Consider the following 57,671-nt stretch of genomic DNA (forward strand, 5'->3'; position numbering starts at 1 on the left):
ATTGCGTACTTTTGTGCAAATCAATGTCGTCCAGGTCGAGCAGTTGCCGTATGACGAATTCATCCGCTCGATACCGAAAATGACCATTTTGAATATTTTTGAGGCCGAGCCGCTCAAAGGCCGGATGGTTCTCGAGGTCAACCCGAACGTTGCATATGCCATGCTTGACCGCATGCTGGGCGGGGCCGGAGCTGCCCCTTCGAAGATCAACGTGCTGACCGAGATCGAGACGACGGTGATGGAGCGCATTTTCAGCCGGGCGTTCGAGAGCCTGCAGGAGGCGTGGAAGAGCGTGCTCGATATCCGGCCGCGGCTGGAAGCACTCGAGACGAATCCTCAATTTATGCAAATTGTCTCCCCGAACGAGACGATTGCGCTCATTTCATTGAGCACCAAGATCGGGGATACGACGGGGATGATCAACTTATGTATCCCTCATGTCGTCATTGAGCCGATTATGCCGAAGCTGTCAGTGCATCATTGGTTCGTATCTGAGAAAAAAACGCGGGAACCGATTGAGATCGAAAAATTGCGCCAACGGGTTAGCAAAGCGAAGCTTCCGATCGCCGTTGAACTTGGCACATCACAGATTTCGGTACAGGAGTTAATGCAGTTATCAATCGGCGATGTCATCGCCTTGAACAAGCCGGTTGACAGCGGTTTGACGATTCGGGTTGGTGACCGCATGAAATATATTGGCACGCCGGGTGTAGTCAAAGAGCGCGTAGCGGTACAAATCGAGCAAGTCGTGGAAGAAGGAGTGGAAGAGCATGACGAGTAAAGATTACTTGTCGCAGGAGGAAATTGACGCCCTGTTGAAAAAATCGAGCGGCGATTCATCTGAAGGCGAAGCGGAATCCCCTTCAATCGATTCCTACTTGGATCCGATCGAAGTCGATGCCCTTGGTGAGATAGGCAATATTACGTTTGGCAGTGCAGCCACCGCGCTATCCACCCTGCTGGGCAAAAAGGTGGACATTACGACGCCCCGCATCACGCTGCTGAAGCGCGAAAATCTGGAGGAGGAGTTCCCGAAGCCGCATGTCGCGGTGCACGTGCAGTATGTCGAAGGCTTCGAAGGGGTCAATTCCCTCGTCATCAAGACATCGGATGCGCAGGTCATCGCGGATTTGATGCTTGGCGGAGACGGCACGGGCCTGACCGGCGAGCTGAATGAAATTCACGTCAGCGCCGTGCAGGAGGCCATGAACCAGATGATGGGCTCGTCCGCGACGTCCATGTCCACGATTTTTAATCGGTTGGTGAACATTTCACCGCCGGGCATCGGGATCTTGAACATGTCGGATGGACAGGGGATTGACACGCTGCCTGACGCGAATGTGCTCGTCAAAGTTTCATTCCGCCTTACGATCGGCGATTTGATTGATTCGACGATAATGCAAATTTTGACGGTGCCGTTTGCGAAGGACATGGTCCGGATTTTGATGGGAACGGCGGAATCGATGTCGACAGGAGCAGAGGCCGCGCCGGAGGCTCCTGCGGCGGAAGAGGCGCCATATGCGCCACCCGCTCAGCCTGCTGCCCAGCAGCAGCCGATGGCAGGGTATGAGCAGCCTCCGATGACGGGATATGAGCAGCAGCCGATGGCGGGGGGACAAGCGCCTCAGCAGCCGTACGGACAGCCGTACGCGCAGCCTCCGTACGGAGCTCAGCCGATGCCGGCAGCTCACCTGGATCCGCAGAGCGGAGCGGCTTCCGCATTCGGCAATGTGCCGAACCGGAACGTCAATGTCCAGCCGGTGCAATTTGCGAATTTTCAACCCGGATCCTACGTGCAACATGATGAATCCAATCTAAATTTATTGTTGGACATCCCGCTCAAAGTCACAGTAGAATTAGGGAGGACACACAAACAGATCAAGGACATTCTAGAGCTCTCTCAAGGTTCCATTATTGAGCTGGACAAGCTGGCTGGCGAACCGGTCGACATTCTGGTCAACAACAAACTCATTGCCAAGGGGGAAGTTGTCGTCATAGACGAGAATTTTGGCGTTCGTGTCACCGATATTATCAACCAGTGGGATCGAATTCAAAAACTACAATAAGATTTAGGGAGGATTCAGAACGATGGCTAACCGTATTTTGATCGTAGACGATGCAGCGTTCATGCGAATGATGATTCGCGACATTTTGACTAAGAATGGATACGATGTCGTGGGAGAAGCATCAGATGGCGCTCAGGCGATCGAAAAGTTCAAAGAACATAAACCAGACCTGATTACGATGGACATCACGATGCCGGAGATGGACGGCATTGCGGCGTTGAAGGAGATTCGCAAGCTGGATCCGAACGCCAAAGTCATCATGTGCTCAGCGATGGGACAGCAGGCAATGGTTATCGATGCGATTCAGGCAGGGGCGAAGGACTTCATCGTCAAGCCGTTCCAGGCAGACCGCGTTATCGAAGCGATTAAGAAAACAATGGGATAAGCCATGCCTGACAACGGTCAAATTCAAACGCCCGGTGCCGGAGATTACATAGGCAGCTTATTGACCGTGCTGCTGTCGCTCGCAGTCATTATCGTACTTATCGTACTGCTTATTAAATGGTTGAACCGGAAAAACCGCATGTGGCAAATGAATCAAAGCATTCGCACGATCGGCGGCACCGGGCTCGGACCGAACAAGTCCTTGCAGATTATTGAAGTTGGCGATGTCGTCTACATCCTGGGCATCGGAGAGGATATTACCTTGATCGATAAAATATCCGATCCGGAGCAAGCGGCGCGCTTGATGGCGTCATTGGAGCGTGCGCCATCCAAGCCCGGGACGGCATGGCCAGCCTCTTGGTCTGACCTAAAAAGCCGTATGCGAAGAGGTTACAAGACTGCGGAGACAGACTCGGGAACGAGAGATGCGGACCCGTCTTCCGTGTCATTTCATGAAGTGTTTCATGCAAAACTTGAACAAATGCCCAGACGCGCACAACAAGTGGAGCAGTTGTTCAAAGAAGATTCCAATGAAGATCGGTAGATGGATTGATGAATAAAAAATTGCTGCTAGCTGTGACAGCCGTCCTGTTGTTGTCCGGTCTTACCGCTCATTGGGCGTCGGCGTCGCCTGTCATTCCTGACATCGACATCAAGATTGGAGACGGCGGCGGGCAGCCGGGAACATCCTCGTTGTCCTTGCTGCTGCTGATTACCGTGCTCAGCATCGCTCCGGCCATTCTCGTCCTGATGACCTCCTTCACGCGCATCGTCGTCGTGCTGGGCTTCGTCCGGACATCGCTTGGAACGCAGCAGATGCCGCCCAACCAGGTGTTAATCGGACTTGCGCTCTTTCTTACTTTGTTTGTGATGTCCCCAACGATTGGCGAAATCAATCAGGTCGCGCTGCAGCCGTATTTGAAGGGCGATCTGAACCAGACCCAGGCGTTGGAGCAAGCCTCAATACCTATGAAGAAATTCATGTTCTCGCATACCCGCGAGAAAGATTTGCTCTTATTTATGAAGTACACGAAGACCGAGAAGCCAAATACGTATCAAGACGTGCCGCTCACCGTGCTTGTGCCTGCATATGCTATCAGTGAGCTGAAGACCGCCTTTCAGATGGGTTTTATGATATTCATTCCTTTTCTGGTCATTGACATGGTCGTAGCCAGCACGCTGATGGCGATGGGGATGATGATGCTGCCTCCGGTGATGATCTCGCTTCCTTTTAAAATACTTCTGTTCGTGCTCGTAGACGGCTGGTATCTTGTCGTGAAGTCGTTGCTGATGAGTTTCAATACCTAAGTGGGAACGAATCTGACGAACGGGAGGAAGACAGGAAATGAGTGCTGAATTTATTATCGGCTTGGCGGGGCAGGCGGTGTTCACCGTATTGAAGGTGGCCGCCCCGATGCTGGCCATCGCACTGATCGTCGGGCTTGCCATTAGTATTTTTCAGGCGACGACGCAGATCCAGGAGCAGACCTTGGCCTTCGTGCCCAAAATTATCGCCGTCATGGTGGCTGTGCTCGTATTCGGCCCATGGATTTTAACGACCTTGGTCGATTTTGCTTTTAGTATTTTAAATAATTTGCACCTTTACATCGGTTAGGCAGTGAAGAGATGGAAATCCTCGTTCAGGCTTTCCCTGTTTTTTTGCTCACGCTATGTCGAATTACGGCATTCTTTGTCACAGTCCCTGTCATATCTTCGCGGGGCGTGCCGAATCATTTTCGTGTCGGACTCGCATTTTTTGTGAGCGTGATCGCCTATTTGCTGTTCGGCCTCGGCAAAACCGTGCCGGCAGACGGCATGTTTATCATTTTCATTATACGAGAAGTATTAATTGGCCTATTAATCGGATTTTTGGCCCAGCTGTTCTTCACCGCCGTGCAAACGGCCGGGTCGTTCATCGACATCCAGATCGGCTTCGGGATTGCGAATGTCATCGATCCGTTGACAGGCGCCACTTCACCGGTAATGGGGAACTTCAAGTATATCTTTGTCGTGCTGCTGTTTCTCGGGATGAACGGCCACCATTACTTTATCGACGGAATCATGCGAAGTTTTGAGTGGCTGCCGCTGGATGAAAACACCTTCTTTGAACAGATAGCGAACGGACTTGTCTCCGAATTTTTGGTGCAGTCCTTCGTTCAGGCGTTCATCATCGCGTTCCAGATTTCGGCGCCCCTCATCGTGGCGCTGTTCCTGACCGATGTGGCGCTTGGCTTTCTGGCGCGGTCGGCGCCGCAGTTCAATATCTTTGTCGTGGGCATACCGCTCAAACTGATTATCGGATTAGTTATGCTGCTACTGACCGTACCTAGTCTTATTTACGTGCTTCAGCAGTTGTTCTCCTCGCTATTCGAGGCGCTTGACCAACTGTTACGCATGATGCAGGGGGCGGGATAATGATGACACGTACGCGCCGCGGGCAGACGACACCGTCTGCCGCCCGCGAATATCAACTGAGACACCGCCTGAATCTCCAGCTGTTCTCGCAAGAGAAGACGGAGAAGGCAACCCCGAAAAAGAGGCAGGAGTCCCGCAAGAAGGGGCAGGTTGCCAAGAGCTCGGACTTGTCCGGGGCGTCTATCCTGCTTGCATGCTTCTTCTGCCTGCTAATGTTCGGGAGCTTTTATAAGGAGAGAGTGCTCGATTTATTCGCGGATTCCTTGCAGCACCGCTTGACGATGGAAGTCACGGTAGGCAATGTGACGGACTATTTCAGCCAGGTGTTCCTGAAAGGGCTCATCGTGTTAGCCCCCGTGTTTCTTGCGGCATTTCTGATGGGACTCATCGCGAATTACGCGCAGATCGGATTTTTGTTCACCGGTGAGCCCATGAAAATGAAACTGAGCAAAATCAACCCGATACAAGGGTTCAAACGGATTTTCTCGCTTCGTTCCGTTGTGGAGTTTTTGAAGTCGATATTGAAGCTGGCAGCGATTGCTGTCATCGTCTACTTGTCTTTGTGGGGGGAGCGGGATCGCATTGTCCAGATGTCGCATGTGCCCCTCAATGACATCATGAGCTATACCGCACAAATTACGCTGTCTCTCGGATTGAAGATCGGCGCCGCCTTGTTCGCGATCGCCATCATGGACTACATGTACCAACGTTATGATCATGAGAAAAGCATGCGCATGTCCAAGCAAGACATTAAGGACGAGTACAAAAAAACAGAGGGTGACCCTCTTATCAAAGGAAAAATCAAAGAACGACAACGCCGCATGGCGATGATGCGGATGATGCAGGAAGTGCCGAAGGCGGACGTTATCATTACGAACCCGACTCACTTCGCCGTCGCGCTGAAGTATGACGGTTCCGAGATGGAAGCCCCGCAAGTGATTGCGAAGGGGCAGGATTACGTTGCCCTGCGCATCAAGCAGATCGCCAAGGAGAACGGCGTACTGACCATGGAAAACAAGCCGCTCGCCCGAGCTTTATTCGAGAGGACGGAGATTGGCGAAGCCATACCAGCCGACTTGTTCCAGGCCGTGGCGGAAGTTCTGGCTTATGTATACAAATTGAAAGGCAAAGTCAATTGAGCTAACAAGTTTGGGGGAAGCAATCCGTGAAAACGCGAGATCTATTCGTCTTGGTCGGCATCATCGGCATCGTGCTCATGATGGTCCTGCCGATACCGTTATGGCTGTTGGACATCCTGCTGGTGATCAATATCTCATTGGCGCTGATGATCCTTTTGATTGCCATGAATTCGAAGGAAGCTCTGGAGTTTTCGATTTTCCCGGCAATGCTGCTCATCACGACGTTATTCCGGCTTGCGCTCAACATCTCGACGACCAAGCAGATTTTGGCAAATGGAGAAGCGGGAGATGTCGTCGCCACATTCGGCGAGTGGATAACGCAGGGCAATATCGCCGTCGGCATGGTTGTATTCCTCATTCTCGTCATCGTGCAATTCATTGTCATCACGAAGGGTTCCGAGCGGGTCGCCGAAGTCGCGGCGCGATTCACGCTCGACGCGATGCCCGGGAAGCAGATGGCGATCGATGCGGATCTGAATGCCGGGCTTATCAATGAACAACAGGCGCGCGAGCGCCGGGAGAAAATTGAGAAAGAGGCCGATTTCTACGGCGCGATGGACGGTGCCAGCAAGTTCGTCAAAGGGGACGCCATCGCCAGCATCATCATCCTGCTCATCAACCTGATCGGCGGCTTCGTCATCGGAATCGCAATGCACGGCATGGCCTTCGACGAAGCAGCATCGACTTATTCGATCCTGTCGATCGGGGACGGCCTCGTCAGCCAGATTCCGGCCTTGCTGATTTCGACCGCGGCCGGTCTCATCGTCACCCGTGCGGCTTCCAAAGGAAATCTGGCTGAGGATATGAGCACGCAGATGCTCGCTTATCCGAAGCTGCTCTACATCGTCGCCACGACGATTGCGATGCTCGGCTTGCTGACACCGATCGGCCTGAAGCCAACCGTGCCGTTCGCGGCCGTGCTGGCCATCGCCGGCTACCGGATGCAGAAAACGATGGACGAGCGTCAGGTTCAGGAGGAGCAGCTCGAAGAGGAGCAGCAGATCGAGGAGGTCCGCAGTCCGGAGAGCGTCATCAACCTGCTGCAGGTGGATCCGATCGAGTTCGAATTCGGCTACGGGCTTATTCCGCTCGCCGACGCCCAGCAAGGCGGCGACCTGCTGGACCGGATTATCATGATCCGCAGGCAATGCGCGCTTGAGCTCGGTCTCGTCGTTCCCGTCATCCGGATCCGGGACAATATCCAGCTGAAGCCGAACGAATATGTCATCAAAATTAAAGGCAATGCCGTTGCCCAGGGCGAGCTGCTGCTCAATCATTATTTGGCGATGAACCCGGGCTATGAGGATGATTCCGTCTCCGGCATCGAGACGACGGAGCCGGCCTTCGGCCTTCCGGCCCTGTGGGTCGACGAGACGATGAAGGAACGGGCGGAGCTGGCTGGATATACCGTCGTTGATCCGCCGTCCGTCGTCGCAACGCATCTGACTGAGATCATTAAGCGGCATGCGCACGAGTTGGTCGGCCGCCAGGAGACGAAAGCGCTCGTGGAGACCGTCAAGGAGCAGTATCCGGCGCTGGCCGACGATCTGATCCCGAATGTGCTCTCTATCGGGGAAGTGCAGAAGGTGCTGGCGAAGCTGCTGCGTGAGAAGATATCGATTCGCGATTTGGTTACCATCTTCGAGACGCTGGCTGATTACGGGACCTATACGAAGGATCCGGATGTGCTTACGGAGTATGTCCGTCAGGCGCTGGCCCGCCAGATCACCCAGCAGTACGTCACTCCAGGGGAGACGCTGCGCGTCATTACGGTCGGTCCTACACTGGAGAAGAAGATTGCGGAGAGTGTGACGCAGAACGAGCACGGATCTTATCTCGTTATGGATCCGGGCACGACGCAGCAGGTGTATCAGCGGATAAGCGATCAGGTGCAGCGTCTCCTGCAATCGGGGCATTCGCCGGTCCTGCTCGCGTCCCCATCCATCCGCATGTACATGCGGCAGCTGCTGGAGCGCGCCATGCAGGATATTCCGGTACTCTCTTACAATGAGCTTGAGCCTAGCGTAGAAATTCAAAGTGTCGGAGTGGTGAATGTATGAGAGTAAAAAAGTACATTGTGGAGACGATGCCCGAAGCGATGAGCCAAATTCGTCAAGAATTGGGGCAGGATGCGGTCATCATCAGCACGAAGGAAGTTCGTACTGGCGGCTTTCTCGGCATGTTCAGCCGCAAGGCGATCGAGGTGGTCGCGGCTGTGGACGAACAAGCACAGCCGTCCCGGCCGGCCGGCTCCGCAGCTAGGGCAGCGGCTCCCGCCGAGCCCCCGGCGCGGGTCTACGTCTCGCCGACGGCGGCGCGCAGCGCTTATGGCGGCGCTCCGGCCGAGCCGCGTCCGCCCGCTCCGCAGGTGAAGGAAGCGGCTCCCGACTACACTGCGCCGCGGCCGATACAACCGGAGGAGCAAGCATCTCCGGCCGCGGGAGCCGAAGAGCGGGCGCGACCAGCTCAGCGGGAGGAGACGGGATTGGCGGCCGCCGCGCCGCTGGCGTTCGCCTCCGAGCTTGAGGCGGCCGTAACGCAAGCATCCCGGCGTCCGCTGCTGGACGCGGAATGGCAGACCGAGATGGCCGAGATGAAGCAGATGATGCACAAGGTGATGCAGCGCGTCTACCAGGAGAGCTGGCCGGAACCGTTCAAGGAGATGGAACGGCTTCTGCTGCGGCAGGGCGTTGGCAGCGAGCTGGTCAACCGCTTCATCGAGGCGGCTGCAGAGCAATGCCCGCACCCGAAGGACGCATCGGCTGCTGAAGCGAAGCGGCTCGTTACCGAACAGGTAAGCGAGCAGCTTCTGAATTGGCAGGGGGACGGCATTACGAAGGCTACCCGCATCGTATACTTCGTCGGTCCGACGGGCGTCGGGAAGACGACGACGATTGCCAAGCTGGCCGCGGATCAGATTTTTCACCATGGCCGCAAGGTCGGATTTATTACGGCAGATACATACCGGATTTCGGCCGTCGAGCAGCTGCGGACGTACGCTTCAATCCTGAACGTCCCGCTGGAGGTCGTCACTTCGCCTGGCGATACGGAGCGGGCGCTGAACGCGCTTGAAGCATGCGACCTCATTTTGATGGACACGGCCGGACGCAATTTCCGCAATGACATGTTCGTCAACGAGCTGAACACGATGCTCAAGCCGCTTCCGTTCAGCATGACCTTCCTCGTGCTGAGTCTGACGTCGAAGACCGAGGACATGCTGGCCATCTGGGAACGGTTCGAAAATCAGCGCATCGACAGTCTCATTCTGACCAAAGCGGATGAGACCGCAACATACGGAACGATATTGAACTTGGCGTCCCGGGTGAAGATTCCCTGCAGCTATTTGACGACAGGGCAGAACGTACCCGATGACATACAGCCTTTTCAAGTGAATGACGCGGTGCGATGGATAATGGGAGATTGACCTCATGATGAATGACCAAGCTCAAGCGCTACGCAGACTTGTCAGCAAGAAGCTTCAGAGCGGGCCGCCTGCGCCGGCGGAGCCGGGCCAGCCGCGATCGGCCCGCATCATTACCGTCACGAGCGGGAAGGGAGGCGTCGGCAAATCGAATGTCACTTTGAACTTCGCCTTGTCGCTCCAGCAGCTTGGCTGCCGCACGCTGGTATTCGACGCCGACATCGGAATGGCGAATATCGATGTGCTGATCGGATCGCCTTCACCCTATAGTCTGGCCCATGTGCTGCACGGAACGAAGACGCTGCGGGACATTATCCAGATTGGCCCCGGCGGCCTTCACTATGTGCCGGGAGGCTCCGGGCTGCAGGATCTGCTCGATATGCCCGTGGAACAGATCGACAGCTTCCTAACCGAGATGGATGCGATGTCGGAGTTATATGATGTCATTCTGTTCGATACGGGAGCCGGATTGAGCAAAGAGACGCTGCGCTTCATCATGGCGGCAGACGAGACATGGATTGTGACGACACCGGAGCCGACGGCGATCGCGGATGCGTACGCCGTGCTGAAGCTGGTGTCGGGCTTAGGGCATCACTGCCCGCTCCGGCTTATCGTGAACCGCGCATCCGACTGGAAGGAAGGAACGCAGACGGCAGACCGGCTGACCTCGGTCAGCGAGCGATTCCTGAATCGGAGCTTGCCGGTTCTCGGATACATTTATGACGATCCGCATGTGATGCAGGCCGTGAAGAAGCAGGAGCCCTTCACTATCCTCTATCCGCAATGCAGGGCATCGGCGCAGATCAGGGAACTGGCGCGGGTATATACCCAGGGCATCAAGCAGACGGAAGCCGGGGAATCACCAGGGGGAGTCAAGCAGTTCGTGCAAAAATGGCTGCGCCGCTGGTCGAACTGATGCATGCCGAACAGGCGCACGGAAGCTTCATACTCGCCAACAACCGGTATGGAAGCTCGCATGACTGCAATCCTCAATAGACATACTTTTTTGAACAACCTCGATAAGGGAGCGTGATGGATTGTGACAACCAAGAAAATACTTGTCGTAGACGATTCGGCCTTCATGCGCGCCATTATATCGGATTTGATTTCACGCGAATCGACCTTTGAGGTGGTAGGCACAGCCCGGGATGGAGAAGAAGCTGTACGCAAGGTGAAGGAGCTCCTGCCGGATGCGGTTACGCTGGACGTCGAGATGCCTGTTCAGAATGGCTTGCAGGCCCTTCAGCAAATTATGGCTCAATGCCCGACACCGGTCATTATGCTCTCAAGCTCGACCGAAGACGGGCGTTCCGAGACGCTGACGGCTTTGGAATTGGGTGCGATCGACTTCGTGTGCAAGCCATCTCCTACGGGTGGAGCAGGCACGATCGAAGAAGTTGGACAGATGCTGGTCGACAAGCTTCATGCAGCTATCGCCTCTGCGGAACGCAGACGGCAGATGGAACGGCTGAAGCTTCTAATCGGTTCTGGCGACGAGAGCCCGGACCCTCGCCGGACGGCGAAGCCGGCCGCTTCGCCGCCAGCACAGGATCAGCGCTCAGCGGAGCTGGCGCGGCGCGGGCGCACGAGCGGTACGCCGCCTGCGGCGGACGGCAAGCAGGCGCGGCGAAGAGGGGAATCGCCGCCGCCTCTGCCGCCCGCGGCCGCGAGAGGCAGCCGGCCGAGGCCGGTTCTGCCCGCCGAAGAGTCGGGCAGAGCTGTTGGCGGCCCTTCCGTTCGCGGTGCGGGCGGCGGTTCCGCCAAGACGGCAGAGCCGGAACGGGCTGGGCGGTTCCGCCATATTGTCGCTATCGGGACCTCCACAGGCGGTCCGCGGGCGCTGAAGACGCTGCTGTCCGCGCTGCCGCATCATCTGCCGGCGCCCGTGCTCATCGTCCAGCATATGCCGCCGAACTTCACCCGTTCGCTGGCAGAACGGCTGGACAGCTACAGCGAGCTGAAGGTGAAGGAAGCCGAGGATGGAGAGGTGCTCATGAGCGGAACGGCTTATATCGCGCCCGGCGGTCTCCACATGACGGCGGTTGCCCGTCCGGACGGCACGTATGCCATTGCCTTGAACCGGACGGACCCCGTATCTGGGCACCGGCCTTCCGTGGATCGGCTGTTCGAGTCACTGCTCCCTTTGCGGCAGCTTAAGCGCCATGCCGTGATCTTGACCGGAATGGGCAGCGACGGGGCCAAAATGATGCAGCGCCTGGCCGAGGACGGCGCCGCCTCGGCCTTCGCGGAAAGTGAAGAGAGCTGTGTCGTATTCGGAATGCCGCGCGCAGCGATCGAACTCGGGTGTGTATCCCAAGTCATTCCATTGCAAGACATGGCTGGCGCTATCATAACGGCTACGTCGGGGTAGCGCGAAGCTGTACATGAGTGTGTGTTCAATAAGGCGGGCCTTTTTGAACGACCTCTATATCGGAAAGGGGGGGCGAACATGGATCTGAATCAGTATTTATCCATGTTTATTGACGAAGCGAACGACCATTTGCAAGCACTGAACGAGCATATGCTGGAACTGGAGAACAGTCCGGACGATGTCGGCATCGTCCAGATTATTTTCCGTTCGGCACACACCTTGAAAGGCATGTCGGCGACGATGGGGTTTGAAGATCTTGCGTCGTTGACCCACCAGATGGAAAATGTGCTGGATATGATTCGCAACCATCAACTAAAAATGGACGAGTTCATATTCGATACGCTGTTCCGCAGTCTTGATTCGCTGGAGGCGATGGTGTCGGATATTACGCAAGGCGGCGAGGGAAAAGCAGACGTAACGCAAATATTGGCCGCCTTGAAGTCAATCGAGACGGGAGAATACCGCACCGCATCCTCGCAGGAGAAGGAGGATGCGGGCGGCGGCGAGGAGGCATCCGGCGAAACGCTGGATGAATTCCAGCGCAGCATCCTGGAGCAATCGCTGGAATCCGGGATGAACGTCTATCATCTGCGCGTCCGTTTGCGGGACGACTGCGTATTGAAGGCAGTCCGCGCCTATATGGTATTCCAGGTGCTCGGCCAGCATGGGGAAGTGGTCAAGTCCACTCCGCCGGCACAGGATATCGAGCAGGATAAATTCGACTCCGAGTTCACCGTATTTTTCGTCAGTACGACCGAGCAAGCCGAACTGGAACGTGAAATCAATCAGGTATCCGAGCTCGAATCCGTCACTTTCGTCTCGATGAGCACCAATGACGTTCGCGAATGGAACCGCAATGTAGAAGGCGTCATGAAGGCGGTCCAGGAGACGGCAGCTGCGGCAGCGGCTCCGGAAGCGGCACAAGCGAGCCCGGCCCCGGCGCAGGCGGCACCGAAGCCGGCCGCGGCCAAATCGCCGGACGCGCCTCGCGCAGGCGCGGGGAACGGCTCCAAGCCCGTGCAGAGCCGGACGATTCGTGTTGATATCGATCGTCTTGATGTATTGATGAATCTATTGAGCGAGATGCTTATTGACCGGGTGCGGCTGGAACAAATTGCGGGCGAATTGAAGACAACGGAATTGACGGAGACGGTCGAGCATCTGGTCCGGGTCAGCTCCGACCTGCAGAACATTGTCCTGAAGATGCGCATGGTTCCGGTCGATACCGTATTCAGCCGCTTCCCGCGCATGGTGCGCGACTTGGCCAAATCGCTGGATAAGAAGATCGATTTCATCATAACCGGTGCGGAAACCGAGCTGGATCGTACCGTCATTGATGAAATCGGAGACCCGCTCGTCCACCTGCTCCGGAACGCGGTCGACCATGGTGTCGAATCGGTGGCGGAGCGCTTGGAGAAGGGCAAGCCGGAGACGGGAACGGTACATCTTCGCGCCTATCACAGCGGCAACCATGTCTTCATCGAGATCGAGGAGGACGGGCATGGCATTGACCGGGACAAGGTGTTGAGCAAAGCGATTAAGAACGGGGTTATCACCCAAGAGAAGGCCGCTTCGATGAGCGACGAGCAAGTGTATCAGCTGCTGTTCTCCTCGGGCTTCAGCACGGCGGAGAAAATATCGGACGTCTCGGGACGCGGGGTCGGCCTCGATGTCGTCAAGTCCAAGATTACGGCGCTCGGCGGCCATGTCGTCGTCGAATCGCAGTTCGGGCAAGGCACGAAGTTCATCGTCCAGCTTCCGCTTACGCTGTCCATCATGTCGGCGATGCTGTTCCGGTTAGGCGACGAGAAATACGCGATTCCGCTGACATCCATTGTAGAGACCGGTCTCGTTACGAAGGACAAAATCCGGCGCGTCCATGGCGGCATCCGCATGGTCGATTACCGGGACAGCGTCATCCCGCTGCTATCGCTCAGCGCCCTGTTCGATTGCGAAGGGTACTCTGATTTCGACGAAGACGAAGTGGAGATTATCATCATCAGCAAGGGCGATCGGCTCGCTGCGCTCGCCGTCCAGGAATTCATCGGGCAGAGCGAGATTGTGCTCAAGCCGCTCGGCAACTATTTGAAGAACATCCCGGGCATCTCGGGCGCAACCATCCTCGGCGATGGCCAGGTGGCGCTCATTGTCGATACGAATGCGTTATTGAAATAACCGCTACAGATCAAGATACGAGGAGGAACGGTCATGGCAGAGGATATGAAAGTCGTGGTCTTTATGTTGGGGACGGAAGAATATGGCGTCGAAGTGGAGAAAGTGAAGACGATTGAACGCATGATGCCGATTACGCGCGTGCCGAAAACATATGATTTCATCAAAGGAGTCATTAATCTGCGTGGGGTCGTCATTCCGGTCATCGAGCTGCGGGGCCGCTTCGGCATGCCGGAGGCGGAAGCGACGGATCAGACGCGGATTATCATTGTGACGCATGGCGATCTGGAAGTCGGCTTCATCGTCGACAATGCGAGCGACGTCATGGACATCAATGAGGAGAACATTGAGGCGGCACCGGAAGTCGTGGGCGGCATTCAAGCGAAATATTTGCGCGGCGTAGCGAAAATCGGAGAAGACCGCCTTCTTATCATGCTGAATCTGGCGGAAGTGCTCAACAAAAGCGAAATTATTAAGCTTGAGCAACTAGAGGCATAGCCCAGTGCATCTGTATGAACATCTGGGCGCCTTCAAGATGGATGTCCTGAAGGAAGTGGGAAACATCGGCGCCGGCAATGCCGCCACGGCGCTGTCCCGCTTGCTGAACCGCACCATCGATATGAAAGTGCCCCAAGTGCGCCTGATGCCGTTTGATTGCATCGCCGATGAGGTCGGCGGGCCGGAGCAGGTGGTTATCGCGATTTATTTCCGGGTTGAGGGCGATGCGCCCGGTCATCTTTTCTTCATGTTCGATCCGGAGGCGGCCAAGATGCTGCTCTCCTATCTGGCTGCGGTGCCATTAGAGGGTGGGGAATGGTTCTCGGAGATGGAGCTGTCGGCCTTGGCGGAAATCGGAAATATTTTGGCAGGTTCGTACTTGTCCTCGTTAGCAGACTTCACCCGGATGATGATGTCTCCGACGGTACCGCAGCTGGCGATTGACATGGCGGGAGCGGTGTTGAATTACGGCATACTTCAATACGGGGAAATGGGAGACAGCGCGCTGCTCATCGACACGAAGTTTTTGGAAGGCTGCGATGAAGTGCAGGGCACCTTTTTCCTGATTCCCGATCCGGACTCTTTTTCTAAAATTTTCGCTGCCTTGGGAGTGCCTTTACATGATTGAAGAGTCCAAGATTGTTAAAGTAGGTATGGCCGATTTGAATGTATGCCGCTTCGGATCCATACGCACGACCGGGCTAGGTTCCTGTGTCGGATTTACGTTGTACGACCCCGTCGCCAAGATTGCGGGCATGGCTCATATTATGCTCCCCTCCTCGGCCATAGCGCGGGAAGGTTCGGTCAATATCGCCAAATATGCCGATACGGCCGTGCCCGAGCTGCTGCGGCGCATGGAAGCCGAAGGGGCCAGGCAGGGGAGACTGCAGGCCAAAATGGCGGGCGGAGCCCAGATGTTCGCGTTTGCTTCCAATAATGAAATGATGCGAATCGGTCCGCGTAATGTGGAAAGTTGCAAGCAACTGCTGGACCAGCACGGCATTCCGTTGTTGTCGGAGGATACGGGCGGCTCATACGGGCGAACGATTGAATTGCGCTGTGATGACGGTATGCTTCATATTCGAAGCGTACAACAGGGAGTAAAGGAAATATGACGATGAGGGGAACGATTCGTTGGAATTTTATAGTCGGAATCGTCGGATTTGTTATCACTTTATTACTTTCTTGGAGCAGCAATCTGTGGACAACCAGTCTGATTCGCGGAGCGATCGCATTTGCTGCCTGGTTCGCGCTTGGCTTCGCGATCCGCTTCGCGGCGGGCGTGCTGGGCGCGCCTGACGCCCAGGCTGCCTCATCGGCCCCGAACGGAGAGGACAAAGGAAATCTGGTCGATATGACGACGCCGGATGAGAGCGATATGCTTCACGAGATGCTGCGCCCGATGTCCGATGAGGAGAAGCCAACCGAGCGGGAAGACGATGACGGACAAGCATTTCAACCGTTAAACCCGCCCAAGCTCGTGACCAAAGAACCGCTGCCGGATGCGGGGCAATTGGCACAAGCTGTTCGTCACCTGACACAAAAGTAAGGAGGCTGACTGTCGGTGAGCGTTCAGAAAATCAAACCGTGCTCTCATTATGAGCTTTGGGAACAGTGGAAGGATAATGGGGATGTCGAGGCGAAGAAACAACTTATCGAGATTTACTTGCCCATCGTCGAATTCGTAGCGAACAAGCTCGCCGCCGGGCTGCCCCGCAACGTCAGCAAGGACGATCTATCCAGCCACGGCGTCATGGGCCTGATCGACGCAATCGAGAAGTTCGACTACCAGCGCGGCCTCCAGTTCGAGACATACGCCTCCTGGCGCGTACGGGGAGCTATTCTGGACGGTCTGCGGCAGGGCGATTGGGTGCCGCGTTCGGTGCGGGAGAAGGCGAAGAAAATCGAAGAAGCCTACCAGCAGCTTGAGCAGCGGTATTTGCGGTCCGTATCGGACAGTGAAATGATCGAATTTTTGAATGTGAGTGAGCAAGAATTCCAGGGGATGCTGCATGACGTGAACATTATGTCCGTCTGCTCATTGGAGGACCCGATCCGCGAGGACGAATCCGAGACGCGCCTGTCCTTATTGGTGGATGAAAAGGCGAAAAATCCGGAAAGCAAAGTGAATGAGCACTATTTAAAGGAATCGCTTATCTATGGAATCGAGAAGCTGACCGAGAAAGAGCGGATGGTCATCTCGCTTTTCTATTACGAGGATCTGTCTCTCAGCGAGATCGCCGAAGTGATGTCGCTGTCTCCTTCTCGTATCTCCCAGCTTCATTCCAAAGCGATTTTGCGTCTCCGAACGGCATTGGAAAAGCATAAGAGCATGCTGCTGGAAGCGTAAATGACAACTAGAGGGGCACGAAGGCAAACCGAATAAAACCGAAAGGGGGATTTTTCGTGAGTACGGCAGTGGCTTTGGAAGATTATGTAGAAGTTACGATTTCTGAGGACAAGCTATATGGCTATATTGAATTTGCCAAATTCGAGCCTACGTTTCAGTGCACTGCGGAACAGCTGGAGACATTGCTGCATAGCAACAATATACGCTTCGGCATTCAAACGCGGGTACTGCAGGAGATAGCTTCGAATCCGCAAGCCTTTGCGCGCGGCGCAACGATGATTGCTCATGGGAAGGCACCCGTAGACGGTGAAGACGGCTCAGTTCGTCTCCTGGTACGCACGGGCAAGCAGGAACACAAGCCGGTTGAGCAGGAGGACGGGACCGTTGATCTGAAGGAAGTCAAGCAGCTTGATAATGTAAGAAAAGGACAAATGATCGCTCAGCGCATTCCTCCAACGGATGGAATCCCCGGCATCTCTGTAACAGGGGACCCGATCAAGTCGAAGCGAGGGCGCGACGCGAGATTCAAAATCGGGAAGAACGTCGTCGTCGATCCGGAGGAAAGAGCGATCTATTCCGCGATTGACGGCCTCGTCTCGCTCACCGACCGGGACAAGCTGAACGTCTTCCCGGTCTATGAAGTGAACGGAGATGTCGACTACCGGATAGGGAACATCGACTTTATCGGGACCATTGTCATTCGGGGCAATGTCCTGACCGGCTTCCGCATCAAAGCGTCAGGAGATATCCGCGTGTACGGCGGCGTGGAAGGGGCACAGATCGAGGCCGACGGCTGCGTCGAAATCAGCGGAGGCATCATTGCAGGGAACAAAGGCTATGTCAAGGCGGGTACTCATGTCAAATGCACCTTCGTCCAAGAAGCGAATGTGTATGCGGCGACCGACGTGATGGTAACACAGAGCATTATGCATGCCACGATACGGGCAGGGAAGCAGGTCATCTGCCAGGGAACCAAAGGACTTATTGTAGGTGGTTTGATTCAAGCGGGAGAAAAGGTGATCGCCCGCACGATCGGCAACTCCATGTCCACTGCGACGACGATCGAGGTGGGCGTGCAGCCGGAGCTGCGGAACGAGCTGATGGAGCTCCGCCACAACTTCAAAACAAGTATGGATAATTTAGAGAAGACGGAGAAAGCGCTCCGTATTTTGGATCAAATGGCGTCTGCAGGCCAGCTCTCGGGCGACAAATTGGCGATGCGGATCAAGCTGACTTCCACCAAGAAGCAGGCCGTGGAGCAGCAATCGGACATGCGGGAGCGCATGTTCGAGATTGAGAAGATGTTGGAAGAAACCGCTTCGGCTTCGGTCGTTGTGTTCAATGTGATATATGGCGGGGCCAAAATTGTAATTGGCCGCAATACTCGGTATGTGAAGGATGCGGCGAAGAGGGTCTCCTTCCGGATGCATGACGGCGACATTACGATGTCTTCTTATTTATAAGGGTTAGCTTGGGAGCGTGTAACGCGGCCGCTTTGCTCATGCGTTTCGTCTCGGCTTGCTCGTGGCCGCTCATGGCTGGCGTGATGGTTGGCGGATGACTAGGGTGATGACTAGCGTGGAAACTAGCGTGATGACTGGCGTGGTGACTGACTAGGTGACTGGCGTGGTGACCCATAGCTAACTAGGGCCAAAATCCTGTCGAGCGAGAAGCCAATCCTGCATTTGTACAGCAATTTACGCCGATGAAACGGAGTTTCGAAGAAATTGCTGCTATTTTACATCTTTTTTACTCAAATTCTCTAGTTTATAAGCGATACGGTGAGAATTCCTGCGTTTTTGCAGGAATCCCGGCGTACTGTCAGTGCGTTCCCCAATAAACTGCAGTTTTGCAGGATTTTTTGAGCGGCACGAGAGCGGCGTACGGCAACGTATAGCACCGCGTGGAAAAGTATGGTAGAAGTGCGGCGGCTATAGCGCCACATGGAGGCGAATGGCAGCCGTACGGCAACATATAGCGGCATATGGGGACGCATAGCAAACGCTAGGCAATCATACGGCATAGCATTGCCGAGTACGGCAGGGTACTGCTGCGTACGGCAGGGCATTGCTGCGTATGGCAGCGTATAGCTGCGTACACCAGAAGGCGCCCCAAGTCGGGGCTACGAATCTCACTGTAGGTGCAAGTTCGTGTCAAGATGTGTTCCACGTCTATAGGGGAAGGCTGGGGTGATGAGATGAATGTGAAGCCGGTAGAGTTGCAAATCGCAATAACCCGAACGCAAGAGGCATCGGCAATTCATCAACAGCAGCAGCAGCGGCCTGTTACCGAACAGCTGCTTTTGAACGAGCAAGCGGAGAAGATGACGAAAAAGCGGCGCGAGCGCAACGAGCAAGTAGAAACTGCGCAGGAGGCCCGGATCCGGGATGAAGGAAAGCGCGAACAGCCGAGCGCGGACGGCTCCGGCGACGAGATGGAGCCGGCAGAGGAGGAGACGGCAGCTCCTCCAGCGGCTGCTCCTGCAGAGCACCCATACAAAGGAAAGCATATTGATTTCACGTGCTGAATCGGTAACGCTGACCGCCTTGTCGCACAAGGTGCCCGCGTTGCCTTTTTTGCCGTGTTGGCGGCTATGACGGATGCGGGCGGAGCAAGTAAAGGAAAGCCTGCATCCGCATGGGCGCGAACAATCTGAACGCAGCTGAAAAGGAGGTGCCCGCGATGGGGCCTTGGTTCTATGTAGCGCTGCTGGGGGCGGTCCTTGTCGTGCTTGGTCTGCTCAGGCCGAGAACAGGGAACGACAGCACCGAGCTCCAGCGCAATATGGAGGAGACGCTCGAGCATTATATGCGAGAGCTGGAAACGGATAATGAAAAATTAATCAGCATGATTGAGCGGATGAAAAAAGAGGGGCAGATGACGGACGAGGCGTTGAGGAAGCGAATTGACCAGCTTGAGCAAAGATGGAGCCGAAGCGAGGAACGGCATGCGGCTCTGGAAGCGCGGGTGGCGGAGCAGCAGGCGGTCCGCTTGTGGAACGGACAAGATCCCGCACCGCAGATGGAGAAGGCTGCCCAGCCCGTCCCGAAGCATTCGATGCCGGCGGAAGCCTCTCCGCTTCCTCCGGAGGCGGACCCCGTCCCGGATGCGGAAGCGGAGGCTCAAGCGGACTCAGAGGCGCCGGAGCTCCCTTCGATCCGCAGCCGGTACCCGGAGCTGTTCGCTTTGGCCGATGAACAGGTGCCGGCGGGCCAGATTGCCGAGCGGCTGTCCATGCCGATAGGCGAGGTTCAGCTTATTATCCAGCTTGGAGTACAGGAGGGCGGCCGTGTTTAAAGATCGTCGGTTTCTTATCGGACTTGGCGCAGGAATGATGATTGGCAGCCTGCTGCTCCAGCTGACGCTCGTCGGCGAGCGCGCAGCCGAGCCGCTGACAGAGGCGGAACTGCGCAGAGAGGCGGAACGGGCCGGTTATGAGCTGATTCCGCTCGGTGCGATGGCGGACGGAACGGCTGAAGGCGGAGACGCCGCTCAGCCGCCAACGCCTGCAAGCAGCGGAACGCCCTCTCAGGAGGAGGGGGCAGAGAAGAAAGCGGCCGACGGCAGCGGCCAGGCGGCGAAGCCGGGCTCATCCGCCGCCGAGAAGGAGGAGCCTCCCCCTGCGCAGGTGAAGCAGGAGGCGAAGATTAAGGTGGCCTACGGCAGTGGCTCCCGGGATATCGCCAAGCAGTTGGCTGACGCGGGAATCGTCGAGAGCGCGGAGGAGTTCGAACGCTATGTCGCCACGCAGAAGAAGCAAGGGAAGCTGCGCACAGGCACGTTCCTGTTCCCGGTTCCCTCCACGATGGAGGAAGCGCTGCGCATACTGACGAGCAAGCCGAACGGCTAGCTTGCCAAAAGTGGTTGCAACCCATGGGTCATTATGGTATATTAATTGACGGTGTTAAGAACACACGTCGATCAATTTCTGCAAGGGTGCTCTGTCTCATTGTAGCAGAGTCTTGAAGGAAGATGACATCGGCGGAGGATAAATAACCATATTGGGAGGTGCAGTGAAGATGGCAGTTATCTCCATGAAGCAGCTGTTGGAAGCTGGGGTACACTTCGGTCACCAGACTCGTCGTTGGAACCCGAAAATGGACAAATATATCTTCACCGAACGTAACGGCATTTACATTATTGACTTGCAAAAGACAGTGAAAAAAGTCGAGGAAGCTTACAATTTCGTAAAATCCCTCGCGGCTGAGAATGGGACAATCCTGTTCGTCGGCACGAAGAAGCAAGCTCAAGATTCCGTCAAGGAAGAAGCAGAGCGCTGCGGAATGTACTACATCAACCAACGCTGGTTGGGCGGTACGCTCACGAACTTCCAGACGATTCAGAAGCGTATCGATCGCCTGAAGCTGCTGGAATCGATGGAGCAGGACGGCACATTCGAAGTGCTGCCTAAGAAAGAAGTTATCTTGCTCCGCAAAGAGCAAGAGCGTCTGGAGAAATTCCTGGGCGGTATCAAAAACATGAAGGGCTTGCCAAGCGCATTGTTCGTCATCGATCCTCGCAAAGAGCGCATCGCAGTGGCGGAAGCTCGCAAATTGGGCATCCCAATCGTAGGTATCGTTGACACGAACTGCGATCCGGACGAAATCGATTACGTTATCCCTGGTAACGACGATGCGATCCGCGCAGTCAAGCTGCTCACTTCGAAGATGGCTGACGCTGTTGTCGAAGCGCATCAAGGCGAAGAAACATCCGCGTAATACAGCGTCTTACATTTGGATGAACAAATAAGGGTGGTTGGCAGGTGGTTCACCTCTCACCGCCCTTTTTTTAAGCTGTACGATAGCTTGAATCCGCCCGGCACCATGCAGGGGCATATCTCATTGATGGAGGGAATTAGACATGGCAGTTAGTGCAGGTGCAGTTAAAGAATTGCGTGAAAAAACAGGCGCAGGTATGCTTGATTGCAAAAAAGCATTGGAGGAAGCAAACGGCGATCTGGAAAAAGCGGCTGAATTGCTTCGTGAGAAGGGCTTGGCGGCAGCAGCTAAAAAAGCGGGCCGCGTAGCTACGGAAGGCGTGGTTGAATCCTATATCCACGCTGGCGGACGTATCGGCGTGTTGGTCGAGATCAACTGCGAGACGGACTTCGTCGCGAAGACGGACCAATTCAAGGAATTCGCACGCGACATCGCGATGCAAATTGCGGCGGCTTCGCCGAAATTCGTACGCCGCGAAGAAGTGCCTCAAGAAGAGATCGAGAAAGAAAAAGAGATTTTGAAGGCGCAAGCGCTGAACGAAGGCAAGCCTGAAAAAATCGTTGAAAAAATGGTCGAAGGCCGCATCAGCAAATATTTCGAAGAGTTCTGCTTGTTGGAGCAATCCTTCATCAAGGATCCGGACAAGACAATCGAGACGCTGCTGAACGAAAAGATCGCAGCGATCGGCGAGAACATTTCGATCCGTCGCTTCGTTCGTTACGAGCTGGGCGAAGGCTTGGAGAAAAAAGAAGATAACTTTGTTGAAGAAGTAATGGCGCAAGCGAACTTGAAGTAATCCTCGGAACAGGATGCTTCCGTTCATAAGCTGCTAGCAATCAACAGACGCGCTGGAAAAGATGGAACACATAGTGTTCCTTCTTTTTTAGCACGTTGTCAAAAGTGGAGGGTAAACATTGAAAGAACCGGTTTTTAAACGCATCGTGCTAAAAGTAAGCGGGGAATCGCTGGCAGGTCAGGCAGGCTACGGGATCGAATCCGGCGTCATCAATTCCATTGCAGAACAGGTGAAGGAAGTTGTGGATCTTGGCGTTGAGGTTGCCATCGTATGCGGCGGGGGCAATATTTGGCGCGGCATCGCAGGCAGCGAAAAAGGGATTGACCGCGGCACGGCTGACTATATGGGGATGCTTGCCACGGTAATGAACGCACTTGCCTTGCAGGATGCGCTCGAGCAAATCGGCGTGCCGACACGCGTGCAGAGTTCGATTGCCATGCAGCAGATCGCTGAACCTTATATCCGGCGCCGGGCTATCCGCCACTTGGAGAAAGGGCGCGTCGTCATTTTTGCGGCAGGAACCGGGAATCCGTTCTTCTCGACGGATACGACAGCAGCTTTGCGTGCGGCAGAGATTGAAGCCGATGTCATCCTGATGGCTAAGAACAAGGTTGACGGCGTGTACTCTGCCGATCCGTTCAAAGACGAGACTGCGGAGAAATTCGAGCAATTGACTTACATGGAAGTGCTGAATCGCAATCTGGGCGTCATGGACTCGACCGCTTCTTCACTTTGCATGGATAACAACATTCCACTCATTGTGTTTGCGATGACTGAGAACGGCAATATCAAGCGAGTCGTGCTCGGTGAGAAGATTGGAACCATTGTAAAAGGGAGTGTAGACTAGTGCCACAATCGGTAAAGAAACACGCAGAAGAACGTATGGAAAAGGCAATAGCAGCTTTGAAGCGCGATTTGGCTACATTGCGTGCCGGACGTGCTTCCGCAGCGCTGCTTGACCGCATTCAAGTTGAATATTACGGGGCGATGACGCCGGTCAATCAATTGGCGAACATCAGCACGCCGGATCCGCGCACGCTGGTGATCCAGCCTTGGGACAAGAGCTCGCTGGGAGAGATCGAGCGCGCGATCATGAAGTCGGATCTCGGCTTGACGCCGGTCAGTGACGGCTCTATCATCCGCCTTGCCATTCCGGCCTTGACTCAGGAGCGCCGCGCGGAGCTTGTGAAGCAGACGAAGAAATTCGGCGAAGAGGCGAAGGTCGCGATTCGCAACATCCGCCGCGACGCGAACGATGATATCAAGAAGCTGGAAAAAACCGATATTTCGGAAGATGAATCCCGCCGTCATCAGGAAGATATCCAGAAGACGACGGACAAATATATCGCGGAAGTCGATAAAGTATTGGCAGCAAAAGAAAAAGACATTATGGAAGTCTAATGAAGGCGCACCGCAATGTGCGACATCTTTATGCCCCTCCGCACGGTGGGGTTTATTGTCTTTTTCCGGTGCCGGTTCTTATCAACAGGTTGGAGGAGACCGAATGATTAAGCGATTCCAAGCGTGGGTGCAGCGCAGGAAGGATAGACTGGGGCCTGAGCTGCTGCCGGACAATATCCCACATCATGTGGCGATCATTATGGACGGCAACGGACGTTGGGCGAAGAACCGCGGATTGCCGCGTGTCGCAGGACACCATACGGGGATGAAAGCGGTGAAGCGCGCCACCATCGCTGCCAATGACATCGGAATCAAAATACTGACCCTGTACGCTTTTTCCACAGAGAACTGGGTGCGCCCGAAAGAAGAAGTGGACTTTCTTATGAAGCTTCCCCAAGAGTTCCTCGCCATTGAGCTTGATGAACTGGTAGAGAAGAACGTGCAAGTGCGCATGATGGGCTATCGGGACCGCCTTCCCAATCATACGCTTGCGGCGATGGAAGAAGCCGTGGAGAAAACGAAGAATAATACGGGACTCATACTCAATTTTGCGTTGAATTACGGCGGGAAGCGGGAATTGATCGAAGGCTTCCGGGAGATTGCCCGGGACGTCGCTGCAGGCACGGTAATGCCGGATGATATCGACGAGGAGTTGATTCATCATCATCTGTTGTCCAGCCGCTTGCCGGATCCGGATCTGCTGATTCGCACCAGCGGGGAACAGCGGCTCAGCAATTTCATGCTGTGGCAGTTGGCCTACAGCGAGCTGTGGTTTACCGATTTGTACTGGCCCGAGTTCACGGAACGGGATTTGAAGGAAGCTGTGCTGGAGTATCAGCGCCGAACCCGGAGATATGGCGGATTACAATAAGTTGGAGGAACAGTCGTTATGAAACAGCGTATCGTTACGGGGCTTGCAGCCGGTATCGTATTCGGGGGACTGTGCGTCATGGGCGGCATGCCGTATGAGCTGCTGCTTCTCGCATTAGCCCTGATTGGCTACTACGAGTTCGCCCGCATGCATCATTCCCGGCCCTTCGATCTCACATCCATCATCGGCTATGCTACGCTGCTTGCGGTGGCTGTGCCTTGGCAGCGCTGGTCCATCTCATGGCCGGTCTCGTTCGAGACGCTTCTATGGTTCAGCATGTTCATCCTGCTATGCATGACAGTATTGACCAAAAACCGGGTGCCGATCGAGAACGCGGCCCAAATGTGGCTTGGGGCTTTCTATATCGGCATCGGATTCAAATATATGATGCTGACCCGCACTTCGATGGAGGAGGGGCTGTTCTGGACACTGCTGCTCTTCGCAGCCATCTGGTCCTCCGATATCGGAGCTTATTTCACGGGACGAGCCCTAGGGAAGCATAAGCTGTGGCCTGCCATCAGTCCGAATAAGACGGTGGAAGGGGCGCTCGGCGGGATCGCGGCATCGGTTATCGTGTCGCTCTTGTTCATACTCGCCCGGCCGGATCTTCTCGATTGGCGCACGGCGCTTGCGATCGGGGCTTCCGCCGCCGTCATCGGGCAGCTCGGCGATCTGATCCAGTCCGCCTACAAGCGAGTGCGCGGGGTGAAGGATTCAGGTACGATTCTGCCTGGACACGGCGGCATCCTGGATCGCTGCGACAGCTGGATCGTCGTCTTCCCGTTCGTTCATCTGATCGGCTTGTTGACGCTATAGCAGAAGGATCGGGCAGATGGACAGGCAGTCCGGGCAACGTGCGGGCGAGCACATTAAATTAGATTGTAGATGAGGTGCAGGAATGAAACGGATTGCAGTGCTTGGATCGACGGGATCCATCGGTACACAGACGCTGGACGTTGTCCGCCATCATGCGGACGAGTTCACGGTTGAGGCCTTGGCGGCAGGGCGGAATGCGGATGCCATCGTTCAGCAGGCGAAAGAATTCCGGCCTCGCAAAGTATCCGTTCAAGACCGGGAGACGGCGGAGCGAATCCGTCACGATCTTCCCGCAGGGACGGAGCTCTATTTCGGAGATGAGGGCCTGATCGAAGTCGCGGCTGCCTCGGAAGCCGATACCGTCATTACGGCGGTCGTCGGCAGCGTCGGACTGGAATCGACCCTGGCCGCGATCGCCGAAGGCAAGAGCATCGGCTTGGCGAACAAGGAGACGCTGGTATCCGCCGGACATCTGGTGACCGAGCTGGCTGCGGACAAGGGTGTGAGCATTCTGCCTGTAGACAGCGAGCACTCCGCCATCTTCCAATGCTTGAACGGAGAAACGGCCGCGGATGTGCATTCGATTACGGTAACGGCCTCCGGCGGAAGCTTCCGCGATTATTCGCGGAAGGAGCTGGAGAACGTGACGCTGGCACAGGCGCTGAATCATCCGAATTGGTCGATGGGCGCGAAGCTGACCGTAGACTCGGCGACGATGGCGAACAAGGGCCTGGAGGTAATCGAAGCGCACTGGCTGTTCGGGATGCCGTATGATCGCATTCATGTCCTGATTCATCCGGAGAGCATCATCCATTCCTTCGTGGAATATGTGGACGGCAGCATCATCGCCCAGTTGGGCGTGCCCGACATGCGGGTTCCGATACAATACGCGCTGACGTATCCGAAGCGTCTGGACAGCCCTGCGGCCCGCCTTAATTTGGCCGAGGTCGGCAAGCTTCATTTCCGGGATATGGATTTCGAACGCTTTCCGATGATGCGGTGGGCCTATGATTGCGGCCGGGCCGGCGGAACGGCGACCACCGTGTTCAACGCGGCGAACGAAGTGGCCGTGGCGCGCTTCCGGGAGGGCGAGATCAAGTTCCTCGACATCGAGCGCATCGTATACGAGATCATTTCCGGACATGAGCGCATCCCGCATCCTTCGCTTGAAGAGATTAAGGAAGCGGATCAGCGGGCACGCGCGGAAGCACGGCAAATTTTACGGCCTTGATGGCATCCGGTGGATTCTCTTGTGCGGGATCGGAGAATAATGATAATCTATAAGAGGTTGTTCAAAACGTCCGTTCTTCGAGTTCGTGCTAAGAGCCGGTCTTTTTGAACATACGTTATAGGACAAGACCGCGACCCGAAACGTAAAGGAGGATGCATCGCGTGCAGATGGTACAAATTGTAATATTGACGATACTTGTCTTCTTCATCATCGTGACGATTCACGAGTGGGGACATTTTATCTTTGCAAAACGTGCGGGCATTCTCGTGAGAGAGTTCGCCATCGGGTTTGGTCCGAAAGTGTTCTCCCATACACGCGGAGAGACCCGTTATACGCTCCGGCTGCTGCCGGTCGGCGGCTTCGTCCGGATGGCGGGCGAGGACCCGGAGCTGGTGCAGATACAGCCCGGGCAGACGATCGCCGTCCGGCTGAAGGACAATCAGGTCGTGAAGCTGTACCTTGATCAGTTGGACATGCGCAAGCAAGTCGTGCGTGGCGAATTGAAGGAGATCGATCTGGAGCATTCGCTGAAGCTTACGATGGACGTGGAAGGGGAAGAAGTGACCTATGACGTTCATCCGCAAGCGAAAATGATCGTCAAAGGCGAGGACACGCAAATTGCGCCTTATAACCGCCAGTTCGGCAGCAAGACGGTCGGACAGCGCGCGCTCGCAATTTTCGCCGGGCCTTTCATGAACTTCGTGCTGGCGTTCATTCTGTTCGGGGCCTACATACAGATGGTCGGCATGCCGGTCGAGAACCCGTCGTATGTCAAGATTGGCGATGTGAGTCCGAATATGCCTGCTTCGGAAGCGAATTTGCAGAAGGGCGATATTATCGAAAAGGTGAACGATTTCGCCGTCGGCGGCAACCGGGACAAGATGATCGAGATCATCGAGAAATCGGAAGGCAAGCCGGTAGACATGACGATTGTCCGGGGAGATGAACGGTTCACCATCCAGCTGACGCCGGTGAAGGTGGATGGCCAGGAAGGCGGCAAGGTCGGAATCGTGCCGGTATTCCCGACTCGCAGCGCTTCAATCGGGGAGACGTTCAAATATGCGGGCACGTCCATGGTGGATACGACACAGCGTATTTTCGAGGGCTTCCGCATGCTCATTTTTGGCCAGTTCAGTCTGGATGATCTGGGCGGACCGGTGCGCACGTTCGAAGTAACGGGACAGTTCGCGAAGCAGGGGATTGGCCAGCTCACCTTATGGACCGCCATTCTTAGCCTGTATCTGGGCATATTCAACCTGCTGCCCGTTCCGGCATTGGACGGCAGCCGTCTTATCTTTCTCGGTATTGAAGGACTTCGCGGCAAGCCCGTCGATCCGAACCGGGAGAGCATGGTGCACTTCGTCGGTTTCGCCATGCTGATGCTGCTGATGCTGGCGGTGACCTACAACGATATATTGCGATTAGTAAAAGGTTGACTATCGGCACGATCATTGTTCGCAACAACATGGGCGATGGGGTTGTGTCTTCGGGAGGATTTTAACGGTTATGTCGAAACAGAAACAGTTCGTTACGGAAATTACGCCCCAGCAGGAGGATTTTTCCCGTTGGTATATTGACGTTATCAAAAAAGCGGAGCTGATGGACTACTCCCCGGTCCGGGGCTGCATCGTCTTCCGTCCGGACGGTTATGAGATATGGGAGCATATCAAGGATGAGCTGGATCGCCGCTTCAAGGAGACGGGACACCGCAACGCGTACTTCCCGCTCTTCATTCCCGAGAGCTTCTTCCAGAAGGAAAAGGAGCATGTCGAAGGGTTCAACCCGGAGCTTCCATGGGTAACGGAAGCAGGAGGGGAGCAGCTGGAAGAGAAGCTCGCGATCCGTCCGACGTCCGAGACGATGATCGGGCATATGTATGCGAAATGGATTCAATCCTATCGGGATCTGCCGGTGCTCATTAACCAATGGGCCAACGTCGTCCGTTGGGAGAAAAGAACGCTCCCGTTTTTGCGTACGAGCGAATTTCTGTGGCAGGAGGGCCATACTGCGCATGAGACCGAGGCGGAAGCACGGGAAGAGACGATGCGCATGCTTACGATCTACCGCGAATTCGTCGAGGATTACTTGGCGATCCCGGTAATCGAAGGCCAGAAGACGCCATCCGAGAAATTTGCCGGCGCGGTGGACACGTTCTCCATCGAAGCGATGATGAAGGACGGGCGCGCCGTTCAGGCCGGAACATCCCACTATTTGGGAACGAACTTCTCCGTCGCGTTCGATATTCAATTCCTGGGGCGGGAGAACGAGCTTGAATATGCACATACGACATCATGGGGCGTAAGCACCCGGCTTATCGGGTCGCTCATTATGGTGCATGGGGATGATCGGGGACTCGTCCTTCCGCCGAAGGTTGCTCCGACCCAAGTTATCATGATCCCAATCGGTCCTGCGAAGCTGCGCGATCAAGTCGTCGGCCGCGCCGATGAGCTGTTCGCAGAGTTGAAGCGGGCCGGCATCCGCGTCCGGATGGACGACCGGAGCGACATCAGCCCGGGCTGGAAGTTCAATGAGTATGAGATGCGTGGAGTTCCGGTCCGGCTTGAGATCGGACCGCGGGATATGGAGAACGGCGTGTGCGTGCTCGTGTCGCGCGTATCCGGCGAGAAGCGGATCGTGGAGCAGAGCAAGCTGGCTGAAGAAGTGAAGCGGATGCTGAACGACGTCCATCAGGAGATGTACGAGCGTGCGCGCCAGTTCCGCGACGACCATTTCTATTCGGTCGACACGATCGACGAGATGAAGGCGCTGATGGAAGAGAAGCGCGGCTTCACGCTCGCCGGCTGGTGCGGCTCGGAAGCATGCGAGAAGCATGTCAAGGACGAGACGGGCGCCACAAGCCGCAATATCCCGTTCGCGGCGCAGGAAAGCAAGAAGACCTGCCTCGTATGTGGAGAAGAGGCGAAGCATATCGTCGTCTTCGCCCGCGCGTATTAAGCAGCGATAGACCCGTTCGCCGCGATCCTCGTCATCCGACGAGGGCCTGGCGGACGGGCCGTGCCCGGCCGAACGGGCTGCGGGATGCATGACAAGGAAGCTTCCTCCGCGGGAACATCCAACGGAACACCGGACGATGGCTCGAGTGCAGGAAGCTTTTCTTTTTCGAGAGGTAGTTCAAAAAGTCCGCTTTTGATCACGAAGTAATACAGGCAGTTCTAAATTCAGCAAGATACGAACCGATACAACCGGTTGTCATGGGGGTGGAGTAATCGGCATGTCGGATAACAGAATGCGATTCGAGTTGTTAATGAAGCAGGCTGGCGTTCCTGCGGAGCTGGCGGAAGGAAGCTATCATGACGCCAGAATCGAGCGGGTCGAATGCAGCCGTTCCAATCGGGAGTGGACGATCCATATCGGCAAGGCGTCGGTAGCGCCAGCGGAGGCCTATCGTTCCTTTTGTCTCCGCGTGCAGGAGAAGCTGTCCCATATCGCCAAGATCCGAATTATTTTTCATTATGATGAAAATGTGAGCAATGCGGAGGTCGTTGAGGCCTATTGGGGGCTGTTCGTCGAGTGGGTCAAACGGGAAGTCGCGTCAGTCAACGGTTGGCTGCATCGCGCCAAGGTCGATGTGGAAGGCGATCAGGTCAAGCTGACGCTGGCCGAAGCGACGACCCTGGAGCTCGCCAAGAAGAAGCAACTCGACAGTTATGCGGTTCAATTTTTCCAGACATATTTCTCCCGCTCTCTGCGCTTCACGATGCAGAAAGGCAGCTTCGATACGGATGCGTATGAGGCCTTCCAGGCTAAGCTTATTGAGGAAGAACGGCAGGTCGTCCAGCAGATGATGGTGGAAGCCGAGCGCGAGGCGGCCGAAGCGGCCGCTCCCGGGGAAGCACCGGCACGTCTCCATGTCGGCTATGATATCAAGGACGATGCGACGCCGATTATGGATATTCAGGATGAGGAGAAGCGGATCACGATTCAGGGAGCTGTCTTCGGTCTGGAAATGAAGGAGCTGCGGAATGGCAGCACGCTGTTCACCTTCAATGTGACGGACTTCAGCGATTCGCTCATGATGAAGATGTTCGCGAAGACGAAAGAGGATCTTGCCATGCTTAGCCTCATCGCCAACGGCAAGTGGGTGAAGGCGCGCGGACGCGTGGAGTACGATCGCTTCATGATGGTGCCCGAGCTTGTCATGATTCCTTCAGACTTGAACGAAGTGACGCCTCCTGCGGAGCGGCAGGATCCGGCAGAGGAGAAACGGGTCGAGTTCCATCTCCATTCCACGATGAGCACGATGGATGCGGTGGCGCCGATTGACGCCTATATTAAACAGGCCGCCAAATGGGGTCATAAAGCGATTGCGGTCACGGATCACGCCAATGTGCAATGCTACCCGGAAGCGGCTAAGGCGGCCAAGAAGCATGGATTGAAAATGATCTACGGCCTGGAAGCGAACGTCATCAACGACGATCTGGAAGTGGTCATGAACGCCGAGCCCCGCAACTTGAAGGAAGCGACCTATGTCGTGTTCGATATTGAGACGACGGGTCTGTCGGTTACGAATACGAAGATGACGGAGATCGCCGGCGTCAAAATGCAGGACGGCCAGGAGATCGAACGCTATGCCACCTTCGTCAACCCGCATGAGCCGATTCCGTACCATATTCAGCAGCTGACGAATATTACGGATGAGATGGTGAAGGATGCTCCCGAAATCGATCAGGTGCTGCGCGAGTTCACGGAATTTGTCGGCGATGCGATATTGGTCGCGCATAATGCGAGATTCGATATCGGCTATGTGCAGTACAATCTGAAGAAGCTGGGGATGCCCGAGATGACCAATCCGGTCATCGATACGCTGGAACTGGCCCGGCTGATCCATCCGACGCTGAAAAACCACCGCCTGAATACGCTGGCGGACAAATATAAGGTGTCGCTGGAGAACCATCACCGCGCCATTGACGACACGATTGCGCTCTTCGGGATTTTGAACGGGTTGTTGAAGGACGCGCAGGCCATCTACGGCATTGAGATGCTCGACCGCTTGAATGATTATGTCGGCCAGAATCTGAAGAACGCACGGCCGTTCCACTGCAATATTTACGCGTTGAACAGCGTCGGCAAGAAAAATTTGTATAAGCTCGTCTCGATGTCCCATACCGAATACTTCAATCGCGTCGCTTGTATTCCGAAGAGCAAGCTTGTGGAGATGCGGGAAGGGCTGCTGCTGATGTCGGGCTGCGAGAAGGGCGAGTTTTTCGAGACGGTGCTCAACAAGTCGATTGAAGAGGCGGAACAGGTGGCCGAGTTCTATGACGTGCTGGAGATTCAACCGCTGACCATGTATATGCATCTGGTCGACAAAGGACTTGTCGGCTCGAAGCAGCAGATCGAGGAGGCGCTCCGCAAAATTGTCCAGATTGGGGAAAAGCTGAACAAGCCGGTGGTCGCCACGGGCAACGCGCACTATCTCAATCCAAGGGATAAGCTGTTCCGCGACATTACGATTCATGGCATAACAGGCTTCAGCCCGCTCAAAGATATGCGCAAGCCGGATGCCCATTTCCGCACGACGACGGAAATGCTGCAGGAATTCGAGTTCCTTGGCAAAGAGACGGCTTACGATGTCGTCGTGCGCAATACGAATCAGCTCGCGGATCGGTTCGAGGATCTGGTCCTGTTCCCGGACAAGCTGTTCACCCCGATTATCGAAGGGGCAGACGAAGAGATTCGGATGACCTGCTATCGGACGGCGGAGGAAGTCTACGGCACGCCGCTGCCGGAAATCGTTGTTAAGCGGCTTGAAAAGGAACTGGAGCCGATTATCAAGTACGGCTTCTCCGCCAACTACTTGATCTCCGAGCGGCTCGTCAAAAAATCAAATGAAGACGGCTATCTCGTCGGTTCACGGGGCTCCGTCGGCTCTTCGGTCGTCGCGACCTTCCTCGGCATCTCCGAGGTTAACCCGCTGCCGCCGCATTATATATGCCTAAATTCCGAATGCAAGCACAGTGAATGGATTACGGACGGAAGCGTGCCGAGCGGCTTCGACCTTCCGGACAAGCAATGTCCGCATTGTGGGCAGATGCTGAAGGGCGAGGGCCAGGACATTCCGTTCGAGACGTTCCTCGGCTTCAAGGGGGACAAAGTACCCGATATCGACTTGAACTTCTCCGGGGAATACCAGCCGAATGCCCATAACTTCACGAAGATCATGTTCGGCGAGAAGAGCGTATTCCGCGCGGGGACGATTGGAACGGTAGCGGAGAAGACGGCGTTCGGCTTCGCCAAAAAATATGAGGAATCGCACGGGAAGTCATGGCGGGGCGCCGAGCTGAACCGGCTGGCGGCCGGCTGCACCGGGGTGAAGCGGAGCACCGGACAGCATCCGGGCGGCATTGTCGTCGTCCCGGATTACATGGAAGTGGAGGATATTACTCCGGTCCAATTTCCGGCGGACGATACGTCGGCCGAATGGAAGACGACGCATTTCGACTATCACGCCTTCGACGCGAATCTGCTCAAGCTTGATATTCTCGGCCACGATGATCCGACGATGATGCGGATGCTCCAGGACCTGACCGGCGTCGATCCGACGACGATTCCGATGAACGACCCTAAGGTGATGAGCTTGTTCAATTCGACGGACGCGTTGGGCGTCCCGCCGGAGCAGATACGCACGCCAGTCGCCACCTACGGGATTCCGGAGATGGGAACGCGCTTCGTCCGGCAGATGCTGGTAGAAGCACAGCCTTCCTCGTTCGCGGATTTGCTGCAAATCTCGGGCTTGTCCCACGGAACAGGCGTATGGCTCGGCAATGCGCAGGAGCTGATCAAGAACGGGGTCTGCACGATCAAGACGGTCATCGGCTGTCGGGACGAGATTATGCTGTACTTAATCTACAAGGCGGGAATGGATGCCGGCCTCGCCTTCAAAATAACCGAGAGCGTGCGGAAGGGGAAAGGGCTGACTCCGGAATGGATCGAAGAGATGAAGCGGTGCAACGTGCCGCAATGGTACATTGATTCCTGTCTCAAGATCCAGTACATGTTCCCGAAAGCCCACGCCGCAGCGTACGTTATCTCGGCGGTGCGGACCGCGTACTTCAAGCTCTACCATCCGATTGAATTCTATGCGACGTACTTCACGGTGCGTGCGGAAGATTTCGATATCGAGCTGTGCTGCCAGGGCTATGACGCGATCAACCGCAAGATCAGCGAGATCGAAGCGAAGGGATTCCAGGCGACGACGAAGGAGAAGAGTATGGTCTCGATTCTGGAGATGGCGCTCGAAATGACCGCCCGCGGCTTCACGTTCAAGCCGATCGATCTGTACCGGTCCGATGCGACCCGCTTCCAGGTGGACGAAGGTGCGCTCATCCCGCCGTTCTCCGCCGTGCAGGGCATCGGGGAGAATGCGGCGCGTAATATCGCGGCTTCCCGCGAGGCCGGAGAATACCTGTCCGTGGAGGACTTCCAGAACCGCTCCAAGGCGACGAAAACGATCGTGGAGCTGCTGGGCCAGATGGGCTGCTTCCGCGGACTGCCGGAGAGCAATCAGCTGTCGCTGTTCTGATCATTCGCTTCGAGAGCAGACGGGCTCATTCAAGAAAGGCAGAGGATGGGATTGCCCTTGCCATTCCGTATAGGGCTATGATATAATTTTTTTGGTAATCATGTGGATAAATCCGTTGCGCAAAGAGTGGGGAAACCCACTCTTTCATATTTGCGTGCGGATTCTGAAATATACAGCAACTATTTCCAACTGTGCAGGAGGTCCTTGAATTTGAGTTCACCGAACATTAAATCGGTAGTTGAAAGCATGATCACGCCGTATTTGGAGGAGAACGGTTTCGAACTGGTCGACATTGAGTATGTCAAAGAAGGCAGCAGCTGGTTTCTGCGCATCTTTGTCGACAAAGAGGGCGGCATCGATATTGAGGACTGCGGGCGTATCAGCGAGTACGCAAGCCAGAAGCTGGATGAGACTGATCCGATTGAGGATGCTTATTTCTTGGAGGTATCGTCTCCGGGGGCGGAACGCCCGTTGAAAAAGCCGCAGGATGTGGCCAAGTCGGTTGGCAAGCATGTATTTGTAACTACATACGAGCCGATTGGCGGATTGAAGGAGTTCGAGGGAGAACTGGTGTCGTTCGACGGAGAGACGATGGTTGTCCAGGTTGGCGGCAAAGACCGGGCCATCCCGTATAACAAAGTAGCCAGCGCGCGACTTGCGATTGTCTTTTAACAGTCAGTACCCGTTCAAAGAGCCCGGTATTCAGCACCGGCAGGACTTCTTGAACTTGCATCCTTTTTGAACTGAACAGGAATCAGGCCGTGACCGGTCGAAAGGGGGAGCTAACCAATCATGAGTATGGATTTTATTGAAGCGTTGACCGAAATTGAACGAGAAAAAGGAATTAGCAAGGATGTATTGATTGAAGCGATTGAAGCGGCTCTTATTTCCAGCTACAAGCGCAACTTCAACACCGCGCAAAATGTGCGCGTCGACGTGAACCGCGCGACGGGCGTCATCAAAGTATTCGCCCGCAAGACGGTCGTGGACGAGGTTCTCGACCCTCGTCTCGAAATCTCGCTCCACGCTGCCCGCGAGATGAACCCGAATTACCAGCTGGATGACATTTGCGAGATCGAAGTGACGCCGCGCGATTTCGGCCGTATTGCGGCCCAGACGGCGAAGCAGGTCGTCACTCAGCGCATCCGCGAGGCGGAGCGCGGCCTTATCTATAACGCATTCATCGACAAGGCGGAAGATATCGTGACCGGTATCGTGCAGCGTCAAGATATGCGCAATGTCTTCGTCGATCTGGGCAAGGTGGAAGCGGTTCTGCCGCTGAATGAACTGATGCCGAACGAGAAGTTCAAGCACGGTGATCGGGTGAAGGCATATATTACGAAGGTGGAAAATACGACAAAAGGGCCGCAAATCGTCCTGTCCCGGACACATCCGGGGCTGCTGAAGCGCCTGTTCGAGCTGGAAGTGCCTGAAATCTTCGACGGGGTCGTCGAAATCAAGTCGGTCGCGCGCGAAGCGGGGCAGCGCTCCAAAATCGCGGTCCACTCCCGGAACGAAGAGGTAGATCCGGTAGGGTCCTGCGTCGGACCAAAAGGAATGCGGGTGCAGACGATTGTGAATGAGCTGCGCGGCGAGAAAATCGATATCGTCCGCTGGTCGGATGATGTGAAGGAATATGTCGCCAATGCGCTCAGCCCTTCCAAAGTCGTCGATGTCACCGTGTACGAATCCGAGAAGATGGCACGGGTTATCGTGCCGGATTATCAGTTGTCGCTCGCTATCGGCATCAAAGGCCAGAATGCGCGCCTCGCTGCCAAGCTGACCGGATGGAAGATTGATATCAAGAGCGAGTCTCAGGCTGAGCAGGAGCCTGTCCAGGACGAGGGCGGCATAGCGGAAGACACAGACAGCTTCGATAGCTTCGAAGAATAACACCGAAGGCGCGACCATCGCCATATGTTACGGTCGCAGCCTCCACCGGAAGCTCGATCGGATCGTAAGGGGGAATGAGTCATGAGAACAAGGAAGGTTCCGCTGCGCAAATGCGTCGCCTGTCAAGAAATGATGCCGAAAAAAGAATTGATCCGCGTCGTCCGGACGCCGGAAGACGAAGTCCTCATCGATCTGACCGGCAAAAAATCGGGCCGTGGCGCTTACTTGTGCGGGAAGATGTCCTGCTTCAAGCTGGCGCATAAATCACGGGCGTTGGACAGGGCGTTGAAGCATCAGGTGCAGCCTGAAATCTATGAGCAGCTTGCGCAAGATTTCATCAAGGTGGAAGATGAATTCAATGCGATGAAGGAACAGGTGGACGATGATGAGTAAGCTGATGTCTCAGCTCGGCCTTGCTCAACGGGCGGGCAAGCTGGTGACGGGCGACGAGATTGTCCTCAAGGCGATTCGCGGCAGCCAGGCTCAGCTCGTCATCGTAGCGGGGGATGCATCCGAGAACACGAAGAAGAAGTTTCGGGATAAGTGCAAATCGTACGGTATTCCGTTGGCCATCGGATTTGACAGAGACAGACTGGGAGGCAGCATCGGCAAGCCGGAGCGAGTCGTGCTGGCTGTATTGGACGGCGGATTTGCGACCATGATGCGGAACGGACTGAAAACTATGTCGGAGGTGGAGTATATTGAGTAAACAAGAGAAGGACAATAAAGATAAATTGAGAGTTTACGAATATGCCAAATCGCTCAATATGAGCAGCAAGGAAATTATTACGATACTAAAGCGTTTGAACATACCAGTCAACAATCATATGAGCGTAATGGAGAATGATGCCGTGAAGAAGGTCGAACAGTTTTTCCGTGATGTAAAAGCAAATGCGCAAGCCAAAAGAGAAGGAGGGCAACCTTCGAAGCCGCAAGCGCAGACGAGTCAAGCGGGAACGAAGCAGACCGAAGCGGCGAAAAAGCCGGAACAGCACAAAGATTCGAACGACAGACCGCAAGGTCAGCGCGGATCGCGCGACGGCCAGCGTCAACCGCAGCGCGGCGATCAGCAGCGTGATGGGAATCGCGGGCAAGCGGGACGCAATTCGGATCGCAATGCGCAGCGTGGCGGAGGCGGACAACGAGATCAACAGAGACAGGGCGAGAAGCAAACGACAATGAATACGAGACCGAACCAAACCAACAATAGACCGGGCGGACAGGATTCCACACAACGCAAGCCTCAGGGCGGAGCAGCGAACAATCAGAACCGCGGCGGCGGACAGGGCGGCGGACAGGGCAGCCAAGGACAACGGCAAGGGCAAGGGCAAGGGAAGCCGGGCAATGCGGCAGCTTCGAACCGTTCCAACCCGCCTCGCCGCTTCGAGGATTCCAATGCGAAGGACGGCAAGCGGAACAATAAGCCAGGCAACCGCCGCTTCGACGACAACAAGTTTGGCGGTTCCCGGGGCGGACAAGGCCGCGGCCGCAACAAAGGCCGGAACAACCATCAGCAGCAGGAGCGCCGCGAGAAAATCGATAACACACCGAAGAAAATTATCGTTCGCGGTGCGATGACGGTTGGAGAACTGGCGAAGCTGCTTCATAAGGACGCTTCCGAGGTTATCAAGAAGCTGTTGTTCCTCGGAGTCATGGCGACGATCAATCAGGAAGTCGATCTGGATACGATCCAGCTGATTGCCGATGAGTTCAAGGTCGAAGTCGATCTGAAGCTTCCGGCTATCGAGGATCCGTTCGAAGCAGAGGAAGAAATGGACAACGAGGCCGATCTGATGGAGCGTCCGCCGGTCGTTACGATTATGGGTCACGTCGACCACGGGAAGACGACGCTGCTCGACGCTATCCGCAAGACGAACGTTACTAGCGGCGAAGCGGGCGGCATTACCCAGCATATCGGTGCATATCAAGTTGAATTCAATCAGAAGAAGATTACGTTCCTGGATACCCCGGGCCACGAAGCGTTCACGCTGATGCGGGCGCGCGGCGCGCAGGTAACGGACATTACGATTATCGTCGTCGCTGCGGATGACGGCGTCATGCCGCAGACGGTAGAGGCGATCAGCCATGCGAAGGCGGCCAACGTTCCGATCATTGTCGCTGTCAACAAAATTGACAAGCCCGAGGCAAATCCGGATCGCGTCAAGCAGGAGCTGACCGAGTATGAGCTCGTTCCGGAGGAGTGGGGCGGAGACACGATCTTCGTCAACGTATCTGCGAAGCAGCGCATGGGTCTGGAAGAGCTGCTTGAAATGATTCTGCTCGTCTCCGAGGTCAATGAATTCAAGGCAAATCCGGACAAACGCGCCCGTGGCACCGTCATTGAAGCCGAGCTCGACAAAGGACGCGGACCGGTTGCCCGCATTCTCGTGCAGCACGGCACCTTGCGCGTCGGTGACGCGTTCGTCGCAGGCACCTGCTTCGGGCGGGTCCGCGCGATGGTCAATGACAAGGGACGCCGGCTCAAGGAGGCAGGCCCGTCGACGCCGGTTGAGATTACCGGTCTGACGGACGTTCCGCAAGCTGGCGATCCGTTCATGGCGTTCGAGGAAGAGCGCAAAGCCCGCTCCATTGCCGAGAAGCGCGCGACGACGCTTCGGGAAAGCCAGTGGGGTGCGAACTCTCGCGTCACCTTGGACGATCTGTTCAAGCATATTAAGGAAGGCGAGATGAAGGAACTGAACGTCATCATCAAAGCGGACGTTCAAGGATCGGTAGAAGCGCTGCGCGGATCACTCGAGAAGATCGATGTCGAGGGCGTACGCGTGAAGATCATTCATTCCGGCGCCGGGGCGATTACCGAATCGGATATTATTCTCGCGACGGCGTCTAACGCAATTGTTGTTGGCTTCAACGTGCGTCCGGACGCGCAAGCGAAAGCGACGGCCGATCAAGAGAAGGTGGACATTCGCCTGTACCGCGTTATCTATTCCATCGTGGAAGAGATTGAACAGGCGATGAAGGGGATGCTGGATCCGGAGTACAAGGAAGTCGTCATCGGACACGCGGAAGTGCGCCATACGTTCAAGGTCGGCAAGGTCGGAACGATCGCCGGCTGTATGGTCACGCAGGGCAAGATTTCGCGTTCTGCCGATGCTCGCCTGATTCGCGACGGCATCGTCGTGTTCGACGGCAAGATCGACTCCTTGAAGCGTTTCAAGGACGATGCCAAGGAAGTGGCGCAAGGCTACGAGTGTGGAATTATGCTGGAGAAGTTCAATGACATCAAGGAAGGCGACATTATCGAGGCATTCGTCATGGAAGCCGTGGAGCGATAATCGTGCGGCCTGACCTTGCCAGCATATGATGAAACAACTAATGAAATGAGGTGTATCCCATGGCAAACTTCCGATCCGGACGGGTTGGCGAACAGATGAAGAAAGAGCTGAGTCAGCTCATCCAATTGGAATTAAAAGATCCTCGAATCGGGTTTGTCACGGTGACGGGCGTCGATGTGACGAATGACCTGTCGCTGGCCAGAGTCTATCTCAGTGTGATGGGGACGGAAGAAGAAAGGGAAGATACGATCAAAGCACTGGAAAAGGCCAGCGGCTTTCTCCGCTCCGAGGTCGGCAAGCGAATCCGTCTGCGCCATACGCCGGAGCTGTCGTTCAAGATTGATGCTTCCATTGAGTACGGCAGCCGGATAGAAAAACTGCTTGGCGATATTCGCGACGATCGCGAGACGACATAAATGCAAATGAAGGACTGAACAGGCAAATCGAGCTTCCGGCTCGATTTGCCTGTCTTCACGGAGGTGCCTATGGCAGAAATGTTATCCGACCGCTACGCAGACGATATCGAGCGCGCATGCTCGTTCCTGCGATCATGCGACGATGTGCTCGTCGTGTCGCATGTGCAGCCGGACGGGGATGCGATCAGTTCTACGCTCGTCATCGGCTGGCTCTTGGACAAATGGAATAAAACATATCGGCTGGTTAACGAAAATGGCGTGCCGAGCCGGCTGGCTGACTTGCCGATGGCCGAGCAGATCGACAGTTATCAGGATGGGGAAGGCGAGCCGGAGCAGAAATATTCGACCGTCATATGCGTCGATTGCGCCGACTATGCCCGGATCGGCAAGATAGCGAACTGGGTTGCCCCAGATGCCCGTATTTTGAATATCGATCATCATCCAACGAACGACCGCTATGGCGAGGCGGCCCTGATTCGCGACAATGCCGCAGCGACAGCGGAGATTCTATATGATCTTCTGCTGGCAGCGGGCGTCGACTTGGACGAAAAGGTCGGGACGATGCTCTATACCGGGCTGCTGACCGATACAGGCGGCTTCCGCTACAGCAATACGACTCCGCATGTGATGAGCGTCGCCTCCGAACTGCTGAAGCTGGGGGTTCAAGGGAACGCCATCGCGGATCGGCTGCTCGAAACGATGTCGATGGCGCAGCTGAAGTTAATTCAGCGCGGATTGTCCCGGCTCACCTTTACTCCGGATCAGCGAGTCGGCTGGCTCTTCATCACGCCGGATGATATGCGGGAGACGGGAGCGGTCAATGAAGATCTGGAAGGCCTCGTTAATTATGCCCGCAATGTGGAAGGCGTCGACGTCGGGCTGCTGTTCAAGCAAATTGATGATCAGAACGTCAAGGTGAGCATGCGTTCTTCGGATCGCGTCGATGTCTCCGCGATTGCGAAATCGTTCGGGGGCGGAGGTCATGTTCGGGCTGCCGGATGCAAAGTAAGCGGCATTCTGGATGATATCATTATTCAAGTAGTGGAACGGGTGAAACAAGAATTATGACAGAGCTTCATGGTGTTCTCCCGGTATGGAAGCCGGCAGGCTGGACGTCGCACGATGTCGTGGCCAAAGTCCGCCGGCTCATTCGGGAAAAGCGGATCGGGCATACGGGCACGCTCGACCCTCAAGTCGTAGGGGTACTGCCGTTATGCGTGGGCAGAGCGACCCGACTGGTCGAATATTTACAGGAAATGCCGAAGGAGTATGAAGCGACGCTGCGGCTTGGCGTGTCGACCGATACAGAGGATATGTCAGGCGAAGTAACGGAACGCGCCGATGCATCCCATGTAACCGAAGCGATGGTCAAGGAAGCGCTGCTGTCGTTCATTGGGCCCATCGAACAGGTTCCTCCGATGTACTCCGCAGTCAAGGTGAATGGCAAGCGGCTGTACGAGCTGGCTCGCGAAGGCAAGACCGTAGAGCGCAAGCCGCGTCAAGTGACGATCCATCACATTGAACTAATCGGAATGACGCTTGGCAGGGCTGAACCGGAGGTGCGGTTCCGTGTTCAATGCTCCAAGGGAACGTACATACGAACCCTGTGCGTCGATGTCGGACGCAAGCTGGGAGTCCCGGCGGCAATGGCGGAATTGATACGGACCCGCTCCGCCAACTTCAGGGAAGAGGACAGCTTCACCTTCGCCCAGATTGAAGAAGCGATGGCGGCCGGAACGCTGGCAGATCTGCTGATTCCGATGGATCGCGCCGTCTCGCATTTTCCCGAGCTGCGGGTCGCCCCTGCCTTCGCGCCGCATGCGGTTCAGGGCAAGGGCATCCCGGAACGGGGACTGAGCGTTCCGCCTTTGACGAATTGCATCTATCGGTTGTATGATGAAGAAGGAACTTTTTTCGGCTTGTATCATAAGCCGGACACGGAGCAGGTGCTGCGTCCGATCAAGGTCTTCGTGCCTTAATCGTTCCGCGCAAGGAGGGGAATCCCTTTTTGCGCTATCCTTTGCCCTGTTTTGTGAAACAGATAACATACCGAAAATGTATGCTTGAACCGGATTTGTGGGAACAACTACCAAGATGGGAACGGCGGTTGTGTGCAACCGGAAATACGAATGCAGGGGCTCTGATTACAAATGGAAAAGATAGTGATACATGCAACAGACGGACATGCGGAATGGACGGCGTCGCAGCAGCCGCAAGTGGTGATCCTGGGTCATTTCGACGGTATACACGCCGGCCATGTGAAGGTGATTGAGCGTGGGCTGAAGTATGGGCGGGAGCATGGCCTGCCTGTCGCTCTAATGACCTTCCACCCTCATCCGAAGGCGGTATTCGGCGATGAACGGTATGCAAGATGCCTGACTCCGCCGAAGGAGAAAGAGCGAGTTCTGGCCCAGCTCGGAATCGATCGCTTGTATATTATAGACTTCAATCTGAGCTTCGCCCAGCTGCAGGCCCGCAAGTTCGCGGACTGCCTGTGCAATCTCGGGGTGAAGCATGCCGTGGTCGGCTTCGATAACCGGTTCGGCCATCGCGGGGAAGGCTCGGCCGATCTGCTGGCCGAATGGGGAGAGGGCTGCTTCACTGTCGATATTGTGTCGGCCCACAACGATGACGATGCGAAGGTGAGCAGCACCCGCATCCGCCAATGCCTTGCCGAAGGCGAGATCACGAAGGCCAATCAATTGCTGGCCCGTCCTTATCTGCTGCGGGGGACGGTCATTCATGGCGATGCCCGCGGCCGCACGATCGGCTTCCCGACCGCGAACGTGGACCCGAATGAACCGTATGTCATTCCGAGGAACGGCGTCTACGCCGTCAAGGTGCAGGTTGGCGGAGTGTGGCATGATGGCGTGATGAACATCGGGTTGAAGCCTACCTTCAAGAGCGGGGAGACGAGACCATCGATCGAGGCGCACCTGTTCGACTTCGATGCGGACATTTACGGGGAAGAAGTGACCATTGCCGTCATGGATTTCCTGAGAGCCGAGCAGAAGTTCGACGGCATTGCGGCGCTTGTCGCCCAGATAACGGCGGATGCCGAGGAAGCCCGTCGACGGCTGGCTTCTATGGAGGGCGCGCCGGCATTGGAGAGCGTGTTCCAGGGGTAGCATCGGATGCTGCCGAAATACATCGAGAATCTGCGTTTACTTTTAAATCTGATAGTGATATACTAGTAACGTTGTCGTGAATAGGCGGCAATAGCCTTAGCTTGGTTGCTCGATCTCACCGACGGCAACGAGGCTCTCGGCTGAATAGATAACATATTGGGAGGTGAATAGGATGGCATTGACTCAAGAGCGCAAGCAACAGCTCATTGACATGCATAAGACGCACGAATCGGACACAGGATCTCCGGAAGTGCAGATCGCTATCCTTACTGAGAACATCGTTAATTTGACGGATCACTTGCGGACACATAAGAAAGACCATCATTCCCGCCGCGGATTGTTGAAAATGGTCGGCCAACGCCGTAAGCTTCTTGCTTACTTGAAGAAGAAGGATGTTAAACGTTACAGCGCATTGATCGCGAAGCTCGGACTGCGCCGTTAATAGCAAGGACCTCTTAGCAGCCTGGTTGTTCATCCCGCCTGACAGTGCGGCATGCAGCCGGGTTGCTTTTTAACGATGGGGCGAATTTTGCCCGCTTGCATCGATGCGATGGAGATGATATCAGGCGCAAGGCTGGACGAGCCCCGGTCCGAAGTCTGTTGATACATAATCCTACAATAATGAGTTCATGAACCACATCTAAATGATCTGCCGGAATTTTCGGGCTCATACATTCCCCTTGTTTTTTCAGGCGGGATGCAGGAGATAATGGTAGGTGTAACGAAGATAACTATGCGTAAACTTAAGGAGGGATCCGATGAACCGCATCGAGATGGAACTTGGCGGAAGACCGCTTGTACTCGAGACGGGACGATTGGCGAAGCAGGCCAACGGCGCCGTCAAGGTTCAATACGGTGACACGGTCGTTCTTTGTACCGTGACCGCTTCGAAGGAACCAAAAGATTTAGACTTTTTTCCGCTAACCGTGAATTATGAAGAGCGTCTGTATTCCGTGGGCAAGATTCCCGGGGGATTCATCAAGCGGGAAGGACGTCCGAGCGAGAAGGCGATCCTGGCGAGCCGTCTTATTGACCGCCCGATTCGCCCGCTGTTCCCGGAAGGCTTCCGCAATGACATTCAGATTGTCGATCTCGTCATGAGCGTTGATCAAGATTGCTCGCCAGAGATGGCGGCCATGATTGGAACGTCAGCTGCGCTGTCGATCTCCGATGTGCCGTTCAACGGTCCTATCGGAGGGGTTGTCGTCGGCCGGATTGACGGTCAATTCATCATTAACCCTACCGTGGAGCAGGAAGAGAAGACCGATATTCACGTCACGGTCGCAGGCACGAAGGATGCGATCATGATGGTCGAAGCGGAAGCGAACGAAGTGCCGGAAGAAGTGATGCTGGAAGCAATCATGTTCGGACACGAAGAGATTCGCAAGATTGTCGATGTGATCGAGCGCTTCACTGAACTTGCTGGAACGGCGAAGATGGAGGTTAAGCTCCATGCCGTTGATACGGACGTTAATGCCGCGGTGCGTGCATTTGCGCAGGAGCGTCTGGTCGAAGCGATCCGCATTCCGGAGAAGCATGCGCGCCAGGATGCGATCGATGCCATCAACCAGGAAGCGGTCGAGCATTTTGAAGCACAGTATATCGAGTCGCCTGAACGGATGGATGATGTGAAGGAGACGCTGTACGACATTGTCAAGGAAGAAGTGCGCCGCTTGATTACGCATGAGAAAGTGCGCCCTGACGGCCGCAAGGTGGATGAGATCCGCCCGATCGAGTGCGACACGAGCCTGCTGCCGCGCACGCACGGATCAGGTCTGTTCACGCGGGGTCAGACGCAGGCGCTCAGCATTTGTACGTTGGGGGCATTGGGTGATGTGCAGATTCTGGACGGCATCTCGCTGGAAGAATCGAAGCGCTTCATGCATCATTATAACTTCCCGCCTTTCTCCGTAGGGGAAGCTCGTCCATTACGGGCGCCAGGCCGCCGGGAGATTGGACATGGCGCTCTCGGAGAACGTGCGTTGTCCAAGGTCATTCCGCCGGAGTCGGATTTCCCGTACACGATTCGCCTCGTCTCCGAAGTGTTGGAGTCGAACGGGTCCACATCCCAGGCGAGCATCTGTGCGAGCACGCTGGCAATGATGGATGCAGGCGTTCCGATCAAGGCGCCGGTAGCCGGGATTGCAATGGGGCTTATTAAGGATGGAGAGCATTTCTCGATTCTGTCCGACATTCAAGGCATGGAAGATCATCTCGGAGATATGGACTTCAAAGTGGCTGGGACCGCCGAAGGCGTTACCGCCATCCAGATGGATATCAAAATCGACGGCATTGACCGCAGCATCTTGACGCAAGCCTTGGCGCAAGCGCGTGAAGGGCGCATGTTCATCCTGGAGAAGATGCTTCAGGTCATCGACAAGCCGCGCGAGACGCTGTCTCCGTATGCGCCTAAGATTTTGATCATGCAGATCAATCCGGACAAAATCCGCGACGTTATCGGCGCAGGCGGCAAGGTGGTTAACAAAATCATCGATGAGACTGGCGTCAAAATCGATATCGAGCAGGATGGACGTATCTTCATTGCATCGCCGAATGAAGAGTCCAATATCCGCGCCCGCGATATGATCGAAGCGATCGTCAAGGAAGTCGTCGTCGGCGAAGTATATACCGGAACGGTGAAGCGCATTGAGAAGTTCGGCGCGTTCGTGGAGATTCTTCCTGGCAAGGAAGGGCTCGTTCATATTTCTCAAATGGCGGTTGAACGTATCGCGAAGGTGGAGGATGTCGCTTCCATCGGCGATAAGATCGAAGTCAAGGTTGTCGAGATTGATCAACAAGGCCGCATCAATCTGTCTCGCCGCGTCTTGCTTGAGCCAGCACAGCCGGAAGGGGCAGCGCCTGCAGACGGAAGCGCGCCGGATCGTCCGCGCAGTGGAGGGCGCCCTCCGCATGGAGGATCGCGTCCAAGAGGACCGCGACCGCCAAGGCCGCAATCGTAATAAGGAAGAACAGCATAGATACAAGGAAAGAGGCAGACTGGTTTCTGGCTCTTTTTTTGCGTTCATGTTTTTTATTGGTTCGAGCCAGTCCCGTCTTCCGCCGCATAACTATGCCCGATTTGGCATAGAATCAGAAGGACAAACTGTGGAAAGGAATGGACTCTATGCGGCCAGTCACACGAAAATGGATCTTTATCATCGTTGCCTTGATAGGGGCGCTATATATCGGAACGGGAACAGAGGCAGGATCCTTCATTAAAGAGCGCAAAGCGGTGCTCGCTATCAGTGAGGCGTATCACCTGAATGAGGCGGAAGCGCTGGAGAAGCTTCCGTTGAAGGAACGGATTGCGGAGGAGGCCAAAACCAAATATATCGCACCGATCGACGCGCGAATCGACCGGGTCTGGAAAGCCATCCCGGGGTACAACGGGCTGGAGGTTGATCGGGAGCGAACGTACGAAGCCAATAAAGCGAAGCGGGCGGATGCCGGCATCACATGGGTCATGCGAGAAATTCCGCCGCGGGTGACGCTCGAACAATTGGAGCCGCAGCCGATCTATCGCGGCAATCCGAATAAGAAGATGGCCGGGCTGATGATTAATGTCGCATGGGGGAACGAGCATATCGAACCGATGTTGGCGACGCTCAAGGAAGAAAAAGTGAAGGCAACGTTTTTCCTTGATGGAAGCTGGTTGAAAAAAAACCCAGAGATGGCGAAGCGGATTCAGGAGGAAGGACATGAACTGGAGAATCATGCCTATTCCCATCCGAACATGAGCGAGCTGAGCGCGGGCTTGCAGGCCCAGCAAATCGAGAAAACGAAGCGCCTGCTGGAGACGACCCTCCAGGTGAAAAACAAATGGTTCGCGCCCCCATCCGGCGATTTCAACGCGCTGACGGTTCAGACCGCTCACGCGTACGGATTGAAGACCGTCATGTGGACGGTGGACACCGTCGATTGGAAAAATCCGGAGCCTTCCGCCGTCATTCGCAAAATCGACGCGAAGGTGGAGCCCGGCTCCCTCATCCTGATGCATCCGACGCCTTCCTCCAAGGCTGCGCTGCCGGGCATCATCCGCACGATTCGCAGCAAAGGCCTATTGCCCGGAACGGTCAGCGAGACTCTGTCCGAGAAGCGGCTCGACGTGGAGTTGGTTGAGCCGCGTTAAGTTTTTTGGTAGGATTAGAGGGGCAACAAGGATTGAACTTCGGATGAGGAGGATTGCCGGTGGAGAAAGTGCAGTTAAGTAACGGTCTGCGGGTCGTTATGGAAAAAATACCAACCTGCCGTTCCGTGTCATTCGGCATTTGGGTGAAGACCGGTTCACGCAATGAGTATGAGACGACCAACGGTATTTCTCATTTTATTGAGCACATGATGTTCAAAGGTACGGAGCGGTTCGATGCCAAGGCGATCGCGGATTCGTTCGACGCAATCGGAGGGAATGTGAATGCATTTACTTCGAAGGAATATACGTGCTACTATGCGAAAGTGCTGGATGAGCATCTTCCGATAGCCGTCGATGTGCTGTCTGACATGTTTTTCCGTTCCGCCCTGCAGGGAGAAGAGCTGAGCAAGGAGAAGAACGTCATACTCGAGGAAATCGCAATGTATGAAGACACCCCCGACGATACGGTGCACGATCTCGTCACGCGTGCCGCCTTTGGGGGCCATCCGCTCGCGTATCCGATTCTCGGGACGAGGGAACGTCTGGAGCCGATGGGGTCTACCGACTTGCTCCAATACATGGAGGAGCACTATACAATTGAAAATACGGTGATCGCCGTGGCGGGCAATTTCGATGCCTCCCTATTGGAGCTGCTGGAGAAGCATTTCGGACATTTCCACAATTCCCGACCGTCTTACGAGGTGTCAGCGCCGATATTCGACGGGAGCTCGATCTTCCATCAGAAGAAGACCGAACAGAATCATATTTGCTTGAGCTTGCCAGGCTGCTCCATGACCGATCCGCGGCTCTATGCCATGATCTTATTGAATAACGTTATCGGAGGCGGCATGAGCTCGCGCCTGTTCCAGGAGATCCGTGAGAAGCGTGGCTTGGCTTATGCGGTCTACTCCTATCATTCCTCGCATGCGGATTGCGGACTGTTCACCATCTATGCGGGTACGGCGCCGAAGCAGACGCAAGACGTGCTGGCCATTACGCTTGAGGTGCTTGGCAATCTCGCTGCGCAAGGTTTGACGCAGGATGAATTGAAGAAGGGCAAGGAGCAGTTGAAAGGAAGCTTAATTCTGGGGCTGGAGAGCACCGGCGCCCGGATGAACCGGTTGGGCAAGAACGAGTTGATGCTTGGCCGGCACTATACATTAGATGAAATTATTGCGCGGATCGATTCGATTACGATGGATGACATTACATATGTTTTATCCCGCATGCTGTCCGAGCCGTTTGCCGCGGCCATGGTTGGTGCGAACGATCGCGCAATGTCGGCTTTCAGGAGGGATTACTTTGTTACAGCAAGTCCATCAAGTTCAAATTAAAAAATTGCCCGGCAATGAAGACATTCCGTTGCCGCAGAAAATGTCCGATCTGGCGGCAGGCTTCGATCTGTATGCGGCGGTAGAGGGGCCGCTGACGTTGGCTCCGGGTCACCGCGCCCTGGTGCCGGCCGGATTCGCGATGGCGATGCCGCCATATCTGGAAGCGCAGATTCGCCCCCGCAGCGGACTAGCCTTCAAGCATGGCATCACTTGCCTCAATTCGCCGGGAACGATTGACGCTGATTATCGCGGCGAGGTGAAGGTGCTGCTCGTCAATCTTGGACAGCAGCATTTCACGATTGAGCGCAAGGAGCGGATTGCGCAGATGGTGCTCCAGTTCGTGCCGCAGATCCAATTGACCGAAGTGAATGAGCTGTCCGACACCGCTCGCGGCGAAGGCGGCTTCGGCCACACCGGAACGAAATAGGTTGCCAATGCAGTCACTCTTACGAAGTGGCTGCTTTTTTGATCTTTCAGGTCGGGACGAACGGCCGCATGAAGCCGGTTCGTCGCGGGAGAACGGCCAACCGCGTTCCTCCTTCCGGTTGTCGGTGCACCTTTTGTGGGCTCGCGAATAAGATGTTCTATATATTGCGGGGATAAGGAGTGAACGGCAAGCATGTTAACCGGAGTTCAAGTGGTGTTCATCGGCGGTGACGCCCGGCAGCTTGAGATCATTCAGAAGCTATCCGAGCTGGACGCCACCGTTATTCTAGTGGGCTATGAACAGCTGCAAAATCCGTTCCACGGCGTACAGCGCCAGCCGTTGACGCCGGAGCTGCTGAAAAAGGCCGATGCGGTCGTCCTGCCGGCGGTAGGGACGGATGACAAAGGCAAGGTTCATGCCATATTCACGTCGGAAGAGCTGGTTCTGGCGGAAGAGCATGTGGCCGCCTTGCCGGAGCATGCCGTACTGTTTACCGGAATGGCGAAGCCGTATTTAAGCGAGCTGTGCACGAAATACCGGCTGAAGCTGTTCGAGCTGTTCGACAGGGATGACGTGGCGATATATAACTCGATCCCGACGGCCGAGGGCGCCCTCATGATGGCGATTCAGCATACGGACATTACGCTGCATGGTTCCGAGTCGGTCGTGCTCGGCATGGGACGGACTGGATTTACGATGGCGCGAACGCTGCTTGGCGTAGGAGCACGGGTGCGGATTGGGGTAAGGCGGAACGAACACTTCGCCCGAGCGACGGAGATGGGCTTCAGCCCTTTCTATGTCAGCGATCTGGAGCACGAAGTGTCGAACATCGACTTGCTTTTTAATACGATACCGACTATGATAGTCACAGCGCAGGTCATTGCCCAAATACCCCATCGCGCGGTCATTATCGACCTCGCCTCGATGCCCGGAGGCGTCGACTTCCGATTCGCCGAGAAGCGCGGAATCAAGGCGATGCTGGCCCCGGGATTGCCGGGGATCGTCGCTCCTAAGACCGCGGGACGCATCTTAGCTCAGAGCATCTCACAGCTTCTGCAGGAGTCCATGATGGAACGGGGGGCAATAGGGGAATGACTTACAAGGGAATCACGGTAGGTTATGCGCTGACGGGATCTCACTGCACGTTCGAGGAAGTGATGCCTCAGATTCAGCGGTTCGTCGATGGGGGAGCACGGGTCATTCCGATTGCTTCGAATACGGTCATGACGACGGACACACGGTTCGGAACATCGCAAGGGTGGCAAATGCAGTTGAAAGAAATAACGGGGAATGATATTATTTCTACAATTGTGGAGGCAGAGCCGCTTGGCCCGTCTAAGCTGCTGGACGTTATGGTTATCGCTCCATGCACGGGCAATACGACGAGCAAGCTGGCGAATGCGATGACAGACAGCCCGGTCCTGATGGCCGCGAAGGCGCAGATGCGCAATCAGCGTCCGCTCGTGCTGGCTATCTCCACGAATGACGGCCTTGGATTGAATGCGGCCAATATCGCCAAGCTGTTAGTGGCGAAGAACATATACTTCGTTCCATTCGGGCAGGACAATCCGGTTCAGAAGCCGAATTCACTGGTCGCCCGCATGGATCTCGTGCCCGAGACCTGTATTGCGGCGCTGGAGGGCAGACAGCTTCAGCCGCTGCTGGTGGAACGTTACCAATGAACATAACTTAGTGGATCATCTGCCGAGGGATGCTTCCTCGTATCCCTCGACAGATTGATATAGACGATGGCAAGAGGGGAGAAACGACATATGACGAATCAGAAGCGGTACAATGTTGCAGTAGTCGGTGCAACTGGCGCCGTAGGGGAACAGATTATCAAATTGCTGGAACAACGTCAATTTCCCATTGAGACGCTGACATTGCTGTCATCCGCGCGTTCCGCCGGAACGAAGATTGTATTTAACGGTCAGGAGATTACGGTGCAGGAAGCGAAGCCGGAGAGCTTCGAGGGGATAGATATTGCCTTGTTCAGCGCAGGCGGCGACGTGTCGAAGGCGCTTGCTCCGGAAGCGATTAAGCGGGGAGCGGTATGTATTGATAACACGAACGCTTACCGCATGGATCCGAATACGCCGCTCGTCGTTCCTGAAGTGAATATAGATAAAGTGGCAGAGAATCAGGGTCTCATTGCCAATCCGAATTGCTCCACGATCCAGATGGTTGTCGCGTTGAAGCCGCTTTATGATCGGTATGGCATCTCCAAAGTAATCGTCTCGACTTATCAAGCGGTATCCGGAGCGGGAAGCCGCGCGATTGACGAGTTGGAGCGCCAGACGAAGGAAGCGCTGGAGGGCCGGGACGTGAATCCGGATATTCTTCCGGTGGGCTCCTTGCCGGTGAAGCACCAGATTGCCTTTAATGCGATCCCGCAAATCGATAAATTCCAAGATAACGGCTTTACGCTCGAAGAAATGAAAATGATTCGGGAAACGAAGAAAATTATGGGGGACGAAGATATACAGGTGACCGCAACATGCGTGCGCATCCCTGTTGTATTCGGCCATTCCGAGTCCGTATATGTCGAATTGAAGGAAGACTTCCAGCTTGATGAAGTCAAAGAGCTGCTGGCCAACGCCCCGGGCATTACTTTGGTAGACGCTCCGGAAGCTCAACAGTACCCGCTGGCGACCGAATGCGCCGGGAAGCCGGACGTATTTATCGGACGGCTGCGCAGGGACTTGAACGAACCGCGCGCTCTTAACATGTGGATTGTATCCGATAACTTAATGAAAGGCGCTGCATGGAACGCGGTTCAAATTGCTGAACATATTGCGTCGGAGCGGCCATAACGGCAGGCCGTTCCTGCCTTTTTTGTCCATCGGCACGTTATCTGGCAGTCAGTCTTCATGGTTGGAGGAAACGCTATGCGTATATTAGTACAGAAATTCGGCGGCACTTCTTTGTCTACTGCCGAAGCAAGAGAAAAAGTAGTTCAACATATACGGCGGGAGCTTGATCGAGGCTACCGCCTTGCCGTCGTCGTCTCAGCGATGGGCCGGCGGGGAGAGCCCTATGCAACGGATACCCTGCTAGATTGGATGCAAGAGAACGGCGGCGCACTGCTTCCGCGGGAGAAGGATTTATTACTGTGCTGCGGTGAAATCATATCGGCAACGACCTTATGCGGCCTGCTCCGCCGCTATGACATCTCGGCGACAGTGCTGACGGGGGCCCAGGCCGGATTCCGGACGGATCACCAGTTCGGCAATGCCCGCATATTGGACGTATGTCCCGAACGGGTCATCGAAGCCTGGAACCATGCCGATGTCGTTATCGTTACTGGCTTCCAGGGCCAGACCGATGAGGGCGATATCACGACTCTTGGCCGGGGAGGAAGCGACACGTCCGCCACGGCGCTGGGTGCGGCGCTGCATGCGGAAATTGTCGATATTTATACCGATGTGAACGGCATATTGACCGCAGATCCGCGCTTGGTGGAAGATGCGAAGCCGTTATCGGTCGTAAGCTACACGGAGATGTGCAATCTGGCCCATCACGGGGCGAAAGTCATTCACCCGCGGGCGGTCGAGATTGCGATGCAGGCTCAGGTGCCTGTTCGCGTCCGCTCCACCTTCAGCGAAGAAGAGGGAACGCTCGTCACTCATCCGGAAGGCTTCCATGCGGTGGAAACGGCTTTTGTCGATCGGTTCGTGACAGGGATTGCTTACGTGAGCAACGTGACGCAAATCTCGGTGGAAGCCGAAGCGGGCGTCTATGATTTGCAGCTCAAAGTCTTCAAGGCGATGGCGCAAAATCATATTAGCGTAGACTTTATTAATGTTACCCCGTCGGGGGCCGTTTATACGGTGTTCGATACCGATGCTCCTAGTGCGCGGGAGGTGCTAGAGGAGATGGGCTTCGCGCCCAAATTCCTCTCCGGATGCGCCAAAGTGTCGGTTATCGGCGGCGGCATCAACGGTGTGCCGGGAATTATGGCAACGATAGTAGAAGCATTGACGGAGCAGGAGATACAGATACTGCAATCCGCTGATTCGAATACGACGATATGGGTTCTCGTGCGGAAGGAAGATATGGTTCGGGCGCTGCGGGCGCTGCATTCCAAGTTCCATCTGGAGCGGTAATAGAGGATGCCTTTCAGGCATTGATCTGAAGTTGCAAGAGGAGGAGTCTAACAGTGGAGTTCGGAAGATTGATAACCGCCATGGTGACCCCGTTCGATGCCAACGAACGGATTCATTGGCCTGAAGTGGAACGTCTGATTCATGATTTGATTGAGGTGCAGCGGAACGACAGTCTCGTCATATGCGGAACGACGGGCGAATCCCCGACCTTGACCGATGAAGAGAAGGTGGAGCTGTTCAAGTTCGCTGTGGAAAAAGCTGCCGGGCGGGCTCGAATCATTGCCGGAACAGGCAGCAACAACACGGCCCACTCGATTCATCTGACGAAGCTGGCCGAGGAAGCCGGCGTCGATGGCGTTCTATTGGTCGCACCTTACTATAACAGACCGAATCAGGAAGGGCTATACCGTCATTTCAAGGCGATTGCCGAATCGACGAAGCTGCCGGTCATCCTGTATAACGTTCCGGGACGGACCGCTGTAAGCCTGTCTGTCGAGACTACGCTTCGTCTGGCGGAGATACCGAATATCGTCGCGACCAAGGAATGCGCTTCGCTGGAGCAGATGACCCTGATCGTCGATGGCGCACCGGAAGGGTTCTATGTCTACAGCGGCGACGACCCTCTCACGCTGCCTCTCTTGGCCGTGGGGGGCCACGGCGTCATTAGCGTAGCGAGCCATCTAGTCGGCGCGGAGATGAAGATGATGATCGAAGCGTATCTGAACGGGAATAACGAGGAAGCGGCCCGATTGTATCGTCGTCTGTACCTGGTTTTCAAGGGTCTGTTCCATTGTCCGAATCCGGTTGGCGTGAAGTATTTGCTTCAGCTTCGGGGCTATCAGGTCGGTGGTGTCCGTCTCCCGCTGGTAGGGCCATCCGAGAGCGAGGCCGCATTTCTTCACGAGTTGGTTACATCGCTTGATTGAGGTTTCATTTTAGCGAAATGAATGAACGGTTTGAAGAGCCGATGCCTTGCGGGGCATCGGTTTTTGTTTTTGGGAGACAATAGGGCTGATAATCGCTGACTTGTGTTTTTCACTTTTATTCATGTATAATGAGAATCAAGTGACTGGGTGCGGTATAATTTTGAAATGAAAGATGTTCATTGGTTGACGGCCAACTGAATATAGTAGGAGGTTAAGATCCACTTGTCGAAGAAAAACACCGCTGATAAATTATCTATCTTCGCATTGGGCGGCGTGGGCGAAATCGGGAAAAATATGTACGTCGTCCAATACGGAAACGATATCGTCGTCATCGATGCAGGGTTGAAGTTCCCGGAAGAAGATATGCTCGGAATTGATATTGTCATTCCGGATATTTCATATTTGACCGATAATCGTGACAAAGTAAGAGGAATCCTCATTACGCACGGACACGAAGATCACATCGGTGGTCTTCCTTATGTACTGAGGCATTTGAATGTGCCAGTGTACGGCACGCGTTTGACGTTGGGCTTGATTGAGAGCAAGCTGCGCGAAGCCAATCTGCTGGGCGAGACGAAGCGCGTGCTGATTACGGCAGATTCCGAAGTGCAGCTCGGGTCGATCCGGGCGTCGTTCTTCAAGACGAACCACTCGATACCGGATTCGGTGGGGGTGTGTCTGGAGACACCGGAAGGCAATGTCGTCCATACGGGCGATTTCAAGTTCGATCATACGCCGGTTAACGAGCAATATGCCGATCTGCAGCGCATGGCTGAAATCGGCAGCAAGGGCGTGCTTGCCCTGTTGTCTGACAGCACGAATGCAGAGCGTCCAGGCTATACGCCTTCCGAGAGCAGCGTTGGGATTGTGCTGGAGGAAATTTTCCGCAGCGCTCAACAGCGCGTCGTCGTGGCGACGTTCGCCTCCAACATTCACCGGATACAGCAGGTGATTGAGGCAGCCCATGCGACGAACCGGAAGCTAACCGTGGTAGGGCGCAGCATGGTCAATGTCGTGACCATCGCTTCGGAACTCGGATATTTATATATTCCGGACGGTATGCTGATTGAACCGGATGAAGTGAACAAGATGGCGGCTGACCGCGTAGTCATACTCTCAACCGGCTCCCAGGGCGAGCCGATGTCAGCTCTGACGCGAATGGCGCGTTCTACGCACCGCAAGGTTGATATTTTGCCAGGAGACACGGTTGTCATTGCTGCTACTCCAATTCCGGGCAATGAGAAGTATGTCGGACGAACTATCGATGAGCTATCCCGCTTAGGTGCGAATGTCATCTATAGCGGCATGAGAGCAGGGGTTCACGTATCCGGTCACGGCAGCCAGGAAGAGCTCAAGCTGATGCTCAACCTGATGCGGCCTAAATATTTCATTCCGATTCACGGCGAGTACCGGATGCTGAGACACCACGCTCAGCTTGCGGAGTCGGTCGGAATTGAGCCAGAAAATATTTTCATTACGGACATCGGAGATACGGTCGAGATTCAGAATGGCGTTGCCCGGCGCGGATCGAAGGTACAATCGGGTTACGTGCTCATTGACGGACTCGGTGTCGGCGATGTCGGCAATATCGTATTGCGCGATCGCAAATTGTTGTCACAAGACGGCATTCTGGTCGTCGTTGTCACTTTGAGCAAGCAGGATGGAACGATTCTGTCCGGTCCGGATATCATTTCCCGCGGATTCGTCTATGTCCGTGAATCGGAAGGTCTTCTGGACGAGGCCAATCGCATCGTCACTTCGACGCTTCATAAGCTGATGAACGAGAATGTGAATGAGTGGGCTTCGCTCAAGACCAATGTGAAGGATGCGCTGGGCCGGTTCCTGTATGAGCAGACCCGCCGCCGTCCGATGATACTGCCTATAATTATGGAAGTATAATAAGTATGGGACGAGAATCCCAGTCACCAGTTATTCTCGTTCCGGCTTTTATTTCAAGGAAAGCTGTCACCCCTGTTTCGGCGGGGGCTGTCAGCTTTTTTGCATGGCCGAGAGAGGATAGGCATAACGTCGGAATGAGTTGCGCAACCTATGACGGCACCCACTAGACGAAATGGAGGGAATACAGATGCCTGATCCGAACATACATCTATATCAGCCGTCACTACATCAGAACGAGACGCCGCCTGACGGAAACAACCCATCCGGGGCAAATACCCCGCCCCCTGTCGAGAATATCCAGCAGTTGGGGACCGCTTCCACTCCGTCGCCGGGAGAATCGAACATTTACTGCCTGAATATTATCGGGCAGATTGAAGGACATATTGTGCTGCCGCCTCAAAATAAAACGACGAAATATGAGCATGTCATTCCGCAGTTGGTCGCTGCGGAGCAGAATGCCAAAATCGAAGGCGTTCTGATTATATTGAATACGGTGGGAGGAGACGTGGAAGCGGGGTTGGCGATTGCGGAAATGATCGCATCGATGTCGAAGCCGACCGTCACGCTCGTCTTGGGCGGAGGACATAGCATCGGCGTCCCGATCGCCGTCGCTTCCCAGATGAGTCTGATCGCCGAGACCGCCACGATGACGATTCATCCGATTCGGTTGACCGGGCTTGTCATCGGCGTGCCGCAGACGTTTGAATATTTGGATAAAATGCAGGAGCGAGTCGTAAGGTTCGTAACCTCTCATTCCCGCGTATCCGAGCATAAATTCAAGGAACTGATGTTCACGACGGGAGAACTGACCCGGGATATCGGCACGACGGTCATCGGGCACGATGCGGTGCGTTACGGTCTTATCGATGAAGTGGGCGGAGTCGGAGCGGCTCTCCGTCATCTCAATCGTCTGATTGACGAGCGCAAACTCAATAATAAGACGGCGCCTGGCAACGGAGCGACGATGCAACCGCCGGTTCAGCAGCCGCCATACGAGGGGGGACAAGTCTGATGCTTCATTCGATCATTCCAATGGAAGAAATATGGAGAGGCTATGAGAAAGAGCCCCGCTTCTTCGAGATGAAGCGGGACGGGCGGACACTGCTCGTCCAAGCGGTCGATGGCAGAACGGTCCGGATCGAACGGCTGCTGAAGGAGCAGGATATTCAAGATTTCCTACAACCCGAATATATGCCGGGCACGATGATTTCTCTCGGATGAGACGGGATCGAGGATGCCGAAAGTAACAAGCACGCTTCGTGATCGGAGCGTGCTTGGGCCTGTTCTGAAGAGATAATCGCTAGACCAATGGAAGCAGATTCTTTCCCCTGCTGCCCCTCTTAATCCCGATAGGAAGAACGGTTGTTCTGTGATATAATGGATCGATGGAGGTGAGCGCATTTGGCACGGAGGAAGAAAAAAAAGGCGTCCTTCAGCAAGAGTCTGAAATATGAAATCTACGGTATTTTGCTGATAACATGTTCTGTCATTGCCCTTGCAGGCGGTGCGGCATTCGGCCGCTCTTTGTCCAAGATCGCGGGCATGTTGCTGGGGAAATGGTACTTTATTATACCGCTTGTGTTCATATATATCGGACTTGCCGTCATGATCAAGCGCCAGTGGCCTTCCGGCTGGAATCCGCGGAAGACGGGGCTGCTCTGCATCATGCTGGCTCTGACGCTGATAACCACGGTCATCACGGTGGAGCAGCGGATACTTCCCGGCGCGGAGGAGGTTCGCGCGGGCATTATTTTTCAAGACATACATAACGCATTGAAGGTAGAATTGCTGCAGTCTCCGGACACGGGCACAGCGGGTACGATGCTGCAAAAAGATATAAGCGGCGGATATATCGGGGCGGCGCTGTATTGCGTCCTGTTCGTGCTGTTCGGCAGTCTGGGCACGAGGCTGCTGACGATCGTGCT

General features: G+C 55.2%; 55 protein-coding genes (2 of these 55 cut by a window edge). All 55 read left to right on the plus strand.

Going from position 1 to position 57,671, the window contains the following annotated elements; translation table 11 throughout:
* A protein-coding gene (gene fliM / locus DQX05_RS18110; protein WP_119794912.1) for a flagellar motor switch protein FliM crosses the window boundary here: on the plus strand, positions 1 to 781 show its 3' portion. The gene continues 218 nt to the left of window position 1, outside the view; the window shows 781 of its 999 coding nt (coding positions 219-999); its start codon lies off the left edge, out of view; the stop codon is at positions 779 to 781.
* Positions 771 to 2,066: a flagellar motor switch phosphatase FliY gene (gene fliY, locus DQX05_RS18115; RefSeq protein WP_119794913.1), complete on the plus strand. Its 1,296-nt coding sequence runs from the start codon at positions 771 to 773 to the stop codon at positions 2,064 to 2,066. Before fliM ends, fliY begins: the two co-directional genes overlap by 11 nt.
* A gap of 22 nt (positions 2,067 to 2,088) precedes the next feature.
* Positions 2,089 to 2,451: a response regulator gene (locus DQX05_RS18120; RefSeq protein WP_087441432.1), complete on the plus strand. Its 363-nt coding sequence runs from the start codon at positions 2,089 to 2,091 to the stop codon at positions 2,449 to 2,451.
* Positions 2,452 to 2,454: 3 nt separating this feature from the next.
* Entirely contained in the window at positions 2,455 to 2,994 is a 540-nt protein-coding gene (locus DQX05_RS18125; RefSeq protein ID WP_119794914.1) for a flagellar biosynthetic protein FliO, read from the plus strand.
* Between the two features lie 8 nt (positions 2,995 to 3,002).
* Positions 3,003 to 3,758, plus strand: a complete 756-nt coding sequence (gene fliP / locus DQX05_RS18130) for a flagellar type III secretion system pore protein FliP (protein ID WP_119794915.1) — start codon at positions 3,003 to 3,005, stop codon at positions 3,756 to 3,758.
* A gap of 37 nt (positions 3,759 to 3,795) precedes the next feature.
* Positions 3,796 to 4,065 (plus strand): flagellar biosynthesis protein FliQ, encoded by a 270-nt coding sequence (gene fliQ, locus DQX05_RS18135; protein ID WP_087441429.1) that lies wholly within the window; start codon positions 3,796 to 3,798, stop codon positions 4,063 to 4,065.
* A gap of 11 nt (positions 4,066 to 4,076) precedes the next feature.
* The gene (fliR, locus tag DQX05_RS18140; RefSeq protein ID WP_087441428.1) at positions 4,077 to 4,865 is read left to right on the plus strand and encodes a flagellar biosynthetic protein FliR; all 789 of its coding nucleotides are present in this window, start codon (positions 4,077 to 4,079) and stop codon (positions 4,863 to 4,865) included.
* Positions 4,866 to 4,867: 2 nt separating this feature from the next.
* The gene (gene flhB, locus DQX05_RS18145) at positions 4,868 to 6,004 is read left to right on the plus strand and encodes a flagellar biosynthesis protein FlhB (RefSeq protein WP_119794972.1); all 1,137 of its coding nucleotides are present in this window, start codon (positions 4,868 to 4,870) and stop codon (positions 6,002 to 6,004) included.
* Between the two features lie 26 nt (positions 6,005 to 6,030).
* On the plus strand, positions 6,031 to 8,064 hold the full coding sequence (gene flhA, locus DQX05_RS18150) for a flagellar biosynthesis protein FlhA (RefSeq protein ID WP_119794916.1): 2,034 nt from the start codon (positions 6,031 to 6,033) through the stop codon (positions 8,062 to 8,064).
* The gene (gene flhF, locus DQX05_RS18155) at positions 8,061 to 9,428 is read left to right on the plus strand and encodes a flagellar biosynthesis GTPase FlhF (protein WP_119794917.1); all 1,368 of its coding nucleotides are present in this window, start codon (positions 8,061 to 8,063) and stop codon (positions 9,426 to 9,428) included. Before flhA ends, flhF begins: the two co-directional genes overlap by 4 nt.
* A 4-nt stretch (positions 9,429 to 9,432) precedes the next feature.
* The gene (locus DQX05_RS18160; protein ID WP_119794918.1) at positions 9,433 to 10,341 is read left to right on the plus strand and encodes a MinD/ParA family protein; all 909 of its coding nucleotides are present in this window, start codon (positions 9,433 to 9,435) and stop codon (positions 10,339 to 10,341) included.
* 123 nt (positions 10,342 to 10,464) lie between these two features.
* On the plus strand, positions 10,465 to 11,796 hold the full coding sequence (locus DQX05_RS18165) for a protein-glutamate methylesterase/protein-glutamine glutaminase (protein WP_119794919.1): 1,332 nt from the start codon (positions 10,465 to 10,467) through the stop codon (positions 11,794 to 11,796).
* Between the two features lie 78 nt (positions 11,797 to 11,874).
* Positions 11,875 to 13,971 (plus strand): chemotaxis protein CheA, encoded by a 2,097-nt coding sequence (locus tag DQX05_RS18170; RefSeq protein ID WP_119794920.1) that lies wholly within the window; start codon positions 11,875 to 11,877, stop codon positions 13,969 to 13,971.
* 33 nt (positions 13,972 to 14,004) lie between these two features.
* Positions 14,005 to 14,466 carry a chemotaxis protein CheW gene (locus tag DQX05_RS18175; protein ID WP_119794921.1) on the plus strand — a complete coding sequence of 154 codons (462 nt, stop codon included), beginning with the start codon at positions 14,005 to 14,007 and terminating at the stop codon, positions 14,464 to 14,466.
* Positions 14,467 to 14,503: 37 nt separating this feature from the next.
* The gene (locus tag DQX05_RS18180; RefSeq protein ID WP_119794973.1) at positions 14,504 to 15,094 is read left to right on the plus strand and encodes a chemotaxis protein CheC; all 591 of its coding nucleotides are present in this window, start codon (positions 14,504 to 14,506) and stop codon (positions 15,092 to 15,094) included.
* A complete protein-coding gene (locus DQX05_RS18185; protein ID WP_119794922.1) occupies positions 15,087 to 15,581 on the plus strand; it encodes a chemotaxis protein CheD in 495 nt (164 codons plus the stop codon). The genes DQX05_RS18180 and DQX05_RS18185 overlap by 8 nt, the downstream gene beginning before the upstream one ends.
* Positions 15,578 to 16,015 carry a hypothetical protein gene (locus tag DQX05_RS18190; protein WP_119794923.1) on the plus strand — a complete coding sequence of 146 codons (438 nt, stop codon included), beginning with the start codon at positions 15,578 to 15,580 and terminating at the stop codon, positions 16,013 to 16,015. The genes DQX05_RS18185 and DQX05_RS18190 overlap by 4 nt, the downstream gene beginning before the upstream one ends.
* Before the next feature lie 15 nt (positions 16,016 to 16,030).
* The gene (locus DQX05_RS18195) at positions 16,031 to 16,816 is read left to right on the plus strand and encodes a FliA/WhiG family RNA polymerase sigma factor (RefSeq protein ID WP_119794924.1); all 786 of its coding nucleotides are present in this window, start codon (positions 16,031 to 16,033) and stop codon (positions 16,814 to 16,816) included.
* A gap of 56 nt (positions 16,817 to 16,872) precedes the next feature.
* Complete coding sequence (locus DQX05_RS18200; RefSeq protein ID WP_119794925.1) at positions 16,873 to 18,279, plus strand: DUF342 domain-containing protein; 1,407 nt, start codon at positions 16,873 to 16,875, stop codon at positions 18,277 to 18,279.
* A gap of 734 nt (positions 18,280 to 19,013) precedes the next feature.
* Positions 19,014 to 19,343 (plus strand): hypothetical protein, encoded by a 330-nt coding sequence (locus DQX05_RS18205; protein WP_119794926.1) that lies wholly within the window; start codon positions 19,014 to 19,016, stop codon positions 19,341 to 19,343.
* A 155-nt stretch (positions 19,344 to 19,498) separates the two neighbouring features.
* Positions 19,499 to 20,113 (plus strand): BAR domain-containing protein, encoded by a 615-nt coding sequence (locus DQX05_RS18210; protein ID WP_147385203.1) that lies wholly within the window; start codon positions 19,499 to 19,501, stop codon positions 20,111 to 20,113.
* On the plus strand, positions 20,106 to 20,666 hold the full coding sequence (locus DQX05_RS18215) for an endolytic transglycosylase MltG (RefSeq protein ID WP_119794928.1): 561 nt from the start codon (positions 20,106 to 20,108) through the stop codon (positions 20,664 to 20,666). Before DQX05_RS18210 ends, DQX05_RS18215 begins: the two co-directional genes overlap by 8 nt.
* A 169-nt stretch (positions 20,667 to 20,835) precedes the next feature.
* The gene (gene rpsB, locus DQX05_RS18220; RefSeq protein ID WP_087441414.1) at positions 20,836 to 21,534 is read left to right on the plus strand and encodes a 30S ribosomal protein S2; all 699 of its coding nucleotides are present in this window, start codon (positions 20,836 to 20,838) and stop codon (positions 21,532 to 21,534) included.
* Between the two features lie 142 nt (positions 21,535 to 21,676).
* Positions 21,677 to 22,330, plus strand: a complete 654-nt coding sequence (tsf, locus tag DQX05_RS18225; protein ID WP_119794929.1) for a translation elongation factor Ts — start codon at positions 21,677 to 21,679, stop codon at positions 22,328 to 22,330.
* Between the two features lie 118 nt (positions 22,331 to 22,448).
* Positions 22,449 to 23,177: a UMP kinase gene (gene pyrH / locus DQX05_RS18230; protein ID WP_087441412.1), complete on the plus strand. Its 729-nt coding sequence runs from the start codon at positions 22,449 to 22,451 to the stop codon at positions 23,175 to 23,177.
* A complete protein-coding gene (frr, locus tag DQX05_RS18235) occupies positions 23,177 to 23,731 on the plus strand; it encodes a ribosome recycling factor (RefSeq protein ID WP_119794930.1) in 555 nt (184 codons plus the stop codon). The genes pyrH and frr overlap by 1 nt, the downstream gene beginning before the upstream one ends.
* Before the next feature lie 103 nt (positions 23,732 to 23,834).
* Positions 23,835 to 24,602 carry an isoprenyl transferase gene (locus tag DQX05_RS18240; protein ID WP_119794931.1) on the plus strand — a complete coding sequence of 256 codons (768 nt, stop codon included), beginning with the start codon at positions 23,835 to 23,837 and terminating at the stop codon, positions 24,600 to 24,602.
* A gap of 18 nt (positions 24,603 to 24,620) precedes the next feature.
* Positions 24,621 to 25,418, plus strand: coding sequence for a phosphatidate cytidylyltransferase (locus tag DQX05_RS18245; RefSeq protein ID WP_119794932.1), 798 nt, complete (start codon positions 24,621 to 24,623; stop codon positions 25,416 to 25,418).
* 82 nt (positions 25,419 to 25,500) lie between these two features.
* A complete protein-coding gene (locus DQX05_RS18250) occupies positions 25,501 to 26,649 on the plus strand; it encodes a 1-deoxy-D-xylulose-5-phosphate reductoisomerase (protein ID WP_119794933.1) in 1,149 nt (382 codons plus the stop codon).
* 161 nt (positions 26,650 to 26,810) lie between these two features.
* Positions 26,811 to 28,085 carry an RIP metalloprotease RseP gene (gene rseP / locus DQX05_RS18255; RefSeq protein ID WP_119794934.1) on the plus strand — a complete coding sequence of 425 codons (1,275 nt, stop codon included), beginning with the start codon at positions 26,811 to 26,813 and terminating at the stop codon, positions 28,083 to 28,085.
* A gap of 70 nt (positions 28,086 to 28,155) precedes the next feature.
* The gene (gene proS / locus DQX05_RS18260) at positions 28,156 to 29,604 is read left to right on the plus strand and encodes a proline--tRNA ligase (RefSeq protein ID WP_119794935.1); all 1,449 of its coding nucleotides are present in this window, start codon (positions 28,156 to 28,158) and stop codon (positions 29,602 to 29,604) included.
* 277 nt (positions 29,605 to 29,881) lie between these two features.
* The gene (locus DQX05_RS18265; protein WP_182914809.1) at positions 29,882 to 34,192 is read left to right on the plus strand and encodes a PolC-type DNA polymerase III; all 4,311 of its coding nucleotides are present in this window, start codon (positions 29,882 to 29,884) and stop codon (positions 34,190 to 34,192) included.
* Positions 34,193 to 34,402: 210 nt separating this feature from the next.
* Positions 34,403 to 34,864 carry a ribosome maturation factor RimP gene (gene rimP / locus DQX05_RS18270; protein ID WP_111155390.1) on the plus strand — a complete coding sequence of 154 codons (462 nt, stop codon included), beginning with the start codon at positions 34,403 to 34,405 and terminating at the stop codon, positions 34,862 to 34,864.
* 120 nt (positions 34,865 to 34,984) lie between these two features.
* Entirely contained in the window at positions 34,985 to 36,085 is a 1,101-nt protein-coding gene (nusA, locus tag DQX05_RS18275; RefSeq protein WP_087441403.1) for a transcription termination factor NusA, read from the plus strand.
* Positions 36,086 to 36,166: 81 nt separating this feature from the next.
* Complete coding sequence (gene rnpM, locus DQX05_RS18280; protein ID WP_119794937.1) at positions 36,167 to 36,478, plus strand: RNase P modulator RnpM; 312 nt, start codon at positions 36,167 to 36,169, stop codon at positions 36,476 to 36,478.
* On the plus strand, positions 36,471 to 36,794 hold the full coding sequence (locus DQX05_RS18285; RefSeq protein WP_006286772.1) for a L7Ae/L30e/S12e/Gadd45 family ribosomal protein: 324 nt from the start codon (positions 36,471 to 36,473) through the stop codon (positions 36,792 to 36,794). Before rnpM ends, DQX05_RS18285 begins: the two co-directional genes overlap by 8 nt.
* Positions 36,787 to 39,381 (plus strand): translation initiation factor IF-2, encoded by a 2,595-nt coding sequence (gene infB / locus DQX05_RS18290; protein ID WP_119794938.1) that lies wholly within the window; start codon positions 36,787 to 36,789, stop codon positions 39,379 to 39,381. Before DQX05_RS18285 ends, infB begins: the two co-directional genes overlap by 8 nt.
* Positions 39,382 to 39,440: 59 nt before the next feature.
* Entirely contained in the window at positions 39,441 to 39,797 is a 357-nt protein-coding gene (gene rbfA / locus DQX05_RS18295; protein ID WP_119794939.1) for a 30S ribosome-binding factor RbfA, read from the plus strand.
* Positions 39,798 to 39,866: 69 nt separating this feature from the next.
* Positions 39,867 to 40,865: a DHH family phosphoesterase gene (locus DQX05_RS18300; protein WP_119794940.1), complete on the plus strand. Its 999-nt coding sequence runs from the start codon at positions 39,867 to 39,869 to the stop codon at positions 40,863 to 40,865.
* Complete coding sequence (gene truB / locus DQX05_RS18305) at positions 40,862 to 41,776, plus strand: tRNA pseudouridine(55) synthase TruB (protein ID WP_119794941.1); 915 nt, start codon at positions 40,862 to 40,864, stop codon at positions 41,774 to 41,776. The genes DQX05_RS18300 and truB overlap by 4 nt, the downstream gene beginning before the upstream one ends.
* A 171-nt stretch (positions 41,777 to 41,947) precedes the next feature.
* Positions 41,948 to 42,925, plus strand: a complete 978-nt coding sequence (locus DQX05_RS18310; RefSeq protein WP_119794942.1) for a bifunctional riboflavin kinase/FAD synthetase — start codon at positions 41,948 to 41,950, stop codon at positions 42,923 to 42,925.
* 172 nt (positions 42,926 to 43,097) lie between these two features.
* Positions 43,098 to 43,367, plus strand: a complete 270-nt coding sequence (gene rpsO, locus DQX05_RS18315) for a 30S ribosomal protein S15 (protein WP_119794943.1) — start codon at positions 43,098 to 43,100, stop codon at positions 43,365 to 43,367.
* 316 nt (positions 43,368 to 43,683) lie between these two features.
* Positions 43,684 to 45,885, plus strand: a complete 2,202-nt coding sequence (pnp, locus tag DQX05_RS18320; protein WP_119794944.1) for a polyribonucleotide nucleotidyltransferase — start codon at positions 43,684 to 43,686, stop codon at positions 45,883 to 45,885.
* 155 nt (positions 45,886 to 46,040) lie between these two features.
* Entirely contained in the window at positions 46,041 to 47,054 is a 1,014-nt protein-coding gene (locus DQX05_RS18325; RefSeq protein ID WP_119794945.1) for a polysaccharide deacetylase family protein, read from the plus strand.
* A 59-nt stretch (positions 47,055 to 47,113) separates the two neighbouring features.
* Positions 47,114 to 48,388 carry a M16 family metallopeptidase gene (locus tag DQX05_RS18330; RefSeq protein ID WP_119794946.1) on the plus strand — a complete coding sequence of 425 codons (1,275 nt, stop codon included), beginning with the start codon at positions 47,114 to 47,116 and terminating at the stop codon, positions 48,386 to 48,388.
* Positions 48,357 to 48,815 (plus strand): dUTP diphosphatase, encoded by a 459-nt coding sequence (dut, locus tag DQX05_RS18335; protein ID WP_119794947.1) that lies wholly within the window; start codon positions 48,357 to 48,359, stop codon positions 48,813 to 48,815. Before DQX05_RS18330 ends, dut begins: the two co-directional genes overlap by 32 nt.
* Before the next feature lie 192 nt (positions 48,816 to 49,007).
* The gene (dpsA, locus tag DQX05_RS18340) at positions 49,008 to 49,910 is read left to right on the plus strand and encodes a dipicolinate synthase subunit DpsA (protein ID WP_119794948.1); all 903 of its coding nucleotides are present in this window, start codon (positions 49,008 to 49,010) and stop codon (positions 49,908 to 49,910) included.
* Complete coding sequence (locus tag DQX05_RS18345; RefSeq protein WP_119794949.1) at positions 49,907 to 50,497, plus strand: dipicolinate synthase subunit B; 591 nt, start codon at positions 49,907 to 49,909, stop codon at positions 50,495 to 50,497. The genes dpsA and DQX05_RS18345 overlap by 4 nt, the downstream gene beginning before the upstream one ends.
* 90 nt (positions 50,498 to 50,587) lie before the next feature.
* On the plus strand, positions 50,588 to 51,628 hold the full coding sequence (locus DQX05_RS18350) for an aspartate-semialdehyde dehydrogenase (RefSeq protein ID WP_119794950.1): 1,041 nt from the start codon (positions 50,588 to 50,590) through the stop codon (positions 51,626 to 51,628).
* 75 nt (positions 51,629 to 51,703) lie between these two features.
* A complete protein-coding gene (dapG, locus tag DQX05_RS18355; RefSeq protein WP_119794951.1) occupies positions 51,704 to 52,921 on the plus strand; it encodes an aspartate kinase in 1,218 nt (405 codons plus the stop codon).
* 53 nt (positions 52,922 to 52,974) lie between these two features.
* Entirely contained in the window at positions 52,975 to 53,847 is an 873-nt protein-coding gene (dapA, locus tag DQX05_RS18360; protein WP_119794952.1) for a 4-hydroxy-tetrahydrodipicolinate synthase, read from the plus strand.
* 222 nt (positions 53,848 to 54,069) lie between these two features.
* Positions 54,070 to 55,746 (plus strand): ribonuclease J, encoded by a 1,677-nt coding sequence (locus tag DQX05_RS18365; RefSeq protein ID WP_119794953.1) that lies wholly within the window; start codon positions 54,070 to 54,072, stop codon positions 55,744 to 55,746.
* A gap of 187 nt (positions 55,747 to 55,933) precedes the next feature.
* The gene (locus tag DQX05_RS18370; RefSeq protein WP_119794954.1) at positions 55,934 to 56,758 is read left to right on the plus strand and encodes a ClpP family protease; all 825 of its coding nucleotides are present in this window, start codon (positions 55,934 to 55,936) and stop codon (positions 56,756 to 56,758) included.
* Positions 56,758 to 56,967 carry a YlzJ-like family protein gene (locus tag DQX05_RS18375; protein ID WP_119794955.1) on the plus strand — a complete coding sequence of 70 codons (210 nt, stop codon included), beginning with the start codon at positions 56,758 to 56,760 and terminating at the stop codon, positions 56,965 to 56,967. The genes DQX05_RS18370 and DQX05_RS18375 overlap by 1 nt, the downstream gene beginning before the upstream one ends.
* 180 nt (positions 56,968 to 57,147) lie before the next feature.
* Positions 57,148 to 57,671 carry the 5' end (the start) of an FtsK/SpoIIIE family DNA translocase gene (locus DQX05_RS18380; protein ID WP_119794956.1) on the plus strand. Its footprint extends 2,071 nt past the window's final position, so the window shows 524 of its 2,595 coding nt (coding positions 1-524); it begins with the start codon at positions 57,148 to 57,150; its stop codon lies off the right edge, out of view.

Origin of the sequence: Paenibacillus thiaminolyticus, assembly GCF_003591545.1 — a bacterium.
Taxonomy (GTDB): domain Bacteria; phylum Bacillota; class Bacilli; order Paenibacillales; family Paenibacillaceae; genus Paenibacillus_B; species Paenibacillus_B thiaminolyticus_A.

Bases quoted from the DNA above. Each gene is read 5' to 3' on its own strand.
- pnp (WP_119794944.1), top strand. From the start codon at position 43,684: ATGAACCGCATCGAGATGGAACTTGGCGGAAGACCGCTTGTACTCGAG.
- DQX05_RS18325 (WP_119794945.1), top strand. From the start codon at position 46,041: ATGGACTCTATGCGGCCAGTCACACGAAAATGGATCTTTATCATCGTT.
- DQX05_RS18205 (WP_119794926.1), top strand. From the start codon at position 19,014: ATGAATGTGAAGCCGGTAGAGTTGCAAATCGCAATAACCCGAACGCAA.
- rpsB (WP_087441414.1), top strand. From the start codon at position 20,836: ATGGCAGTTATCTCCATGAAGCAGCTGTTGGAAGCTGGGGTACACTTC.
- DQX05_RS18210 (WP_147385203.1), top strand. From the start codon at position 19,499: ATGGGGCCTTGGTTCTATGTAGCGCTGCTGGGGGCGGTCCTTGTCGTG.
- tsf (WP_119794929.1), top strand. From the start codon at position 21,677: ATGGCAGTTAGTGCAGGTGCAGTTAAAGAATTGCGTGAAAAAACAGGC.
- dpsA (WP_119794948.1), top strand. From the start codon at position 49,008: ATGTTAACCGGAGTTCAAGTGGTGTTCATCGGCGGTGACGCCCGGCAG.
- flhF (WP_119794917.1), top strand. From the start codon at position 8,061: ATGAGAGTAAAAAAGTACATTGTGGAGACGATGCCCGAAGCGATGAGC.
- DQX05_RS18160 (WP_119794918.1), top strand. From the start codon at position 9,433: ATGATGAATGACCAAGCTCAAGCGCTACGCAGACTTGTCAGCAAGAAG.
- DQX05_RS18185 (WP_119794922.1), top strand. From the start codon at position 15,087: ATGATTGAAGAGTCCAAGATTGTTAAAGTAGGTATGGCCGATTTGAAT.
- DQX05_RS18245 (WP_119794932.1), top strand. From the start codon at position 24,621: ATGAAACAGCGTATCGTTACGGGGCTTGCAGCCGGTATCGTATTCGGG.
- DQX05_RS18175 (WP_119794921.1), top strand. From the start codon at position 14,005: ATGGCAGAGGATATGAAAGTCGTGGTCTTTATGTTGGGGACGGAAGAA.
- rnpM (WP_119794937.1), top strand. From the start codon at position 36,167: ATGAGAACAAGGAAGGTTCCGCTGCGCAAATGCGTCGCCTGTCAAGAA.
- DQX05_RS18250 (WP_119794933.1), top strand. From the start codon at position 25,501: ATGAAACGGATTGCAGTGCTTGGATCGACGGGATCCATCGGTACACAG.
- DQX05_RS18190 (WP_119794923.1), top strand. From the start codon at position 15,578: ATGACGATGAGGGGAACGATTCGTTGGAATTTTATAGTCGGAATCGTC.
- DQX05_RS18375 (WP_119794955.1), top strand. From the start codon at position 56,758: ATGCTTCATTCGATCATTCCAATGGAAGAAATATGGAGAGGCTATGAG.
- fliP (WP_119794915.1), top strand. From the start codon at position 3,003: ATGAATAAAAAATTGCTGCTAGCTGTGACAGCCGTCCTGTTGTTGTCC.
- DQX05_RS18310 (WP_119794942.1), top strand. From the start codon at position 41,948: ATGGAAAAGATAGTGATACATGCAACAGACGGACATGCGGAATGGACG.
- DQX05_RS18180 (WP_119794973.1), top strand. From the start codon at position 14,504: ATGGATGTCCTGAAGGAAGTGGGAAACATCGGCGCCGGCAATGCCGCC.
- fliY (WP_119794913.1), top strand. From the start codon at position 771: ATGACGAGTAAAGATTACTTGTCGCAGGAGGAAATTGACGCCCTGTTG.
- DQX05_RS18170 (WP_119794920.1), top strand. From the start codon at position 11,875: ATGGATCTGAATCAGTATTTATCCATGTTTATTGACGAAGCGAACGAC.
- rbfA (WP_119794939.1), top strand. From the start codon at position 39,441: ATGGCAAACTTCCGATCCGGACGGGTTGGCGAACAGATGAAGAAAGAG.
- rpsO (WP_119794943.1), top strand. From the start codon at position 43,098: ATGGCATTGACTCAAGAGCGCAAGCAACAGCTCATTGACATGCATAAG.
- DQX05_RS18345 (WP_119794949.1), top strand. From the start codon at position 49,907: ATGACTTACAAGGGAATCACGGTAGGTTATGCGCTGACGGGATCTCAC.
- DQX05_RS18120 (WP_087441432.1), top strand. From the start codon at position 2,089: ATGGCTAACCGTATTTTGATCGTAGACGATGCAGCGTTCATGCGAATG.
- nusA (WP_087441403.1), top strand. From the start codon at position 34,985: ATGAGTATGGATTTTATTGAAGCGTTGACCGAAATTGAACGAGAAAAA.
- DQX05_RS18370 (WP_119794954.1), top strand. From the start codon at position 55,934: ATGCCTGATCCGAACATACATCTATATCAGCCGTCACTACATCAGAAC.
- proS (WP_119794935.1), top strand. From the start codon at position 28,156: ATGTCGAAACAGAAACAGTTCGTTACGGAAATTACGCCCCAGCAGGAG.
- dapG (WP_119794951.1), top strand. From the start codon at position 51,704: ATGCGTATATTAGTACAGAAATTCGGCGGCACTTCTTTGTCTACTGCC.
- DQX05_RS18300 (WP_119794940.1), top strand. From the start codon at position 39,867: ATGGCAGAAATGTTATCCGACCGCTACGCAGACGATATCGAGCGCGCA.
- fliR (WP_087441428.1), top strand. From the start codon at position 4,077: ATGGAAATCCTCGTTCAGGCTTTCCCTGTTTTTTTGCTCACGCTATGT.
- flhB (WP_119794972.1), top strand. From the start codon at position 4,868: ATGACACGTACGCGCCGCGGGCAGACGACACCGTCTGCCGCCCGCGAA.
- DQX05_RS18240 (WP_119794931.1), top strand. From the start codon at position 23,835: ATGATTAAGCGATTCCAAGCGTGGGTGCAGCGCAGGAAGGATAGACTG.
- DQX05_RS18350 (WP_119794950.1), top strand. From the start codon at position 50,588: ATGACGAATCAGAAGCGGTACAATGTTGCAGTAGTCGGTGCAACTGGC.
- truB (WP_119794941.1), top strand. From the start codon at position 40,862: ATGACAGAGCTTCATGGTGTTCTCCCGGTATGGAAGCCGGCAGGCTGG.
- DQX05_RS18125 (WP_119794914.1), top strand. From the start codon at position 2,455: ATGCCTGACAACGGTCAAATTCAAACGCCCGGTGCCGGAGATTACATA.
- DQX05_RS18285 (WP_006286772.1), top strand. From the start codon at position 36,471: ATGAGTAAGCTGATGTCTCAGCTCGGCCTTGCTCAACGGGCGGGCAAG.
- DQX05_RS18265 (WP_182914809.1), top strand. From the start codon at position 29,882: ATGTCGGATAACAGAATGCGATTCGAGTTGTTAATGAAGCAGGCTGGC.
- fliQ (WP_087441429.1), top strand. From the start codon at position 3,796: ATGAGTGCTGAATTTATTATCGGCTTGGCGGGGCAGGCGGTGTTCACC.